The sequence below is a fragment of the Variovorax sp. P5_A3 genome, assembly GCF_056400665.1.
The window spans coordinates 111412-166661 of record NZ_JBFUKW010000008.1; the positions used below are offsets into that span (position 1 = coordinate 111412).

The 55250-nt window shown below is 65.3% G+C and carries 55 protein-coding genes, 1 pseudogene and 1 riboswitch (2 of these 57 only partly in view); of the genes and pseudogenes, 16 read left to right on the forward strand and 40 right to left on the reverse strand.

What is annotated here, in order from left to right:
• The 3 genes from AC1D3B_RS14075 to AC1D3B_RS14085 form a co-directional block, all read left to right on the forward strand.
• Nucleotides 1-223 carry the end of a M20/M25/M40 family metallo-hydrolase gene (locus tag AC1D3B_RS14075; RefSeq protein WP_478191286.1) on the forward strand. The gene continues 1112 nt to the left of window position 1, outside the view, so only the last 223 of its 1335 coding nucleotides appear in the window; its start codon lies beyond the left edge, outside the window; its stop codon occupies nucleotides 221-223.
• A gap of 36 nt (nucleotides 224-259) precedes the next feature.
• Nucleotides 260-727 (forward strand): YidB family protein, encoded by a 468-nt coding sequence (locus tag AC1D3B_RS14080; protein ID WP_478191287.1) that lies wholly within the window; start codon nucleotides 260-262, stop codon nucleotides 725-727.
• A 94-nt stretch (nucleotides 728-821) separates the two neighbouring features.
• Nucleotides 822-1997: an MFS transporter gene (locus AC1D3B_RS14085; protein ID WP_478191288.1), complete on the forward strand. Its 1176-nt coding sequence runs from the start codon at nucleotides 822-824 to the stop codon at nucleotides 1995-1997.
• Here the strand turns inward: AC1D3B_RS14085 and AC1D3B_RS14090 are convergent.
• Both AC1D3B_RS14090 and AC1D3B_RS14095 read right to left on the reverse strand, forming a co-directional pair.
• On the reverse strand, nucleotides 1994-2830 hold the full coding sequence (locus tag AC1D3B_RS14090; protein WP_478191289.1) for a lysophospholipase: 837 nt from the start codon (nucleotides 2828-2830) through the stop codon (nucleotides 1994-1996). The two genes, AC1D3B_RS14085 and AC1D3B_RS14090, sit on opposite strands and share 4 nt — an antisense overlap.
• Entirely contained in the window at nucleotides 2827-4320 is a 1494-nt protein-coding gene (locus AC1D3B_RS14095) for a M20 family metallopeptidase (protein ID WP_478191290.1), read from the reverse strand. The genes AC1D3B_RS14090 and AC1D3B_RS14095 overlap by 4 nt, the downstream gene beginning before the upstream one ends.
• 120 nt (nucleotides 4321-4440) lie before the next feature.
• On the opposite strand from AC1D3B_RS14095, the gene AC1D3B_RS14100 reads away from it, so the two are divergent.
• The gene (locus tag AC1D3B_RS14100; RefSeq protein WP_478191291.1) at nucleotides 4441-5277 is read left to right on the forward strand and encodes a DUF72 domain-containing protein; all 837 of its coding nucleotides are present in this window, start codon (nucleotides 4441-4443) and stop codon (nucleotides 5275-5277) included.
• A gap of 7 nt (nucleotides 5278-5284) precedes the next feature.
• On the opposite strand, the gene AC1D3B_RS14105 is transcribed toward AC1D3B_RS14100, so the two are convergent.
• From AC1D3B_RS14105 to AC1D3B_RS14125, 5 genes are all read right to left on the reverse strand, one after another.
• The gene (locus tag AC1D3B_RS14105; protein ID WP_478191292.1) at nucleotides 5285-5824 is read right to left on the reverse strand and encodes a bactofilin family protein; all 540 of its coding nucleotides are present in this window, start codon (nucleotides 5822-5824) and stop codon (nucleotides 5285-5287) included.
• 152 nt (nucleotides 5825-5976) lie between these two features.
• Nucleotides 5977-6564 carry an IMPACT family protein gene (locus AC1D3B_RS14110; protein WP_478191293.1) on the reverse strand — a complete coding sequence of 196 codons (588 nt, stop codon included), beginning with the start codon at nucleotides 6562-6564 and terminating at the stop codon, nucleotides 5977-5979.
• 27 nt (nucleotides 6565-6591) lie between these two features.
• Complete coding sequence (gene metW / locus AC1D3B_RS14115; protein WP_478191294.1) at nucleotides 6592-7179, reverse strand: methionine biosynthesis protein MetW; 588 nt, start codon at nucleotides 7177-7179, stop codon at nucleotides 6592-6594.
• Nucleotides 7176-8363: a homoserine O-succinyltransferase MetX gene (gene metX, locus AC1D3B_RS14120; protein WP_478191295.1), complete on the reverse strand. Its 1188-nt coding sequence runs from the start codon at nucleotides 8361-8363 to the stop codon at nucleotides 7176-7178. The genes metW and metX overlap by 4 nt, the downstream gene beginning before the upstream one ends.
• A gap of 116 nt (nucleotides 8364-8479) precedes the next feature.
• A complete protein-coding gene (locus AC1D3B_RS14125; protein WP_478191296.1) occupies nucleotides 8480-9046 on the reverse strand; it encodes a TMEM165/GDT1 family protein in 567 nt (188 codons plus the stop codon).
• Nucleotides 9047-9054: 8 nt separating this feature from the next.
• Nucleotides 9055-9237: riboswitch (yybP-ykoY riboswitch) on the reverse strand.
• A gap of 249 nt (nucleotides 9238-9486) precedes the next feature.
• Here AC1D3B_RS14125 and AC1D3B_RS14130 point away from each other — a divergent pair.
• Nucleotides 9487-10005, forward strand: coding sequence for an RNA recognition motif domain-containing protein (locus AC1D3B_RS14130; RefSeq protein WP_478191297.1), 519 nt, complete (start codon nucleotides 9487-9489; stop codon nucleotides 10003-10005).
• A gap of 83 nt (nucleotides 10006-10088) precedes the next feature.
• Here the strand turns inward: AC1D3B_RS14130 and AC1D3B_RS14135 are convergent, their stop codons facing one another.
• From AC1D3B_RS14135 to AC1D3B_RS14150, 4 genes are read right to left on the reverse strand one after another with little or no spacing between them, the layout of a single operon-like run.
• Nucleotides 10089-10883, reverse strand: coding sequence for an SDR family oxidoreductase (locus AC1D3B_RS14135; RefSeq protein WP_478191594.1), 795 nt, complete (start codon nucleotides 10881-10883; stop codon nucleotides 10089-10091).
• Nucleotides 10884-10891: 8 nt separating this feature from the next.
• Nucleotides 10892-11533, reverse strand: a complete 642-nt coding sequence (gene lptC, locus AC1D3B_RS14140; protein WP_478191298.1) for an LPS export ABC transporter periplasmic protein LptC — start codon at nucleotides 11531-11533, stop codon at nucleotides 10892-10894.
• The gene (locus AC1D3B_RS14145) at nucleotides 11530-12078 is read right to left on the reverse strand and encodes a KdsC family phosphatase (RefSeq protein ID WP_478191299.1); all 549 of its coding nucleotides are present in this window, start codon (nucleotides 12076-12078) and stop codon (nucleotides 11530-11532) included. The genes lptC and AC1D3B_RS14145 overlap by 4 nt, the downstream gene beginning before the upstream one ends.
• Nucleotides 12078-13079, reverse strand: coding sequence for a KpsF/GutQ family sugar-phosphate isomerase (locus tag AC1D3B_RS14150; RefSeq protein WP_478191300.1), 1002 nt, complete (start codon nucleotides 13077-13079; stop codon nucleotides 12078-12080). The genes AC1D3B_RS14145 and AC1D3B_RS14150 overlap by 1 nt, the downstream gene beginning before the upstream one ends.
• Nucleotides 13080-13155: 76 nt before the next feature.
• Between AC1D3B_RS14150 and AC1D3B_RS14155 the strand changes: the two genes are divergently transcribed.
• The gene (locus AC1D3B_RS14155) at nucleotides 13156-15141 is read left to right on the forward strand and encodes a monovalent cation:proton antiporter family protein (RefSeq protein ID WP_478191301.1); all 1986 of its coding nucleotides are present in this window, start codon (nucleotides 13156-13158) and stop codon (nucleotides 15139-15141) included.
• 6 nt (nucleotides 15142-15147) lie between these two features.
• Here the strand turns inward: AC1D3B_RS14155 and AC1D3B_RS14160 are convergent, their stop codons facing one another.
• From AC1D3B_RS14160 to rpmH, 7 genes are all read right to left on the reverse strand, one after another.
• On the reverse strand, nucleotides 15148-15699 hold the full coding sequence (locus AC1D3B_RS14160) for a hypothetical protein (RefSeq protein WP_478191302.1): 552 nt from the start codon (nucleotides 15697-15699) through the stop codon (nucleotides 15148-15150).
• 392 nt (nucleotides 15700-16091) lie between these two features.
• Nucleotides 16092-16559, reverse strand: coding sequence for a cyclic nucleotide-binding domain-containing protein (locus AC1D3B_RS14165; RefSeq protein WP_478191303.1), 468 nt, complete (start codon nucleotides 16557-16559; stop codon nucleotides 16092-16094).
• Between the two features lie 84 nt (nucleotides 16560-16643).
• Nucleotides 16644-18056: a tRNA uridine-5-carboxymethylaminomethyl(34) synthesis GTPase MnmE gene (gene mnmE, locus AC1D3B_RS14170; protein WP_478191304.1), complete on the reverse strand. Its 1413-nt coding sequence runs from the start codon at nucleotides 18054-18056 to the stop codon at nucleotides 16644-16646.
• Nucleotides 18057-18122: 66 nt separating this feature from the next.
• Nucleotides 18123-19871: a membrane protein insertase YidC gene (gene yidC, locus AC1D3B_RS14175; RefSeq protein WP_478191305.1), complete on the reverse strand. Its 1749-nt coding sequence runs from the start codon at nucleotides 19869-19871 to the stop codon at nucleotides 18123-18125.
• Nucleotides 19868-20155 carry a membrane protein insertion efficiency factor YidD gene (yidD, locus tag AC1D3B_RS14180; RefSeq protein ID WP_478191595.1) on the reverse strand — a complete coding sequence of 96 codons (288 nt, stop codon included), beginning with the start codon at nucleotides 20153-20155 and terminating at the stop codon, nucleotides 19868-19870. The genes yidC and yidD overlap by 4 nt, the downstream gene beginning before the upstream one ends.
• A complete protein-coding gene (locus tag AC1D3B_RS14185; RefSeq protein ID WP_478191306.1) occupies nucleotides 20155-20544 on the reverse strand; it encodes a ribonuclease P protein component in 390 nt (129 codons plus the stop codon). Before AC1D3B_RS14185 ends, yidD begins: the two co-directional genes overlap by 1 nt.
• Before the next feature lie 74 nt (nucleotides 20545-20618).
• Entirely contained in the window at nucleotides 20619-20753 is a 135-nt protein-coding gene (gene rpmH / locus AC1D3B_RS14190; RefSeq protein WP_007834827.1) for a 50S ribosomal protein L34, read from the reverse strand.
• Nucleotides 20754-21066: 313 nt separating this feature from the next.
• Here rpmH and dnaA point away from each other — a divergent pair, with 313 nt between their 5' ends.
• The 3 genes and pseudogenes from dnaA to gyrB all read left to right on the forward strand — a co-directional run.
• A complete protein-coding gene (gene dnaA, locus AC1D3B_RS14195) occupies nucleotides 21067-22446 on the forward strand; it encodes a chromosomal replication initiator protein DnaA (protein WP_478191307.1) in 1380 nt (459 codons plus the stop codon).
• 269 nt (nucleotides 22447-22715) lie between these two features.
• A complete protein-coding gene (gene dnaN, locus AC1D3B_RS14200; RefSeq protein WP_435517184.1) occupies nucleotides 22716-23822 on the forward strand; it encodes a DNA polymerase III subunit beta in 1107 nt (368 codons plus the stop codon).
• Between the two features lie 237 nt (nucleotides 23823-24059).
• Nucleotides 24060-26576 (forward strand): annotated as a pseudogene (gyrB, locus tag AC1D3B_RS14205) (DNA topoisomerase (ATP-hydrolyzing) subunit B); the annotation flags it as partial.
• Nucleotides 26577-26654: 78 nt separating this feature from the next.
• On the opposite strand, the gene AC1D3B_RS14210 reads toward gyrB, so the two are convergent.
• Complete coding sequence (locus tag AC1D3B_RS14210; protein WP_478191308.1) at nucleotides 26655-27884, reverse strand: MFS transporter; 1230 nt, start codon at nucleotides 27882-27884, stop codon at nucleotides 26655-26657.
• A gap of 281 nt (nucleotides 27885-28165) precedes the next feature.
• Between AC1D3B_RS14210 and AC1D3B_RS14215 the strand changes: the two genes are divergently transcribed.
• The 3 genes from AC1D3B_RS14215 to AC1D3B_RS14225 all read left to right on the forward strand — a co-directional run bounded on the left by AC1D3B_RS14215 (nucleotide 28166) and on the right by AC1D3B_RS14225 (nucleotide 30505).
• Nucleotides 28166-28663: a hypothetical protein gene (locus AC1D3B_RS14215; RefSeq protein ID WP_478191309.1), complete on the forward strand. Its 498-nt coding sequence runs from the start codon at nucleotides 28166-28168 to the stop codon at nucleotides 28661-28663.
• Between the two features lie 98 nt (nucleotides 28664-28761).
• Nucleotides 28762-29223 carry a peptidase associated/transthyretin-like domain-containing protein gene (locus AC1D3B_RS14220; RefSeq protein ID WP_478191310.1) on the forward strand — a complete coding sequence of 154 codons (462 nt, stop codon included), beginning with the start codon at nucleotides 28762-28764 and terminating at the stop codon, nucleotides 29221-29223.
• Nucleotides 29224-29323: 100 nt separating this feature from the next.
• A complete protein-coding gene (locus AC1D3B_RS14225; RefSeq protein WP_478191311.1) occupies nucleotides 29324-30505 on the forward strand; it encodes a metallophosphoesterase in 1182 nt (393 codons plus the stop codon).
• Between the two features lie 3 nt (nucleotides 30506-30508).
• On the opposite strand, the gene AC1D3B_RS14230 is transcribed toward AC1D3B_RS14225, so the two are convergent.
• The 3 genes from AC1D3B_RS14230 to AC1D3B_RS14240 form a co-directional block, all read right to left on the reverse strand.
• Entirely contained in the window at nucleotides 30509-30934 is a 426-nt protein-coding gene (locus AC1D3B_RS14230; RefSeq protein ID WP_478191312.1) for a PaaI family thioesterase, read from the reverse strand.
• Nucleotides 30931-31359, reverse strand: coding sequence for a MerR family DNA-binding transcriptional regulator (locus tag AC1D3B_RS14235; RefSeq protein WP_478191313.1), 429 nt, complete (start codon nucleotides 31357-31359; stop codon nucleotides 30931-30933). The genes AC1D3B_RS14230 and AC1D3B_RS14235 overlap by 4 nt, the downstream gene beginning before the upstream one ends.
• Before the next feature lie 73 nt (nucleotides 31360-31432).
• The gene (locus AC1D3B_RS14240) at nucleotides 31433-31930 is read right to left on the reverse strand and encodes a polyhydroxyalkanoate granule-associated phasin (RefSeq protein ID WP_478191314.1); all 498 of its coding nucleotides are present in this window, start codon (nucleotides 31928-31930) and stop codon (nucleotides 31433-31435) included.
• A 171-nt stretch (nucleotides 31931-32101) separates the two neighbouring features.
• On the opposite strand from AC1D3B_RS14240, the gene AC1D3B_RS14245 reads away from it, so the two are divergent.
• Nucleotides 32102-32671, forward strand: a complete 570-nt coding sequence (locus tag AC1D3B_RS14245; RefSeq protein ID WP_478191315.1) for an acyloxyacyl hydrolase — start codon at nucleotides 32102-32104, stop codon at nucleotides 32669-32671.
• A 3-nt stretch (nucleotides 32672-32674) separates the two neighbouring features.
• Here AC1D3B_RS14245 and AC1D3B_RS14250 read toward each other — a convergent pair whose 3' ends face one another.
• The 15 genes from AC1D3B_RS14250 to AC1D3B_RS14320 form a co-directional block, all read right to left on the reverse strand.
• The gene (locus AC1D3B_RS14250) at nucleotides 32675-33403 is read right to left on the reverse strand and encodes a TIGR03915 family putative DNA repair protein (RefSeq protein WP_478191316.1); all 729 of its coding nucleotides are present in this window, start codon (nucleotides 33401-33403) and stop codon (nucleotides 32675-32677) included.
• A 93-nt stretch (nucleotides 33404-33496) separates the two neighbouring features.
• Nucleotides 33497-34495: a lysylphosphatidylglycerol synthase domain-containing protein gene (locus AC1D3B_RS14255; protein ID WP_478191317.1), complete on the reverse strand. Its 999-nt coding sequence runs from the start codon at nucleotides 34493-34495 to the stop codon at nucleotides 33497-33499.
• Entirely contained in the window at nucleotides 34495-35745 is a 1251-nt protein-coding gene (clsB, locus tag AC1D3B_RS14260) for a cardiolipin synthase ClsB (protein WP_478191318.1), read from the reverse strand. The genes AC1D3B_RS14255 and clsB overlap by 1 nt, the downstream gene beginning before the upstream one ends.
• Entirely contained in the window at nucleotides 35742-36470 is a 729-nt protein-coding gene (locus AC1D3B_RS14265) for an endonuclease/exonuclease/phosphatase family protein (RefSeq protein WP_478191596.1), read from the reverse strand. The genes clsB and AC1D3B_RS14265 overlap by 4 nt, the downstream gene beginning before the upstream one ends.
• 225 nt (nucleotides 36471-36695) lie before the next feature.
• Nucleotides 36696-37313, reverse strand: a complete 618-nt coding sequence (locus AC1D3B_RS14270; RefSeq protein WP_478191319.1) for a Spy/CpxP family protein refolding chaperone — start codon at nucleotides 37311-37313, stop codon at nucleotides 36696-36698.
• Between the two features lie 120 nt (nucleotides 37314-37433).
• Nucleotides 37434-38339 (reverse strand): pirin family protein, encoded by a 906-nt coding sequence (locus AC1D3B_RS14275; RefSeq protein WP_478191320.1) that lies wholly within the window; start codon nucleotides 38337-38339, stop codon nucleotides 37434-37436.
• A gap of 82 nt (nucleotides 38340-38421) precedes the next feature.
• Nucleotides 38422-39153: an aspartate/glutamate racemase family protein gene (locus AC1D3B_RS14280; RefSeq protein WP_478191321.1), complete on the reverse strand. Its 732-nt coding sequence runs from the start codon at nucleotides 39151-39153 to the stop codon at nucleotides 38422-38424.
• Entirely contained in the window at nucleotides 39153-40043 is an 891-nt protein-coding gene (locus tag AC1D3B_RS14285; RefSeq protein WP_478191322.1) for an ABC transporter permease, read from the reverse strand. Before AC1D3B_RS14285 ends, AC1D3B_RS14280 begins: the two co-directional genes overlap by 1 nt.
• A complete protein-coding gene (locus AC1D3B_RS14290; protein WP_478191323.1) occupies nucleotides 40040-40960 on the reverse strand; it encodes an ABC transporter permease in 921 nt (306 codons plus the stop codon). Before AC1D3B_RS14290 ends, AC1D3B_RS14285 begins: the two co-directional genes overlap by 4 nt.
• 108 nt (nucleotides 40961-41068) lie before the next feature.
• The gene (locus AC1D3B_RS14295) at nucleotides 41069-42340 is read right to left on the reverse strand and encodes an ABC transporter substrate-binding protein (RefSeq protein ID WP_478191324.1); all 1272 of its coding nucleotides are present in this window, start codon (nucleotides 42338-42340) and stop codon (nucleotides 41069-41071) included.
• A gap of 77 nt (nucleotides 42341-42417) precedes the next feature.
• Complete coding sequence (locus tag AC1D3B_RS14300; protein ID WP_478191325.1) at nucleotides 42418-43530, reverse strand: ABC transporter ATP-binding protein; 1113 nt, start codon at nucleotides 43528-43530, stop codon at nucleotides 42418-42420.
• A gap of 87 nt (nucleotides 43531-43617) precedes the next feature.
• On the reverse strand, nucleotides 43618-44898 hold the full coding sequence (locus tag AC1D3B_RS14305; protein ID WP_478191326.1) for a biosynthetic peptidoglycan transglycosylase: 1281 nt from the start codon (nucleotides 44896-44898) through the stop codon (nucleotides 43618-43620).
• Between the two features lie 7 nt (nucleotides 44899-44905).
• Entirely contained in the window at nucleotides 44906-45478 is a 573-nt protein-coding gene (locus AC1D3B_RS14310; protein WP_478191327.1) for a hypothetical protein, read from the reverse strand.
• The gene (xrtQ, locus tag AC1D3B_RS14315; RefSeq protein WP_478191328.1) at nucleotides 45459-46391 is read right to left on the reverse strand and encodes an exosortase Q; all 933 of its coding nucleotides are present in this window, start codon (nucleotides 46389-46391) and stop codon (nucleotides 45459-45461) included. The genes AC1D3B_RS14310 and xrtQ overlap by 20 nt, the downstream gene beginning before the upstream one ends.
• Before the next feature lie 12 nt (nucleotides 46392-46403).
• Nucleotides 46404-48470 (reverse strand): VIT and vWA domain-containing protein, encoded by a 2067-nt coding sequence (locus AC1D3B_RS14320; RefSeq protein ID WP_478191329.1) that lies wholly within the window; start codon nucleotides 48468-48470, stop codon nucleotides 46404-46406.
• 328 nt (nucleotides 48471-48798) lie between these two features.
• On the opposite strand from AC1D3B_RS14320, the gene AC1D3B_RS14325 reads away from it, so the two are divergent.
• On the forward strand, nucleotides 48799-51183 hold the full coding sequence (locus AC1D3B_RS14325) for a penicillin-binding protein 1A (protein WP_478191330.1): 2385 nt from the start codon (nucleotides 48799-48801) through the stop codon (nucleotides 51181-51183).
• Between the two features lie 65 nt (nucleotides 51184-51248).
• The gene (locus AC1D3B_RS14330) at nucleotides 51249-51854 is read left to right on the forward strand and encodes a hypothetical protein (protein ID WP_478191331.1); all 606 of its coding nucleotides are present in this window, start codon (nucleotides 51249-51251) and stop codon (nucleotides 51852-51854) included.
• Here AC1D3B_RS14330 and creC read toward each other — a convergent pair.
• Together creC and creB are read right to left on the reverse strand one after the other, a co-directional pair.
• Nucleotides 51848-53287 carry a two-component system sensor histidine kinase CreC gene (gene creC, locus AC1D3B_RS14335; RefSeq protein WP_478191332.1) on the reverse strand — a complete coding sequence of 480 codons (1440 nt, stop codon included), beginning with the start codon at nucleotides 53285-53287 and terminating at the stop codon, nucleotides 51848-51850. The two genes, AC1D3B_RS14330 and creC, sit on opposite strands and share 7 nt — an antisense overlap.
• Nucleotides 53284-54015, reverse strand: coding sequence for a two-component system response regulator CreB (gene creB / locus AC1D3B_RS14340; RefSeq protein WP_478191333.1), 732 nt, complete (start codon nucleotides 54013-54015; stop codon nucleotides 53284-53286). Before creB ends, creC begins: the two co-directional genes overlap by 4 nt.
• Nucleotides 54016-54093: 78 nt before the next feature.
• On the opposite strand from creB, the gene AC1D3B_RS14345 reads away from it, so the two are divergent.
• Nucleotides 54094-55050: a YcjF family protein gene (locus AC1D3B_RS14345; RefSeq protein ID WP_478191334.1), complete on the forward strand. Its 957-nt coding sequence runs from the start codon at nucleotides 54094-54096 to the stop codon at nucleotides 55048-55050.
• A gap of 18 nt (nucleotides 55051-55068) precedes the next feature.
• Here the strand turns inward: AC1D3B_RS14345 and AC1D3B_RS14350 are convergent, their stop codons facing one another.
• A protein-coding gene (locus tag AC1D3B_RS14350; protein ID WP_478191335.1) for a TIGR04325 family methyltransferase crosses the window boundary here: on the reverse strand, nucleotides 55069-55250 show its final stretch. The gene runs 589 nt beyond the window's last position; the window shows 182 of its 771 coding nt (coding positions 590-771); the start codon falls outside the window, past its right edge — the gene reads right to left on this strand; it ends in the stop codon at nucleotides 55069-55071.

Sequence of the window (55250 nt, forward strand, 5' to 3'; positions counted from 1 at the left end):
CGGGGCGAGCACCGATGCGAACGTACCGATGTCGCTGGGCATTCCCGCCATCATCATCGGCGGCGGAGGAAAGACAGGCGGGTTTCACGCACTCTCGGAGTGGATCGACGTGACAGACGGGTGGAAGGGCGCGCAGAATGCCCTCGTGACGGTTCTCGGGCTGGTCGGGGTCCAGGGCGTGAGCGAGCCCCTGTTGGCAAAGCGGCCCCCACGCTCGAAGTAAAGTCTCGCCCCCAATCAAACATTCAGGAGGTTCATCATGGGATTGCTCGATTCAGTTTTAGGACAAGTGCTAGGCGGCGCGCAGGCACAACCACAGGCAGGTGGCGTCGGCAGTCTTGGTGGCCTCGCCGGCATGGGTGACCTCGGCGGATTCGCCGGTGCGCTCGGCGGCTTGCTCGCCAACAACGGCGAGCTCGGTGGCCTCGGCGGTCTGGTCTCCAAGTTCGAGCAGGCCGGCATGGGCGACGTCATCGGGTCCTGGGTGGGCAAGGGCGACAACGCACCGATTTCGGGCGGGCAGTTGCAGCAGGTGCTCGGCAGCGACGCCATCTCGGGGATCGCGCAGAAGCTCGGGATCAACGCCTCGACGCTGCTGCCGTTGCTGGCGACCATGCTGCCCACGCTGATCGATCAGCTGACACCGAAGGGCCAGGTGCCTGCGGAAGGCCTGGGCAATCACGACGACCTGCTGTCGTCGCTCAGCGGGTTGCTGCAGAAGGGTTAGTGCGCACGCCCGTCTGTGCTCGCACGGACCATGGCGCCTCAGGGCGCCATTTTTTTCGCCGTGATAGAACGAGGCCCCACTCCCTCCGCCACGCATGAATCGCAATCTCTGGCTGCTCACCATCTGCCAAGGCCTGTTCCTGACGAACAACGTCACCTTCATGGCGATCAACGGCCTGGTCGGTCTTGCGCTGGCGCCGGGCGGCTGGATGGCGACACTGCCGGTGATGGGCTATGTGGTGGGCGGTGCGCTGGCCACCAGCCTGGTTGCACGCGCGCAGAGGCGCTTCGGTCGTCGGCGCTCGTTCCAGATCGGGATCGCCGTGGCTCTGGGATCGGCGCTGCTGTGCGCACAGGCTGCGATCTGGAAGGACTTCTGGCTGCTTTGCTTCGCGACGGTGGTGGCGGGCTACTACAACGCGAATGCCAGCCTCTATCGCTTTGCCGCGGCCGAACTCGCTGCGCCCGACTGGCGTGAGAAGGCGGTCTCGCTCGTGATGGCCGGCGGTTTGATCGGAGCGGTCGCAGGTCCCAACCTGGCCGCCGTTACGCGCACCTGGTTCGCGGTGCCTTTCGCGGGCGCCTACCTGGCATTGGCGGCGGTCGCGCTGTTGTCGATGGTGATGATGCAGTTCATCGACTTTCCTGCGCCGCCACCCAGGACGTCGGCGACAGGCGGCCGCTCCCTCGGCGAGATCGCGCGCCAGCCGGTATTCATCGTCGCAGCCGTGTCTGGAGCGCTCGGATTCGGCGTGATGAACCTGCTCATGGCAGCGACGCCGATTGCGATGCAGGTCTGCAGCCTGCCTTTCAACGACATCGCATTCGTCCTCGAATGGCATGTCATCGGTATGTTCGCGCCGGGCTTCTTCACCGGGCACCTGATACGTCGCGTGGGCGTGCTGCCGGTGATGGGCGCGGGCCTGGCGCTCAACCTTGGCTGCATTGCCGTGGCACTCTCTGGCGTCGACCTGCATCAGTTCCTGGTCGCGCTGTTCATGCTGGGCGTCGGCTGGAACTTCCTGTTCACGGGCAGCACGACGCTCTCGCTGTCGGCCTACACGGCCGAAGAGAGGGACCGGGCCCAGGGCGCGCTCAACTTCTGCGTTTTCGCGACGCTCGCGGTGAGTTCGTTCGCATCGGGCGTGCTGGTGACGACACAGGGCTGGCGTCTGCTGAACCTGGGCTCGCTGGTGCCGGTGGTGCTGACGGGCATTGCGCTGCTGTGGCTCGCGCGCCGCCAGCGCTCTGCGCCCGCCGCGGCAGCCTAAACCGCAGGAAAGCGCTCGACCATCCAACGCTGGAGCGTGTCGAATACCGAGGTGGGGTCGAGTTCGTTGAAGATCTCGTGATAGTGCGCCGGAAAGCAGGTGGTACTGACGATCGACGCGGGCGCCGCGGCCGCGAAGTCGCGGCTTCCGGCGGGGCTCACCAGGCGATCGTCACCGGCGTAGATCAGCAGCGTGGGCACATGCCAAGTGGAAGCCGCTGACTGGACGACGGCACCTTCGTCAGCGAGAAATCGGGCCAGCCGCGCGCCGATGCGGTCGTGGCACAGCGGATCGCTACGATACGCCGGAGCGACGGCGGGGTCGTGCGAGAGGTATTGGACGTCGAGGCCGTTGCCCACGCGCAAGTCCGGCGCCAGGCGTGAAAGCGTTGCGACGAGAAAGCGCTGGAATGCACTGAGTCCAGCGTCCAGCGCCGGTGACGACAGCACCAATGCATCGACGGGGCGCACATTGCGGGCCACGAAGCTCGCGGCGACGAGGCCGCCGAGGCTGTGTCCGAGCAACACAAGCGGCAAGCCCGGAAGGGCGGCTCGCGTGTCATCGACGACGAGCGCGAGATCGTCGACCAGTCGATTCGAAGTGGGCAGGCCGCCACGTGCACCGCTCGATGCGCCGTGCCCATGATGGTCTGCCGCGCGCGCTGCGAATCCCCAACCATTGAGTCGTTCGGCGACGCGCGCATGACGCCGGGCGTGTTCGCCAAGGCCGTGGACAAGGACCACGGCCGCTCTGGCACGGCCGGATTCCACGGGCCAGTCGTACAGCGCCAGCGTCTCGCCGCCGGGCGCCTGCAGCGTCTTTGGCGTCTTCAAGCCGCGACGGCGCGGGCGACCGGCAGGGCGGCGATGACCTCGGCCACGGCAGCCGTCAGCTTCTTTGCATAGGGCACGTGGAGGAACTCGTTGGGCCCGTGGGCATTGCTCTTCGGCCCCAGTACGCCGCAGACCATCATCTGGGCCTTCGGGAAGCCGACGCTGAGCATGTTCATCAGCGGAATCGTGCCGCCTTGCCCGATGTACCCGCAATCCGCGCCGAAGTGCGCACGCGAAGCGGCATTGAGCGCCGTCTCGAACCATGGCGCGGTGTCGGGCGCATTCCATCCGGTGGCCCCACCGCCGCCTTCGAAGGTGACCTTCGCCTGGTAGGGCGCGTTGTCCTCGAGCAGCGTCTTGAGTTGCTGCACGGCCTGATCGGCGTCGACCAGCGGAGGCAGGCGCAGGGAGAGCTTGAATGCGGTGTAGGGGCGCAGCACATTGCCCGCATCCTTCAGGGCGGGGAATCCCTCGGCTCCGGTGACCGAGAGCGTCGGCTTCCATGTGCGGTTGAGCAGGGCCTCGACGGGATCGGTGGTGGTCGGCAGCGCAAAGGTCGAGGAGCCGCCGCAATCGAAGTGCGCCCACGGAAAGCGCTTGTAGACCTCTTCGCCGAGGATGGCTGCCGTCGCCTTGGCCTGCGCCAGTCTTTCGGCGGGCACGGCGCAATGGAAGCTCTCGGGCAGGAGGCGGCCGGTCTTGCTGTCCTCGAGGCGGTCGAGCACCTGCCGCATGATGCGGAAGCTCGAGGGCACGAGGCCGGAGGCGTCGCCGGAGTGCACGCCCTCGGTGAGGATCTCGACCTTGAGCGTGCCGCTGGCCATGCCGCGCAGGGAGGTGGTGAGCCACAGCTGGTCGTAGTTGCCTGCGCCGGAATCCAGGCAGATGACGAGCGATACATCACCGAGGCGCGGGCGCAATGCGTCGACGTAGGGCAGCAGGTCGTAGGAGCCGGACTCTTCGCAGGTCTCGATCAGCCCGACGATGCGCGGATGCGCTGCGTCCTGTGCCTTGAGCGCTTGCAGTGCGGCGACGCTGGCATAGATGGCGTAGCCGTCGTCGGCGCCGCCGCGTCCATAGAGCAGGCCGTTTTCGTACTTGGGCGTCCAGGGGCCCAGGTCGTTGCGCCAGCCTGTGAACTCAGGCTGCTTGTCGAGGTGGCCGTACATCAGCACGGTTTCCTTCATGTCGGTGCCAGTGGCGGGCACTTCGAAGAAGAGCACGGGCGTGCGGCCTTCGAGCCGCACGATTTCCAGCTTGAGACCTTCGACCTTTTGGGCCTCGACCCAGGTAGCCGCATTGCGCAGCACGGTTTCAAGATAGCCGTGCTGCGCCCATTCCTTGTCGAAGCCGGGCGACTTGGCCGGGATGGCGATGTAGTCGGTGAGTTGCTTGACGATGTCGTTGTCCCACTTGGACGACACGTCGGACAGCGCACGCCCGGCGTCGAGCAGGCGGCCGGGCATTTCGCGGTGGAGGGGGGCGTTCATGAAGTTCTCCGCGGGGTTGGGGGAACGATGTTAGTGCGTATGGCCGGATCGTGCGCGGGGTGGCATGCGACCGGAGGATGCGATAAAAGGCATGCTTCGCCAATGCCGCCGAGGGACGCCATGACTGCGCACACCGAAGTTTCCAGCCCGATCGCGCTCGCGCAAGAAGGCATACGAGTTGGTATTGGCGGATGGACCTACGAGCCGTGGCGCAACAACTTCTTTCCGGCCGGCCTGCCTCATGCGCAGGAGTTGAGCTATGCAAGCCGGCAACTCACCGCCATTGAGGTGAACGGCACCTACTACAGCACTTTCAAGCCGACGACGTTCAAGAAGTGGCATGACGATACGCCCGACGGCTTCATGTTCTCTCTGAAGGCTTCGCGGTTCTCGACCAATCGAAAGCTGCTCGCGACGGCGGGCGATTCGATCAAGCGCTTTGTCGACAGCGGCATCGGGGAGCTCGACACCAAGCTGGGCCCGATCGTCTGGCAGTTCATGCCGACGAAGGTGTTCGATCCCGAGGATCTTGCGGGCTTTCTCGAACTGCTGCCGAGAAAAGAAGGCAGCCGCGCACTGCGGCACGTGCTGGACGTGCGGCATGAGAGTTTCCGTACGGCCGATTACCTGGCGCTTGCCCGCAAGCACGGCGTGGCCACGGTCTTCACTGACTCGGACAAGTTTCCATCGTTCGCGGATCTGACCGGCGACTTTGTCTATGCACGGCTCATGAACAGCGATGCGAAGTTCGAGAACGGCTACGCACCCAAGGCACTCGACGCGTGGGCAGAGGCCGCGAAGACGTGGGCGCGGGGCGGCACGCCCGCGTCACTGCCGCATGTCGAAGACGGCAAGGCGCAATCAACGACGGCGCGCGATGTCTTCATCTACTTCATCAATGGCGCAAAAGAAAAGGCACCGGCGGCTGCCGGTGCCTTGATCAAGAGACTGGGCTGAGCCGGAGTCAGGCTGCTGCTTGCAGGGTCGCTGCGGGCTTGCTGCCGGCAGGGGCCGCGCCGAAGCTGATCTCGCCGGAAAGCTGTCCGCCTTCCTCGACCACGATCTTGCCGTAGCGGATCTTGCCGGTGACCTTGCCGGTGGAATGGATCACGAGCTTTTCGCGCACCGTCAGGTTGCCGTCGAACAGGCCGCGGATTTCAGCGATGTCGATCTCCGCAGATCCCTTGAAGGCGCCTTGTTCGGCGATTTGCATCACGCGCGAATCCATGGTCGCTTCCACCAGGCCTTCGACAACCAGCGTGTCGCAATCCGTGATCTCGACGCCCTTGAGCTTGATGTTCGGGCCGACGGTGAGCTTGCTGCCGCCTTCCTTCGCCACGCTCGGAACGTTCGCCACGGCATTGGCAGCCTGGGTCGTGAGCGTGGAAGGGCTGACCGGCGTGCCGGAAAGATTGGTGCCGGAACCCATCAACGGCGCGGGGCGGGAGGTGAGATTTTCGGCATCGCGATCACGCTTGCCGAAGAAGGGGGACTGTGTGGCCAATGGGTAGCTCCTCGAAATCGCCTATCGTAAGAACGCCTCCACGCACCACGGCACTTCATTGCGAAAGAAGCGTAACTGAATAAATCGCGATTTCCATTTACTGGGAACTTTGGTGTTCTTGTTTCGAGGCATCGGCTTCGGTGTCGAGTCCGTCACTCCCACATCCAGACGGCGCGCCCTTGCGCAGCATCGTCGATCCGTGCAATGAAGCCGGCGGCCGTCGGTTCCGGCAGTGTGAAGGAGAAATGCACGAGACTGTCATGCCGTACCTCGTTGAGGGTGGCACCGACCGCAGTGATCTCGCGGCGGAGTGTTCCTTCGAACGCATACGGCACGGCGCAATGCAGCAAACGCTGCTGCACCAGGGGCTCCAGCGTGGCGCCGGCAAGCGCTTGCGCGATGCTGTCGGTGTACGCGCGAACGAGTCCGCCCGCTCCCAGCTTGGTGCCCCCGAAATAGCGCACGACGGTGGCCAGCACGCTTTCGAGATCGTGATGGCGAAGGACTTCGAGCATGGGACGTCCGGCCGTGCCGCCGGGCTCGCCGTCGTCGTTGGCGGCGGAGTGCCCGCCCGCCATGAGGGCCCAGCAGACGTGCGCAGCGCCAGGATGTTCGCTGCGCAGGGCATCGACCACAGCCTGCGCCGCAGCGCGATCGACCACCGGCTGCACGCACCCGATGAAGCGGCTCTTCTTGACGATCAGCTCGCTGTGAAGCGGCGCGGCGAGAGTGAACGGCATGGTGTGAGGCGCGGCCGCCGCCGATGGCTACCTATCGCGCTCGAACTTGAAGACAGCCGTGCTCGCGCGCGCGTTCGGCAACCAACGCACTTCGCTGCCGTCTTGAAGGCCGAAGGCATCGAGCACGCGAAGGCGATTCTTGCGCGCCAGCACTTCGAAGTCCTTGAAGGTTCCGACGCGGATGTTGGGTGTGTCGTACCACTGGTAGGGCAGGCGTCGCGTCACGGGCATGCGGCCGCGCGCGATGCTGATGCGATTGGGCCAATGCGCGAAGTTGGGGAAGGCGACGATGCCGATGCGCCCGACGCGCGCGGTTTCGCGCAGCATCACCTCGGCATTGCGCAGGTGCTGCAGCGTGTCGATCTGCAGCACGACGTCGAAGGACGCGTCGTCGAACATTGCGAGGCCTTCGTCGAGGTTGAGCTGGATCACGTCGACGCCTCGACGGACGCACTGCAGCACGTTGCCGTCGGCGATCTCGATGCCGTAGCCGGTGCAGCCTCGCTCTCGCTGCAGCAGATCGAGCAGTGCGCCGTCGCCGCAACCGAGGTCGAGCACGCGTGAACCCTCCGGCACGAGCCGCGCAATGAGTTGCTGGGTGTCCTGATCGCTCATGCCAGCGAGACTCCGGCGGAGGGCTTTGACACCGACGCATCCGGTGCTTCGGTGATGCGGTCGAAATAAGAGCGCACCACGCTCATGTAGCGCACGTCGTCGAGCAGGAACGCATCGTGTCCGTGCGGTGCATCGATTTCCGCGTAGCTCACGTTGCGGCTGTTGTCCAGCAGGGCCTTGACGATCTCGCGGCTGCGTGCCGGCGAGAAGCGCCAGTCCGTGGTGAAGCTCACGAGCAGGAACTTGGCCTTCGCGCGTGCCAACGCCGTGCGAAGGTCGCCGCCGTGCTCGCGCGCGGGGTCGAAATAGTCGAGTGCACGTGTGATGAGCAGGTAGGTGTTGGCGTCGAAATACTCGCTGAACTTGTCGCCGTTGTAGCGCAGGTAACTCTCGATCTGGAACTCGACTTCCTGTGTCGAATAGAGGAAGTCCGTGTTGTCCGCCGCGCCCTCGACCGCGGTGCGCAGTGCACGGCCGAACTTCTCGTTCATCAGGTCGTCGCTCTGGTAAGTGATGTGGCCGATCATGCGGGCGATCCGCAGGCCCCGCTTGGGGATCACGCCATGCTCGTAGAAATGGCCTCCGTTGAAGTCGGGGTCCGTCACGATCGCGCGGCGTGCGACTTCATTGAATGCGATGTTCTGGGCCGTGAGGCTGGGCGCGCTGGCGACCACTACGGCGTGCTGCACGCGATCAGGATATTGCAGGGTCCAGGACAGTGCCTGCATGCCGCCGAGGCTGCCGCCCATCACGGCCGCGAGTCTTCGGATGCCGAGGGCGTCGAGCAGGGCAGCTTGCGCATTGACCCAGTCCTCGACTGTCACCACGGGAAAGTCGGCGCCGTACGCACGGCCTGTGGAGGGGTTGATGTGCATCGGGCCCGTCGAGCCGAAACACGAGCCGAGGTTGTTGATGCCGATGACGAAGAACCGATCGGTGTCCACGGGCTTGCCCGGGCCGATCATGTTGTCCCACCAGCCCTCCGATTTCTCCTGCCCCGCGTACACGCCGGCGACGTGGTGCGAGGCATTCAGCGCATGGCAGACCAGCACCGCGTTGCTGCGCTCCTCATTGAGTTCGCCGTAGGTCTCGAACGCGAGCGTGTAGTCGCTGATCGAAGCGCCGCTGGTGAGGGCCAGCGGACCGGCGAAATGCATCGATTGCGGAGTGACGACGAACGACATGAATGAAAAGACCCGGCCTCGCCAAAAACGAGCCGGGTCCGGCATCCGTCTTTAGCTGCATTTGTTAAGCGCCCGCAAGCTGGAGCAAATCGGCGCGTCGGGGAAGTATATGCCGGTCAACCCCAGCCGATCAACGCGACCACGCCGAGGACCATGAAGATCGCGGCGGAGATGCCGTGTACCAACTTGATGGGGACACGCTTCACGATGCGTTCGCCGAGCCATACCACCGGCGCGTTGGCCAGCATCATGCCGAGCGTGGTGCCGAGGACGACCCATGCATAGGCGTCGACGTAGCGGGCGGCGAGCATCACGGTGGCGATCTGTGTCTTGTCGCCCATCTCCGCGAGAAAGAATGCGATGACGGTGGTGCCAAACACGCCGAAGCGCGATGACTTGGGCAACTCATCGTCGTCGAGCTTGTCTGGAATCAGCATCCAGAGCGCCATTGCGATGAATGAGCCCCCAAGGATCCATCGCAGGACGACGGGGCCGAGGAAATGGGTCACCCAGTTGCCGACGGCGCCCGCGAGCGCGTGGTTCAGGACCGTGGCAGCAAAGATGCCCAGGACGATGGGCCAGGGCTTGCGAAATCGCGCCGCGAGCACGAGAGAAAGCAGTTGGGTCTTGTCACCCATTTCGGCGAGCGCGACCACGCCGGTTGCAACGAAAAATGCTTCCATGAAAAAGGGATTTCCTACGGCCGAAGGACGCAATTGACCGCACGACACCTTCGGCCGAATCCCGAAGTCGCGCGGTCAAAGGTCTCGCCAGGCTGGACACTGTCTGCGCCATGTCTTGCACGGGGCAAGACAAGTCTGTTGACGCAAACCCTTCTCACGATGGAAGGCGGCTACTCCCCAATGACTCCCGGATTGTAAGGCGTCGGCGAGCGCGTTTGTAAGCGTGCGCCAACTCCAACAATTTTTCGGGGGCGGCGGGGGAGGGGGCAAATTCCTACTTGCAGTTGACGTATTTCACCCATAATGCACGAGCCTTCCTCCAAATTCTGGAGGTGGGGATTCGGTGATCGGACAGTTTCGCGCAACTCGGCGGATTTTTCCTTTGGGTGGTGCTCTCGGGACTCCATCGCTTTTCTTGATGTGTTTATAGGAGTCCCTTGATGGGCAACAAACTGTACGTCGGTAACCTGCCTTACTCGGTACGTGACGGTGATCTCGAGCAGGCCTTCGGGCAATTCGGTGCCGTGACGAGCGCCAAGGTCATGATGGAGCGCGACACAGGTCGCTCCAAGGGCTTTGGCTTCGTTGAAATGGGTAGCGATGCGGAAGCACAAGCAGCCATCAATGGCATGAACGGCCAGCCCTTGGGCGGCCGCAGCGTGGTCGTGAATGAAGCTCGCCCGATGGAAGCGCGTCCCCCGCGCAGCGGTGGCGGCGGCTACGGCGGCGGCGGTGGATACGGTGGTGGCGGCGGTGGATATGGCGGCGGAGGCGGCGGCTACGGTGGTGGCGGCGGCGGTCGAAGCGGCGGCGGCGGTGGCTACGGTGGTGGTGGTCGCAGCGGCGGCGGCGGTGGCGACGGCGGTTTTCGCAGCCCCTATGGTGCGGGCCCACGTGGCGGCGGCGGCGGTGGTCGCGGCGGCTATGGCGGCGGCAATGGCGGCAACAGCGGCTATTGAACTTTCACGCGAATCAAACGCAAGAGAAGAGGCTCCTTTGGGAGCCTTTTTTCATGGTCCGGCGCAGGCGGTGCCGACTTGAATCACTCTCCGGCCCGCTTCTTTCGCCCTCGGCCTTTGACTGCTCGGTCGAATACGGCGTTGGGGAGCAAGCGCATGATCTTCGCAACGACGCCCATCTGCCAGGGGATCACGCGATAGCTCGTGCCCGCGTCGATGGCTCGAAACGCCTGGGTTGCGAATTCGTCAGGCGTCATCATGAAGGGCATGCTGTAGCGATTGCCTTGAGTCAAGGGTGTGTCGACATAGCCCGGGCTGATCGTCACGACCTGGATGCCGCTCCGGGCCAGCTCGCCCCGCAGGCTCTCGCAGTAGGCGACAACGCCGGCCTTGCTCGCGCAGTACGCCCCATGACCTGGGAGGCCGCGGATCGCCGCAACGCTTCCGATGCCGACGAGCCGGCCACTCCCCCGCGCCTGCATGGCGCCGATGAAAGGGTGGAAGGTGGCCGCGAGTCCGATGTTGTTCGTCGCGAAGGTATGCGCCAGCACGTCGAGGTCCCCGCGTTCGGCGGTGTCCATCCCGACGCTGATACCGGCGTTGGCGATGACCACATCGGGCACACCCTGACTCTCGATACAGCTTGCACCGGCGGCCACGATGCTGTCGATCACGGCGACATCGGCGCCGTAGACCCGGTAGCGTGCGGGATCGAGTTGCCGATTGGCCGCCCACGCCTCGATCTCCGCCGTACGACGCGCAGCAAGCGCGAGCGCGTAGCCTGCAACGTAGAAGCGCATTGCGAGCGCCTGGCCAATGCCACTCGAGGCACCCGTGATGAAAACGAGGGGCCTGGCGGGCGTTCGTTCTTGAAGGATGTCGTTGGTCAGCGCTTTGCTCCCGGCGCGATAGGGCGCGGCATGAGCACGCCATGGACGCGTCCCTTGAGATCGGCGACGCCCGTGATGCTGTCGTAGTCCAGCGAATCGGCGGTGAACTGGTCGGTTCCGCGTATCAGCGTGACTGGCTTGTGGGACTTGACGCGCTCGCTGTCCAGGAATGCATGCAGGAAGTCGCCGCGAAACTCCAATCGCGGTGCCACCTTGCCGTTGGCGGCCGACGCAGCATCACGAATGATCACGGCGTTTCCGAAAAGCTGGATTTCGGTTCCATCGCCGTTGGACAGGCCGCGGTTTGCGGAACCGTGGGTAACAAGGCCTTGGTCGGAAATGGCGCGCCATCGCACATCGTCGACTTCGAGCGTATCGGTATCCGGGTAGTGACGACCTTCCTTGCCGAACATTTCGCTGCGCAACTCGCCATTCGGGAGGAAATTCTTGACCACGAAGCCGCGCATGAAGAAATCGGGTTCGTGCGTCGGTGCTTCCACGGGCGCCGGTGCCGTGAGCTTGGGCGCGCTGCGCACCAGCCAGTAGGTGCCCAGGGCGAGCGCCGCGGTGAGGATGAGTGGAAGGTAGATTGTTGCGCGATCAATACCGATGCGCAGCAGGCGCCAGGCCGACTTCATGCGGGCAGGCCCCGCGCACCGTCCAGCAACCGGCGGTAGTGACCGCCGGCTGTCAGCAACAGGTCGCAGAACTCGCGTGCGGCACCGTCGCCACCCCGAGCAGCCGTCACATGCTGTGCGATGGCACGGACCTCGGTGTGAGCGTTGGCAGGTGCAGCGGCGAAGGCCACGCGCGACAGCACCGGGAGGTCGGGCCAATCGTCTCCGATGGCGGCGGCCTGCGTCCACTTGAGGCCCAGCAGTGCGAGCATGGCCTCGGCCGCCGGCAGCTTGTCCTCGGTGCCGTAGCGCACATGTTCGATCCCGAGCGCCGTGAGCCGTACGCGCAGCGGCTTTGAATCGCGTCCGGTGATGACCGCTGGGGTGATGCCCGCCATGCGAAGCAGCTTGAGTCCGTAGCCGTCCAGGATGCTGAAGCGCTTGAGCGTTTCGCCGTGCTCGCTGAAATAGACACCGCCATCGGTCAACACGCCGTCGACGTCGAAGAACGCGACCCGGACGTCCTGTGCGGCTAGCAAGGTCTCCGCCTTGAATTCGATGGGCATCAAATGACCTTCGCGCGCATCAGGTCGTTGATGGTGAGCGCGCCGATGAGGACACCGGAAGCATCAACCACCAGCACGCTCGTGATGCGGTGCTGCTCCATCAACTCGGCGGCTTCGGCCGCGAGCGCCTCGGCGCGCAATGTGCGCGGACCGACGTGCATCACGTCGCCTGCGGTCAGGGCCCGCAGGTCGGCGCCTGTCTCGACCTGCCGGCGCAGGTCGCCGTCCGTGAAGATGCCGATGGCCCGACCGGCCGGATCGACCACGGCGGTGGCGCCCAATCCTTTTGCGCTCATCTCGCGCATCAGTTCGCTCAGGCTCGCGGCGGGTCCGACGCGCGGCACGGCATCGCCAGAGCGCATGACGTCACCGACGTGCGTCAGGAGCTTGCGTCCCAGCGCGCCGCCGGGGTGCGAACGCGCGAAGTCTTCGGTGCCGAATCCGCGTGCATCGAGCAAGGCGACAGCAAGCGCGTCGCCGAGGGCCATCTGCGCCGTCGTGCTGGCAGTCGGCGCAAGATTGAGAGGACAGGCTTCCTTCTCGACGCCGCTGTCGAGGACGATGTCCGCATGGCGCGCCAGCGTGGAATCGGCGCCGCCGGTCATGGCAATCAGGGGCACGCCCTGGCGCTTGACGACCGGCAGGATGACGGTGAGTTCCTCGACCTCGCCGCTGTTGGAGATCGCAAGCACGAGATCGACCGCCTTGATCATGCCGAGGTCGCCATGGCTGGCTTCGGCCGGATGCACGAACATGGCCGGCGTGCCGGTCGATGCGAGCGTGGCGGCGATCTTGCGGCCTACGTGACCGCTCTTGCCCATGCCCATGACGACGACGCGTCCGCGCACATCGAGGATCTTGCGAACTGCCTCCACGAAGCTCGGCCCGACGCGCTGCTTGAGGCCGAGCACGGCTGCTGCTTCGATATCGAAGGTGATACGCGCCCGCGCGAGCATTGCGGCGGGTTCGGCCGTCGGGGCCTGGTCGGGGCGGGAACTCATCGACGGATTTTATCGGGCAGGGCCGGCCGACACACATGGGGCGGGAGCGACGGGGAACATTCAGTAGCATCGGGCCATGTCGTCACTCGATCTCACGTTGATGTACCTGCTTGCTGCGGTGATCGGCGTGGTGATCTGCCGGTTCTTCAAGTTGCCGCCCATGCTGGGCTATCTGTCGGCCGGCGTGCTGATCGGACCGCACGCGTTTGCGCTGGCCCAGAACTCCGAGGGCATCCAGCATCTGGGCGAATTCGGCGTCGTCTTCCTGATGTTCGTGATCGGCCTGGAGTTCAGCTTGCCCAAGCTGCGCACCATGCGCAAGCACGTGTTCGGGCTGGGGCTCCTGCAGGTAATGCTGACGATCTCGATCGCGACCGGCGGTGCATTGCTGATCTCTTCCTGGCTGCCGGCCGGCTGGCGTTTGGGGTGGCAGACGGCATTCGTGCTGTCCGGCGCGCTCACCATGAGCAGCACCGCGATCGTCGTGAAATTGATGGCCGAGCGCCTGGAACTCGACAGCGAGCACGGCAAGCGCGTGATGGGCGTGCTGCTGTTCCAGGACCTCGCGGTGGTGCCATTGCTGGTGCTGATCCCGGCACTTGGCGCGCCGCCGGAAGCCTTGCTGAAGGCACTGGGTGTCGCGCTTCTGAAGGCCACGTTCCTGATTGCGGTCCTGCTCTATGGCGGACCCCGGGTGATGCGCTGGTGGCTGACGCTGGTCGCGCGCCGCCGCAGCGAGGAGCTCTTCATGCTCAACCTGCTGCTGGTCACGCTCGGCCTGGCGTGGCTGACCGAGCTTGCCGGCCTGAGCCTGGCGCTCGGCGCCTTCGTTGCCGGCATGCTGGTCTCGGAGACCGAGTTCAAGCACCAGGTCGAAACCGACATCCGGCCCTTCCACGACGTCCTGCTCGGGCTCTTCTTCATTACGATCGGTATGTCGCTGGATTGGCACATCGTCTTCGAGCGCTGGGCCCTTGTCGCGGTGCTGCTGCTGTTGCCCCTCGCATTCAAGCTGATGTTGGTGACCGTGCTGGCCCGCCTGCTCGGCGCAACGATGGGCGTCTCGCTGCGCACGGGCCTCTACCTCGCGCAGGCCGGCGAGTTCGGCTTTGTCCTGCTGAACTTGGCCCAGGGGAAGAATCTTCTGCCGCAATGGCTGCTGAATCCGGTGCTGGCCTCGATGGTGCTGTCGATGCTCTCAACGCCTTTCATCATCATGTACAGCAACCGCATCGTGCGAAAGCTGGTGGCAAGCGACTGGCTCCAGCAGTCGCTGCAGATGACGACGATCGCGAGAAAGACGATCAACACCGCGAAGCACGTGATCATCTGCGGCTATGGGCGCTGCGGGCAGAACCTGGCCCGCGTGCTGGAACGCGAAGGCATTCCCTACCTGGCGCTGGACCTGGATCCGGACCGCGTCCGCCAAGCCACGGCGGCCGGCGATTCGGTGGTCTTCGGCGACGCCGCACGTCTGCAGGCGCTGATGGCCTCCGGCCTGGCGCGCGCCAGCGCGGTCGTAGTGACGTACCAGGACGTGCCGGGCGCACTCAAGGTGCTGGCCAACACCCGCGCGCACGCGCCGCAGGTGCCCGTCATCGTGCGCACGCAGGACGATCGCGATCTCGAGAAACTTCAGGCCGCCGGCGCGACGGAAGTGGTGCCTGAGGCGATCGAGGGTTCGCTGATGCTGGCCAGCCACGCCTTGGCGCTTGTCGGCGTGCCGATGCGGCGCGTGATCCGGGTGGTGCAGGACCAGCGGGACGCTCGCTACAACCTGCTGCGCGGCTACTTCCACGGCGCCGACGACGACAACGCTGACGAACTCGACCACGAGCGCCTCAATACATTCACGCTGTCTGGCGGCGCGCGCGCGATCGGTCAGCCGCTGGCCCGGCTGGCGCTCCAGGCCCTGGGTGTGCGCGTCGCAAGCCTGCGTCGGCGCGATGGCAAGGCCGCAGACGCCACCGACGACACGGTGCTAGCGGACGGCGATACGCTGGTGCTGTCCGGCAAGCCCGGCGCGCTGGCCATGGCGATCGACAAGCTTCAGAAGGGCTGAGCGGGATCAGTTGATCAGCGTCGGATTCCGCTTTTCTTCCTCGATCTGCTGTTGGCGTCGAACGGCTTCGCACTGGGCGTGCGATCTGAAATCGGCCTTGGCGCACTGCGCGGCCATGCACTGGGCGCGAGCGATGAAGTTCAGGCCGGCACAAAGCGACTGCGGGCTCGCCAGTGGGACGGGGTCGGGCGGTGGCGGCTGCGCAGGTTCCGACGCCGGTGTCGCAACAGGTTGGGGCGACACCGCCACTGGCGCCGCCGCCTTGCGAGGCTTGGCGGGCGTTGCGGCGGGTTTCACGGGCGCGGGGGGCGACTCTTCCACCGGAGGCGCTTCGGTGACCACGGGTGCGGGCTCGGCCGCTTGCACGATGGGTGGAGGAGGCGCCGCAGGCTCGGCGGGCGCCGGTACCGGCACCGCGACCTCCTTCGCAACGGCAGGCACCGCCGAGTTCCGGGCGTTGTAGACGTAGCCCCAGCCGGCAGCGACGGCGGCGACCACCGCTATCACCAGGCCCCACGTACCGAGTCGACTTGCAAGGGACTGGGGCTTGCCGGCCACGCTTCTCGAACGCGAGGAACGCCTGGACGCAGACCGACGGGCGCTTCGGGCCAGGGACGACGAGGAGGGCGAAGCGGGCAGGGGGGGCGGCAATCCTCTCCGGGCGCGGGAGACCACATCAGCCGCCCCGGCGACCGCCGTTGCGGGGATGGCGCGGTTGAATAGCCCCTCGGGAGCGAGGTCAGGGTGATACGCCATGCGCTGGGTCGCAGGCCACTCTTCCTCAATGCCCGGCAGTGTGTCGGCAGGCTCCGCGACCTCGATGGCGCCAGCGGCCACCGCAGGGGCGACAGCGGCCTTCAGCCGCCGTCCGCACCCCTTGCAGAACTTGCTGTTCTCGTCACGGTTTGCCGTTTGGCATTCAGCGCAGACCACCGCGATGCAACCCGTCGTCAGGTCACCGCGACGCGCTTGGGCTTGTTCACCATGCGCCTGGCGATGACAGCGCCCAATCCCATCGTCAGTTCGAGGGCGAGATTCGGCTGCCGATTCGACATCTCGGCGAACCGGATGGCGGTGAGTCTCCAGACGCGGGCCGAGCCCGTCGCGACGACATTGGCCGAACGCGGCAGCCGGGAGAAGAACGCGCCTTCACCGACCACCGATCCGGGATTGAGGATGGCCAGTTGCATCTGGCCCCTGTCACCGATGAGGTGGACGCTGAGCGCGCCACTTTCGATGAAGAAGAGCGTTCGGTCGTTCGCGCCCTGGTCGATCAAGACCTGGCCCGCCGACAGGTCGAAGGGTTGCAGATAGCTCGCCAGAGTTTCCCATTGCTGGGCGTTGAGCGCTGGCGCAAAGGCGTCATAGCTGGTGTTTTGCGCGATGGCGCGGCAAAGATCCTGAATGCTGGATGACATTGATGTAAGCCCTTGCTGTGGGTCGAGTATCTGCGAAACTGAAAATGAGTGGTGACACATATCACACAAACTCACATTTTCAGCTCATTTGCCGATGCAGAAGCGGGAAAAGATCACGCCCAGCAGGTCGTCGGCGCCGAACTCGCCGGTGATTTCATTGAGCGCGTTCTGAGCAAGGCGCAGTTCTTCGGCCAGCAGATCCAGGGCCTGGGCCTGCGCAGCCAGGTGCTCCGCCGCGATGGCAAGGTGATGACCGACCCGCGACAGCGCCTGGACGTGACGCGCCCTCGCGAGGTAAACGCCTTCGGGCACGGACTGCCAGCCCGCCACTTCGAGCAACCGGCTTCGCAGCGCCTCGATGCCGAAACCGGTCCGGGCGGAAAGACTGATCCCGGCGCTCGGGCTCGGGTTTGCGCCTGGCACCGCATCCAGCTTGCTCCAGATGTCGATCACAGGCACGCTCGGAGGCAGTTTGGTCGTCAGGACGCCCGCGATCTCGTCGTCTGCCTGCACGTACTCCGTCGAGGCAGTCCGCGTCAGATCGTGCAGGAACAACACCGCGTCCGCGCCTTCGATCTGTCCCCAAGCGCGGGCGATTCCGATCTGCTCGACTTCATCGACGCTGTCGCGCAAGCCGGCCGTATCGACCACATGGAGCGGGACGCCGTGGATCTGGATGGTTTGCGACACGACGTCGCGCGTGGTGCCCGCGACAGAACTCACGATGGCCAGTTCCGCACCGGCCAGGGCATTGAGCAGGGAACTCTTGCCTGCGTTAGGTTGCCCAGCGATCACGACTTTGATGCCTTCTCGCAACAAAGCGCCCTGGCGAGCGCGCTGCTGCACCGCGTCAAGTTGCACCTTCAACGCAGCCAGTTGGCCGACGGCGTCGGCCTCCTGGAGGAAATCGATCTCCTCGTCGGGAAAATCGAGTGTTGCTTCGACGAGCATTCGCAAGCGCACCAACGCATCGAGCAACGTATGGATTTCCTGCGAGAACGCTCCGGAGAGCGAGCGCCCGGCACTGCGCGCCGCGGCTTCCGTGCTGGCGTCGATCAGGTCGGCGATCGCCTCGGCCTGGGCCAGATCGATCTTTCCATTGAGGAAGGCACGCTGGCTGAACTCTCCCGGTTCAGCCACGCGCAATCCGGCCAGCCGGCATTGGCCGCTGGCGGGGTCGATTTCTTCGGCCGCCTCGAGGCAGCGTGCGAGCAGCAATTGCAGCACCACCGTACCGCCGTGCGCTTGTAGTTCGAACACGTCCTCCCCAGTGAAGGAATGAGGCGCGGGAAAGTGGATGGCCAATCCGTGGTCGATCGGCACGCCCTCCGCATCGCGAAAGGGAAGGTAGGTGGCCTCGCGCGGCTTCAGCGGGCGCGCGCAGATGGCGTCGATGAGGGGCGCCATCTGCGCACCGGACACCCGCACGATGCCGACGGCCCCCCGGCCGGAAGCCGTGGCGATGGCAACGATCGGATCGGCGGGGCGCGCGAGCATGGCGAGGATTCTTCCAGCAAAAAGGGCCGCTTTCGCGGCCCCTCGTTACGGTGTCGGCGTTGACGCCTACTTCTTGCCAAGCACGCCCAGGCGCTTGTTGATGAACCACTGCTGCGCGATCGACAGCACGTTGTTGGTGATCCAGTACAGCACCAGGCCAGCCGGGAAGAAGATGAACATCACGCTGAACGCGAGCGGCATGATCCACATCAGCTTGGCCTGCATCGGGTCCGGCGGCGTGGGGTTGAGCCAGGTCTGGAACAACGAGGTCGCAGTCATCACCACCGGCAGGATGAACCAGGGGTCGGGTGCCGAAAGGTCCTGGATCCAGAGAATCCACGGTGCATGGCGCATCTCGACGGACGACAGAAGCACCCAGTAGAGCGCGATGAACACAGGGATCTGGATCACGATCGGGAAGCAGCCGCCCATCGGGTTGACCTTTTCCTCGCGATAGATCCGCATCATCTCCTGCTGCATTTCCTGCGGCTTGTCCTTGAGCCGCTCGCGCATTTCCATGATCTTGGGGTTGATGGCCTTCATCTTGGCCATGCTTGCGTAGGCCTTGGCGTTGAGCCAGTAGAAGGCGGCCTTCAGCAGAACCACCAGGGCCACGATCGACCAGCCCCAGTTGCCAAGGATGCCGTGCAGTTGGTTGAGCAGCCAGTACAGCGGCTTGGAGATGATCGCAAAGATGCCGTAGTCCTTGACCAGGTCGAGACCGGGAGCGAGCACCTCCAGCTTCTTCTCTTCCTCGGGACCGGCGAAGAGATTGCTCTCGATGGTCTGCGCCGCGCCGGGCGCCAGCTTTGGCACCTGCAGCACCATGGCCACCGAGAACAGGTTGTTGCCGAGATCCGCCACGCGGAACTCGCGCTTGATGCTCTCGCTGCCCGGCACATTGAGCAGCCAGGCCGACACGAAATAGTGCTGGACCATGGCGACCCAGCCGTCGTTGGCAGGAGCCGGCAACTCGACCTTGCCCTTGGCGATATCGGTGAAGGCGATCTTCTGGAACTTCTTCTGCTCCGTGTAGATGGCCGGACCGGTAAAGGTGTTGGTGCCGAACATCGTGCCCGCAGCGACGGTGCCGTGCCGCACGAACTGCAGATAGAGCTGCGCATCACGCGGCTGGTCGCTGACGTTGACGATCTGGTGCTTGACGTGGATCGAATAGTCGCCGCGCTGGAATACGTAGGTCTTGACGTATTTCATGCCACCCACCGGCTGCGATTCGAAGACGACTTCGAGCGTGTTCTGCCCGTCGGCCAGTTGGCGAGGTCCCGGACGCGCCGTCATCAGGCTCAGGTGATTGGGGAAGCGATCGCCGGTGTCCACGGTGTTCAGCAGGCCCGTCTGGGCGACGTAGCGGGTCGCGGGCGAGCCGTTCTCCATCAGGGTCACAGGCCTGAGTTCGTTCTCCGCGACCGGAAGACCGAAGAGGCGCCGCACCCACTCGACCAGCCCGTGGTTGTTGGTCTGGTCGACGAATTTGAGCAATTGCAGTTCGGAAAGGGTGCCGCCTTCTCCGTCGATCACCGCCTTGAACACGTCGGTGGAGACCGTGATCTTTTCTCCGATCGCCGGAGCAGCGGCTTGTGCGGGCAGCGAGCCACTTGCAGGCACGCCTGCGGCGGCAGGGACGCCGTTGTTGGAGCTTGCGGCCGGTGCGACCGGTGGGTTGGCAGGCGCAGCCGTCTTCGTCGAGGGAAGGAAAGTCGGCTTATGGCCGTTGTAGACCTGCCATTGGTCCCACAGCAGCACCAGCGAGAAGCCAAAAATCACCCACAGGATGGTGCGGCGGATATCGTTCATGAAGAAGACTTCTTGTCGTCGGAAGAGAGAAAGGCAAACAGCGAACCCGATCGCGAGGTCGGGTGTTGTGCCTTGGGAGGAACCGGATCATGCCCGCCTTGGCACCAGGGCTGGCATCGAGCGATCCGGCGCAGCGTGAGATAGCTGCCGGCTGCGGCGCCGTGCTGCTCAAGCGCGGCGATGGCGTAAACGGAACAAGTGGGCTCGAAACGGCAGGACTGGCCAAGCCAGGGGCTCAGCAATAGTCGGTACGCCTTCACGAGGCCAATCAACAGGCGGTTCATCATGCGCGCGCCACGGCGGCCCGCTCAAGCAATTGCTGGAGTTCGGCCCTGACGGCGGCCTTGAGCTTGTCGGACACCGCGCTGACGAACTCCTTGCGATCGAAGCCGGCGCGAAGGCGCACGACATGCGCGGCCTGCGGCAATGAAGCTTCGGACGCGCCTGCGCTCACGGAATAGATCTGGCGTTTGATCGCGTTGCGGGTGACCGCACGGCGGGCCCAGCGTTTGGGAACCATGGCTCCAACCCAAACCTCCTGTTCGTTGAACAGGGGCGCGACGCCGGACGAGACGTCCAGCGCACAGCGATGCAGTGCAAAGTGGGCGGTGCGCGCCACGGTGGCACCTGCGAGTACGGCCTGGAATTGCGCGCGGGTCTTGAGCCGCTGCATGGAAGCCAACCGCAAGGCGCCGTCAGGATGTGATGGCGGCTGCGATTCGACTGGCAACGGTGCTGGCGTGCCGATTAGACGGCGAGACGCTTGCGGCCCTTGGCGCGGCGAGCGTTGATGACGGCGCGGCCGCCACGGGTCTTCATGCGGACCAGAAAGCCGTGGGTACGGGCGCGGCGGACTTTGGATGCTTGGTAAGTGCGTTTCATGATGATTTTCCTGATTCACCGGCTGGCCGGCGTTTGAGCCTCTCGGCCCGGAAGGCCATTGGCGACCTTGGTTTTCCCCGGGAGATCCGAGAGATACCCCGAAACACACAAAGAGGTTTTCAGGGAAACCCGCGATTATCGCAAACATTCTTGCAGGCGACAATCCCGCGAGGATTCCGCACCCATTCGACCCCCGTTGAATTGGGTGTGGATAAGTTTTTGACAAGTTAGAATCTACGGCGCATCGCGGCGCGACTATCCACAACACAAACACGAGAGATGGCTGAGGGACAAACCACTTTTCAGAGCACCCATGGCGGGTGACGGCGTCGGTGACAGCCTTTGGCAAGCCTGCGTCGATCAACTCGCGCAGGAGTTGTCCGAACAGCAGTTCAACACATGGATCAAGCCGCTGACCGCCAAGGTCGCGGACGATCTTTCGCGGGTTACGGTCTTCGTTGCCAACCGCTTCAAGCTGGACTGGATCCGGGCTCAATACGCCGGCAAGATCGCTGCCATGGCCGAAAAGCTATATGGCCAGCCAGTACTCATAGAGTTAGCGCTTGCTCCTCGGGAAATCGTTAGTCGGCCTGTTTCGATGGCCGTCGTTTCCGAGACCGATGTGCCGCGCGAGATGGTCAGTCCGGGCGAGGACATCTCCGCTTCGGCATTCAAGAATCGCCTGAACGCGGGACTCACTTTCGAGACCCTGGTCGAGGGCACTGCCAACCGCATGGCGCGCGCAGCGGCCATGCACGTGGCGGGCATGCCGGGGCATCTCTACAACCCGCTGTTCATCTATGGCGGCGTCGGTCTGGGCAAGACCCACTTGATGCACGCGGTGGGCAACCGGCTGCTGGCGGACCGCCCCGATTCGAAAGTTCTCTACATCCACGCGGAGCAATTTGTATCCGATGTGGTCAAAGCATATCAGCGCAAGACTTTCGACGAGTTCAAGGAGCGCTATCACTCGCTCGATCTGCTGCTGATCGACGATGTGCAGTTCTTCGCCAACAAGGACCGGACGCAGGAAGAATTCTTCAACGCCTTCGAAGCGCTGCTCGCCAAGAAGTCGCACATCGTGATGACGAGCGACACCTATCCGAAGGGTCTGGCTGACATCCACGAGCGTCTGGTGTCGCGCTTCGATTCCGGTCTGACGGTCGCAATCGAGCCGCCCGAGCTCGAAATGCGCGTTGCGATCCTGATCAACAAGGCGCGCGCCGAGAGCGCCGAGATGCCCGAGGAGGTCGCCTTCTTCGTGGCGAAGAACGTCCGATCGAACGTGCGCGAACTCGAAGGCGCACTGCGCAAGATCCTGGCGTATTCGCGCTTCAACCAGAAGGAAATCTCGATCGCCCTCGCACGCGAGGCGCTGCGCGACCTCCTGTCGATCCAGAACCGCCAGATCTCGGTCGAGAACATCCAGAAGACGGTGGCCGACTACTACAAGATCAAGGTCGCCGACATGTACTCCAAGAAGCGCCCGGCATCGATCGCCCGGCCGCGCCAGATCGCCATGTACCTCGCCAAGGAACTGACCCAGAAGAGCCTGCCGGAAATCGGTGAGTTGTTCGGCGGGCGCGATCACACCACCGTCCTGCATGCGGTCCGGAAGATTTCAGGCGAGCGGCAACAGCTCACCGAACTCAACCAACAATTGCACGTCCTGGAGCAAACCCTCAAGGGCTGAAGCATGAAGGCGCTAATCAGGTTCGTCGAAGGCTGTCAAGGGACAACTCTGTGACCAGTTGCTGCACAAGGCAGCGCTTGTCCACAGGCCAGGCGCGCAACCCGAAGTTGTTCGCTCTGTCGCGACACCACCGGAGCGCGGCTACGCACAGCCGGCGGGATACCGCAAACGCTTGTCACGAAAGCGGAAAATCGACCTGTCCACAGGGCAGTGCGTCCCTTATCTACTACTACTAAATTGAATTAGAGAAATAAAGGAAGAGGTAAGACATGATCGTTTTGAAGGCAACACAAGACAAAGTCCTCGCGGCGCTGCAGTCGGTGGCCGGGATCGTGGAACGGCGCCATACGCTGCCGATCCTGGCCAATGTGCTCATTCGCAAGACAGGCGGCCAGTTGCAGCTCACCACCAGCGATCTCGAGATCCAGATTCGTACGCATGCCGAGCTCGGTGGCGACGAGGGCAACTTCACGACGACCATCGGCGCACGCAAGCTGATCGACATCCTGCGCACGATGCCGTCCGACCAGACGGTGAGCCTCGAATCCAGCGCGAGCAAGCTGGTGCTCAAGGGTGGGAAGAGCCGCTTCACCCTGCAGTCGCTCCCGGCCGAGGACTTTCCGCTGGTGCAGGAATCCGCCAACTTCGGCCCTGTCTTCAGCGTGCCGCAGAAGACGCTCAAGGACCTGTTGAGCCAGGTGTCCTTCGCCATGGCGGTGCACGACATCCGCTACTACCTCAACGGGATACTCTTCGTCGCCGAAGGCAAGCAACTCAGCCTGGTGGCGACCGATGGCCATCGGCTGGCCTATGCATCCGCCACGCTCGACGTCGAGGTGCCGCGCCAGGAAGTCATCCTGCCGCGCAAGACCGTGCTCGAAATGCAGCGCCTGCTGTCGGATGCCGAGGGTGCGATCGAAATGCAGTTTGCGAACAACCAGGCCAAGTTCAGCTTCGGCGGCATGGAATTCGTCACCAAGCTGGTCGAAGGCAAGTTCCCGGACTACAACCGCGTGATCCCGAAGAACCACAAGAACACGGTGACGCTGGGTCGCGCGCCGCTTCTGGCCAGCCTGCAGCGCACCGCGATCCTGACCAGCGAGAAGTTCAAGGGCGTGCGGCTCAACATCGAGCCGGGGACCTTGCGCATCGCGTCGAACAACGCCGAGCAGGAAGAAGCGCAGGATGAGCTCGACATCGACTACGGCGGTGATGCCATCGAGATCGGCTTCAACGTGACCTACCTGATCGACGCGCTCGCCAACATGAGCCAGGACATGGTGAAGCTGGACCTGGCCGATTCCAACAGTTCGGTGCTGATGACGATTCCCGAGAACGCGTCGTTCAAGTACGTCGTCATGCCTATGAGGATTTAACCCCCAGGCTTGCCCACTTCGTGTGGCCGCCCACCCCCTTGCAGGGGGCAATACCTGCGGACCGGCGCAGCCGGATCCGCGGTATTTCCCGAAATTGCGGTGACCTCCTGGTCGCCGATGAGAAAGATTCTGATGAGCGAAGACAACAAGCCGGACGTGCCACACACCGAGCCGGTCTACACACCCGAAATCGACAACGCGATTCCGATCGAGGTGACGCCGGCTGACGATACGACCTACGGCGAAGGCTCCATCACGATCCTCGAAGGGCTGGAAGCGGTGCGCAAGCGGCCCGGGATGTACATCGGCGACACCTCCGACGGCACGGGCCTGCACCACCTGGTGTTCGAAGTGGTCGACAACTCGATCGACGAAGCGCTGGCGGGCTATTGCGACGACATCGTCGTGACGATCCATACCGACAACTCGATCTCTGTCACCGACAACGGCCGCGGCATCCCGACCGGCGTCAAGATGGACGACAAGCACGAGCCCAAGCGCTCGGCGGCGGAAATCGCGCTCACCGAACTGCACGCGGGCGGCAAGTTCAACCAGAACAGCTACAAGGTCTCGGGCGGCCTGCACGGCGTGGGCGTGAGCTGCGTGAACGCGCTCAGCAAGATGTTGCGGCTCACGGTTCGCCGCGAAGGCAAGGTGCACACGCTGGAGTTCAGCAAGGGCTTCGTGCAGAACCGCATCGTCGAGGTCGTCAATGGCGTCGAGGTGTCGCCGATGAAGGTGACGGGCGAGACCGAGAAGCGCGGCACCGAGGTGCACTTCCTTCCGGACACGGAAATCTTCAAGGAAAACGCGGACTTCCACTACGAGATCCTGAGCAAGCGCCTGCGCGAACTGAGCTTCCTGAACAACGGGGTTCGCATCCGGCTGCTCGACGAGCGGACCGGAAAGGAGGATGACTTTTCCGGCGCCGGCGGCGTCAAGGGCTTCGTTGAGTTCATCAACAAGGGCAAGACGGTCCTGCATCCGAACGTGTTCTACGCGGCGGGCGAGAAGCCGGCAGATACCTACGGCGGCATTCCCGGCACGCACATCGGTGTCGAAGTCGCGATGCAGTGGAACAGCGGCTACAACGAGCAGGTGCTGTGCTTCACTAACAACATTCCGCAGCGTGACGGCGGCACTCACCTGACGGGCCTGCGCGCCGCGATGACGCGGGTCATCAACAAATACATCGAAGAGAACGAGCTGGCCAAGAAGGCCAAGGTCGAGGTCACCGGCGACGACATGCGCGAAGGCCTGTGCTGCGTGCTGAGCGTGAAAGTGCCCGAGCCCAAGTTCTCGAGCCAGACCAAGGACAAGCTGGTGTCGAGCGAAGTGCGCGCGCCAGTCGAGGACATCGTCGGCCGGTTGCTGTCCGACTACCTGCAGGAACGGCCGAACGACGCCAAGATCATCTGCGGCAAGATCGTCGAGGCGGCGCGCGCGCGCGAGGCCGCGCGCAAGGCGCGCGAGATGACGCGCCGCAAGGGCGTGCTCGACGGCATGGGCCTGCCCGGCAAGCTGGCCGACTGCCAGGAAAAGGACCCGGCGCTGTGCGAGGTCTACCTGGTGGAGGGTGACTCCGCCGGCGGTTCCGCCAAGCAGGGCCGCGACCGGAAGTTCCAGGCCATCCTGCCGCTTCGCGGCAAGATCCTGAACGTCGAGAAAGCGCGCTACGAGAAGCTGCTGACCAGCAACGAAATCCTGACCATGATCACCGCGCTGGGCACCGGCATCGGCCGCGCGGGCGCGACGACCGCGGGCGGTGGCGCCGACGACTTCAACGTCGCGAAGCTGCGCTACCACCGCATCATCATCATGACCGACGCCGACGTGGACGGCGCGCACATCCGCACGCTGTTGCTGACCTTCTTCTACCGGCAGATGCCCGAGTTGGTGGAGCGCGGGCACATCTACATCGCGCAGCCGCCCCTCTACAAGGTCAAGGTCGGCAAGGAAGAGCAGTACCTGAAGGACGGTCCGGCCCTCGACGCGTTCCTGCTGAAGGTCGCCCTGAAGGATGCCAGCGTCACGACCGGCGGCGACAACCCGACCACGCTCAGCGGTGACACGCTGGCCGAACTGGCGCGCAAGCACCAGCTGGCCGAAGCCGTCATTGCGCGCCTCGGGGTATTCCTCGACGCAGCGGCCTTGCGAGCGATCGCCGATGGCGTTTCGCTCGACCTCGACACCACGGCGAGCGCGGAAGCCTCGGCTGTCGCGCTGCAGAACAAGTTGCGCGAACTGAACACCACCGGTGCGCCGGCGGACGTCGCAAGCGAGTTCGATGCTCGCACCGACAAGCCGCTGCTGCGCGTCAGCCGCCGCCATCATGGCAACATCAAGAGCAGCGTGCTCACGCAGGACTTCGTCCACGGCGCCGACTACGCCGCGCTGGCGGAGGCTGCCAAGACCTTCCGTGATTTGCTCGGCGAGGGCGCGGTCGTCAAGCGCGGCGAAGGCGAGAGGGCCAAGGAAGAAAAGGTCAGCGACTTCCGCGAGGCCATGCGCTGGCTCATCGGCCAGGCCGAGAACGCGACCTCACGCCAGCGCTACAAGGGCCTGGGCGAAATGAATCCTGAGCAGTTGTGGGAGACGACGATGGACCCCAACGTGCGGCGTCTGTTGCGCGTGCAGATCGACGATGCGATCGAAGCCGACCGCGTGTTCACGATGCTGATGGGTGACGAGGTCGAACCGCGTCGCGAATTCATCGAGCAGAACGCGTTGCGGGCGGCGAACATCGACGTCTGAGAACCTTCGGTCGGCCCGGGGCCGACCGGGGCCGCGAACGAACGCATCGGTGCTTCTTCGTCGCGGCGATGCTTCCCCTCACTGCCCTGACGCGGCCACCGACACGCCACGAGGTGCGCGACCGAGCGCTCCGACAATGGCTGCGGCGACGAGGACAAGACCGCCGCCGAGCATCATGGTGTTCGAGATCCCATAGGCGTCGACCGTCACGCCGCCGAGCAGCGCGCCCGATGCGATCGCGACCTGGAACCCGCTCACCAGCAGCGCCTGCCCGGCCTCGGGCGCATCGGGCACGGCTTCCAGCATCCACGCGGTGAGCGCAACCGGGATCAGGCCGAAGGCCACGCCCCAGATGACGACGATCGCACCGCCGGCCACCAGGCCCGTCCCGACCAGCGTCGACATCAACAGCGCCGCCGCGAGCAGCACGGCTGCCAGCAGCGTTGCGGCTCGCACGCTGCGCGCGACCAGGCTTCCGCCGATGAAAGTGCCCACGAATCCGGCCGCCCCGTAGGTCAGCAGCAGCGCCGTGACGGCACCCGGGCCGAGGCCGTATACCTGCTGGAGGAGCGGCTTGAGATAGGTGTACGCGCCGAAATGGCCCGCAATGAGGAAGAGCACTGCCAGCAGACCGACCTGCGCCATGCGGCGCGTCAGCGGCGTAAGCAGGTCGCGTGGCTGGATGGCCCGTGTGGGCGGCATCGCCGGCAGTAGCCACATCTGCACCAGCAGCACGCCCGCCGCGAGCAGGCCGGTCATGCCGAAGGCGGCACGCCAGCCGGCGAGGTTGCCCACCAGTGCGCTGGCCGGCACGCCGAACACGGTGGCCACGGAGATGCCCGCAAGCACGAGCGACATGGCCCGGCCCTGCGACACGGCGGGCACCAGTTGCGTGGCCGCGCTCGGTGCAAATGTCCAGAAGCCCCCGACGCACAGGCCAAGGAGAAGGCGGGCGACGAGCATCGCAGTGAAGTTTGGGGCCACTGCCGCAAGCAGGTTCGACGCCACCAGCAATGCAGTGAGTGCGACCATCACGGTGCGTCGGTCGAGGCGGCCGGATGCCACGATCAGCGCCGGCCCCGCGAAAGCGGCGAGCACGCCCGGCATCGTGACCATGAGGCCGGCCGTTCCGTCGGAGACCTGGAGACCGCTGCCGATGTCCGTCAGAAGCCCGATCGGCAGGAATTCCGTCGTGACCATGGCGAAGGTGCCGACGGCGATGGAGCCGACCGCGAGCCAGGCGGATCGCGTGGTTTCGGTGATTTCGGGGGGCAGCGCATCGGCGCAGGTCGTGCAGGGTGCGTTCATCGGAGGTTCCTGGAAGGGCCGCTGGCGGAAGCTTCACCGGCGACTGTTGCGGAGGGACGAAGTTTGGAGGCGCTTCGCCCGCCGTGAAGTGGCCCGCCGGAACATCTCAATTTCCGGAATGCCAACAGTCGGAAAGCGACGTTGTTTATGCGCATTTCGGCACTGCCGGCCAGGGGTGTGGTTCGAAAATTGGCGTAAACGCTATTCCTAGCCCGAGTCTTGCTAAGGAAAATCACCGGTGGTCAGACGCCACTTTTCGAGCAAGCAAGGACAGCACAGCAATGAACCCGATCCGGTTTTGGCGGCCCGCGGCGGCCCTGGCAATCTTCGGCGCACTCCTTCCAACCCACGCGATGACGAATCCGCCGATCCGGATGGCGCAGGGCATCGAATACATGTGCGGCGGAAAGAGCAGCGAAGAGGCTGCCTTCATGCAGACCGTTTCGCCGCGCTGGGCTGCGACGCTGGAATTCGGCATCAGCCGCGCCAAGCCGGGCGTCACCTTTCCGTCCGAGGTGAAGGTCATGGTGCGTGAGCGGTACTCGGGCAGGCCGGTCATGGAAACCTCCACCGGCGCCCCCTTCATGCTCGCCCGGCTCGATCCCGGTGCCTACGAGATCGAGGCCTCGATGGGTGGCGTGACGCTCAGGCAGCCGCTGGTCGTCTTCAACGGCATGGCTTCCAAGGCTGTGTTCATGTGGCCGTCGAACGTCGATTTCGCCTCGGCCATGGACCGTTCGCGCCCGGAGCACCAGGCTTCGGTCAGCACCGGCGACTGAGACGAATACTTCGTCGCGCCAGATCAGGTTCTCCTAAGTCTTGCTGCGGATAGTGGTTGCGTGAAATTATTCACGCCCATGGAGCAAAGGACACAGCGATGAGAACCCAGAGGATCTGGCAGCCCGCGGCTGCCATTGTCATCGGCAGCGCGTCACTTTTCGGTGCATTGGCGGCGCATGCCGTCTACAACCCGCCCATTCACATGTTGAACGGCATCGAATACATGAGCGGCGGTGTGAGCAGCGAGGAAGCGGAGCTGATGGAGAACGTCGCGCCCCGCTGGCCGGCGACCTTCGAGTTCGCGGTCAAGAACGGCAAGCGATCGGAATTCGCCGCCGAAGTCGTGGTGACTGTGCGCAGTTCTTCCGGGCAGGCGGTGCTGAGCCGCGTGGTGGCCGATGGCCCTTTCATGGTGGCCCGGCTCGACCCCGGCCGCTATGAAGTCGAGGCCACCCTCGCCGGCCAGACGCTGAAACAGGAAGTGGAGATTTCCGCAGGCAGCGCCACCCGCACGCTTTTCGTGTGGCCGGCCGGGACGAACATCAGCGCGCATTCCTGAGGGCCGAAAATACCAGCCATCAGGGTGGCATGCACCTTGAATGTCGAGCCTGTCGCTCGCACATGTTGTGTCCGGGCCTGTGCCCGTCTCCAAGGCCCCGATGCCGCTTCGTCCCCTGATTGTCCTGACCACGCTGCTGCACGTCTACATCGGCCTGCGGCTGCTGCCTTCGCTGACTGGCGCCGGAGGCGGCTGGTGGGTGCTGGCTCTCGCGCTGGTGGTATCCGCCGCGACGATGCCGTTGCCGTTCGTCGGCATGCGGTCGGAACGCCGGCAACTCGCCGACGGATGGAAATGGATCGGCCTCCTGAGCATGGGCTGGTTCTCTTCGATGTTCGTCCTGACCCTGGTGCGCGATGCCGGCCTGCTCCTGGCCTGGCTGGCGGCGTTCCTGCTCGGCGCGACACCCGACTGGCCCCGGTGGCAGGTGGTCAGCGCCGCTGCGGTGCCGCTGCTGGCCACCGCGATCTCGCTGGTCGGGTTCCTCAATGCGCGCCGGACGGCCGGCGTGGTCCGGGTCGACGTCCCGATCCGCGACTTGCCGTCGGCGCTGTACGGTTTTACGATCGCGCAACTGAGCGACATCCACGTGGGCCCGACCATCAAGCGCGGCTATATCCAGCGCATCGTCGACGCGGTCAACGGACTGGGTGCCGACATGGTGGCGATCACCGGCGACCTGGTCGATGGCACGGTGCAGGAACTTCGGGAGCACATCGCACCGCTCGAGGGCCTGCGCGCCAAGCACGGCACCTTCGTGGTGACGGGCAACCACGAGTACTACGCCGGTGCGCACGCCTGGATCGACGAATTGCGCCGGCTCGGCCTGCGTGTGCTCCTCAACGAGCATGTGGTGCTCCAGACGCGCAACGTGAAGGGCGCGCAGACGGACGAGGAAATCATGGAAAGCGCCCTCGTGGTCGCCGGCGTGACCGACTACACCGCGGTGCATTTCGATGCGGCGCACGCGAGCGATCCGCACCTCGCAGTGCACGACGCGCCGCCGCTGGTGCACACGCGGGTGTTGCTGGCCCACCAGCCGCGGACCGCATCCGCCGCTGCCGACGCGGGCTTCCACCTTCAGCTCTCTGGCCACACGCACGGCGGCCAGTTCTTCCCGTGGAACCTGTTCGTGCCGCTTCAGCAGCCTTTCACTGCAGGGCTGCACAAGTTGCGCGAAATGTGGGTCTACACGAGCCGGGGCACCGGCTACTGGGGTCCGCCKAMGCGCTKCGGCGCGCCATCGGAAATCACCCTTCTGCGCCTGGTACCGGCGGCCTGACCCTCACGCCGGCCTGATGTTGCGTGCCGTGCCGAGGAGCGTGGCGCACAAGGTCTCGGCGCCTTCGGCATCGACGGCAAAGACGTCGGCGGCGCACACGGTCAACAGCTTGCCCGCGCTCACCACACGCCCGCGCGCCCGGACGACACGGCCCACCGCGGGTGCCACCAGTTTCAGCGAGGTGTCGACCGTCGCATTGCTCCAGCCCTCCGGCAACACGCTGCCGGCAGCGGCAACGGCAGCGAAATCCGCAACCGCAAAGACCGGCGTGGCCTGAAGCTGGCCGGGCCTGAATGTGAAGGCTTCGGCGATCGGCATCTCGACCTCGACCTGGCCCGGCGCCAGTTGCGTGAAGCGAAGCCCGAGCGTGCGGGCCATCGGCATCGCGAGCACAGCATTTTCGACGTGTTGAAGCTGTAGAGTGCTCATCGCTTTTCCTTTCGTGCGGGGGGTCGTGCGAGGGGTGTCGGCCAGGGCTTTGGTGTCTTCGCGCTGGCGCGCTGCTTGCGCTCCTGGGCGCGCAGCCACGACGCGTGATCGAGCACCTGCGCGCGCAAGACCTGGAGTTCGGTGATCTGCCGATCCAGCGCGTCCGCACGTGCCTGCAGGGCATCCGTCATCGTCGCGATGCTGAGCCGGCCGGCGCGGTAGGCCGGCAGCAGTTCACCGATCGCCTGAAGCGAAAAGCCGATGCGGCGCGACATCGCGATGAACACCACTTCGCGCCGCATCGATTCGGGATAGTCGCGATATCCCGATGCCGTGCGCGCAGGCTGCAGCAGGCCGAGCCGTTCGTAGTGGCGCAGCGCGTGCACGGTCACGCCGGCGCGTTGGGCGAGTTCGGAGATCCGCATGCGCCAAGGCTAGCAAGCCTCGCGTTGCGCAAAGCTTGTGCATCGACGACTTTTTTCGATGGGCGCTGTTGTCTCAGGCTTGCGTCAGGGCGAGCCGGCGTGCGTTCGACGTCGCCTTGGCGTGGATCGGCTTGAGCCCTCTCTGCACGATGCGTGCGCTGGCGCTGGTCAACTGGCTCACGGCAGCGGCCGAGCGCGTGGCAGCGGTCCCGACTGCTTCGGCGTAGGTCAGGGCTTGTGCGGGCGTCGTGCTGGTGGCGAAGGAGAAGAGGGCCACGCCGCCGCCCAGCCAGTGCTTCACTGCGCGGTTGATCAGCGCGAACTGCGTGGTGTGTAGCTGATTTGCCATAGCGGCGCCGGCTTCGCTCGCGGCGGCGAGTTTCTCGTGACCCATCAACTGAAATTCGGCAAGATCAGCGTCACTGGGAGAGAGTCCCGCCTTGGCGATGCGCTCGGTACGCATCTGGATGACGGAGCCTGACGACAGGAGCATCTCGTTGGTCTTGACGGCCACGTCGACCCACAACATGAGCGGGTTGAAGAAGCGGGGTGAGGAGAGACTGGGCGTCATGGTCAATTCTGCAGATGGGTTGACGAACTATAGGCCTACGGCGTGCTCTTTGCTGCACTGCAGCATCGTTTAAGGACGCAGTCCTACTTTTCGGCGCGGCAAACAACACTTTGCCCATTTTCGAAGTCTGAGATGCTTGTTACATATAACCATACGAAGTCATCAAGTCGAATGTCCAACTCGGCAATCTTCAAGGCAGCCCTGGGTGCGGGGTTCCTGCTGCTTTCACTCGGCGCCGCCGCGCATCCTCAGGATCAGGCGCCCGGCATCTATCTCCAGGCGGGCCAGGCCCTTCATAGCGAGGGCGACACGAATTCGATCACCGTCGGCTACGTCATGCCGTGGCGATATAGAGAGTCTCCGGCGCTTGGGGGCCCGCTCTCCTTCTATTGGGATTTCTTCGCGAGTGCGTGGCGGGCTCCGCAGACGGGTGGCGACCATCGCAACTATGGGCAGATCGGCGTGATTGCCAATTGGCGGTGGCGCTTCGGCGAGGGGGAGTCGCCCTGGTTCGCCGAAGCGGGGATCGGCGGCACGGTGATGGACAGCCTCTATCGCACCGCCAGCCGCGAGTTCAGCACGACCTTCCAGTTCACGGAACAGATCGGTTTCGGACGCAACTTCGGAGAGCGAGGGGAGCATGAGCTGTCCGTGCGGCTCCAGCACTTCTCGAACGGGGGCATCAAGGAGCCGAATCCAGGCGAGAACTTCTGGCGGGTGCGCTACCTTTATCGCTTCTGAGGATCACACAGTGCGGGCGTCGGAGGCCTGGGCCTCCTGCCTCGGCGCAGACTGGAGGCGGGCAGGGTGGAAGACCTGCCGGTAGCGCGCGAGCCAGGCGTCTGCGCTAGCCTCTTCCGATGGCATCGTTGCGGGGCGCATGCCCAGTCCGAATTCCAGTGCCTCGGCATTTCGGCGAACACTGCATTCCGGTGTCAGGATGGCCCAGCGCGCGTTCGCGAGTCGGCGCGCGAAGAACGGCGCGACCGCTTCGACAATGTGATGGTCGGGCTCGAACCACCCGATGTGCAAGGGCTCGGCGCCGGCTTCCTCGTCGATCACCTTGAAGTGGATCAACGCCTTCATCTTCTGAATGTCGCGCCGCACCGCCTGGGCCATGTGGAGGGCACGCATGCGATCGGCATCGAGCGGCTTGCGGCGCAGGTCCGGCTCATGCACCAAGCGCCACAACAGCCTGTAGAGCAGCACGAAGCGGGATGGATCGTTGTGAAGGATCACCGTCTCGCACAGCGACAGGAAGGAGCGGGGAAGGAAGAGATTCGGCGACGCAGGTGCGGCACGCGCGGCGGACTCAACGCTCCTCCCGCGCTTCGCCAACTCTGCCGCGGTATCGGTTCGTGCGTGCCAGTCCGTATCCTCCGGTGGCACAAGACTCGCCAGCAGCGCCCGCGCTTCGCGGCGAAAGCCTGGTAGATCGATCTCTCCCGCGAGAGTGACGGTGTGCTGCGACATGGGCGCTAACTTAGGCCGCAGCCCTTGTGCAGCCTGTAGGCGTTCACGCGAAAAAGGAGGAGGTCTGCGCTGGCGCAGCACCAACCGGGGGCATCAGGTCTGGGCCGTTGGACGGGCCTCGCGCAGTCGCTTGGCACGCAGTTCGGTCACCACGTAGAAGAGACTCGCAACGATGAGCGGCAGCAGGTAGTAGAGGGCGCGGTACGCCAGCAGTGCCCCCAGTAGCTTCCCCTGGGGCACGACATGCCCGAGCAGCGCGATGAACACGGCCTCGAGCACGCCGAGCCCGCCCGGCACATGGGTGATGACGCCGGCCACGGCCGCGACGAGGAACACCGCGAGTACCGTCGGGTAGGGCACCTGTTGCTGCAACAGGAACCAGATCACCCCGCCCATCAAGGTCCAGTTGCCGCACGACATGGCGAGCTGGAGCAGCGCGATGCGCAGCGGCGGCGTGTCCAGGTCGTGGTCGCGGATGTGCCACGTGTGCTCCCGTGCGATGGCGCACAAGGCAAGGTAGGCGACTCCCACCAGCAGCAGCGCGGCCCCGAGGACGCGCAGGCCCCCGCTGTCGATCTTCCAGTCGGGCGGCAAGGGCATGGGCCAGAAACAGAAGGCTGCGCCCGCGACCACGAAGTAACCGAACCAGTTGGTCAGCATGCTGAACCCGAGCACGCGCGTGATGGTGTTGTTGTCGAGGCCGAGCCGCGAATAGAGGCGGTACCGGAAGGCGACGCCGCCGACCAGCGAGCCGAGGTTGAGGTTGAAGGCGTAGCTGATGAAGGTGACGCCCATCACCGTGCCGGTGCCCAATGCGTGCCCGGTCATGCGCCGGCCGAGCAGGTCATAGGTGCTGTAGAGCGCATGGCTGCAGACCGCAAGGAGGGTGGCCGCCATTAGCATGGGCAAGGGGATCGCCATCACCGAATCGAGCACGTCGCTCCAGTCGATGGTGCGCGCCTGCCGCACGATCAGGAAGACGACGAGCGCGAAGAAGAGCCATGCCGCGATGCGTTTCGCCCAGGGCCACCAGCCGTGTCCCCGAGGTCCTTGCGGCTCGACGGCACGCACGGCGGCGTCGCTGGCGGCCATCAGGCCACGTCCGTCTGCGTCGCCCCGCCGCCGCGCGCTTCGGGCGCTTCCAGCGGCTTCAGGCGCGGCGCGTGGCGCGGCAACCAGCCCGCCCACGACGGGTACCACCGAATCAGGTGGAAGATGAAGAAGCTGCGCACCAGGCGCCAGACGCTCCATTCGGTCAGGTCGGACGCATTCACCTGCTTGCAGTTGTGATGCATCAGGTGCTCGAGCCGTCCCCCCAGCACCTGGTTGAAAGCCCTGTCGCGAACGATCACATTGGCTTCGAGATTCAGTGACAGGCTCAACGGGTCGAGGTTGCTCGATCCGACCGTGCTCCATTGATCGTCCACCAGCGCGACCTTGCCGTGCAGGGGACGTTCGCAGTATTCGTAGATGCGCACGCCGGCATGCAGCAGGTGGTGGTACAGCATGCTGGCCGCCACCTTGACGATCGGCATGTCGGGTTCGCCCTGGAGAATCAGTCGTACATCGACGCCGCGCCGGGCCGCGCGCCGCATCTCCTTGATCAGCCTGTAGCCGGGGAAGAAATAGGCATTGGCAATCACGATGCGCCGCCGCGCGCTGCGGATGGCGGCGCGGTAGTGTCGCTCGATGTCGTTGGTGTGCCGGCGGTTGTCTCGCGTCACGAACTGGGCTTCGGCCTCGCCCGCAGGGGCGTTGTGCTGGTGCGTGGCCTTCAGGCGGCGCCGGAACCACCCCGGACCCTTGCCGCCGACCGCGATTGCGTGAAGGACGAAGCGATGGATTTCCGAAACGATCGGCCCTGACAGCTCCACGGCATAGTCCTGCTTGGCCTTGGGACCGAAGTCCATCAGGTGATCGGCCGAGTAGTTGATGCCGCCCACGAAGGCGACCAAACCGTCGATCACCACGATCTTGCGATGCATGCGGCGAAAGACGTTGACCCTCTGGCCGAAGAGGCGCTTGCCCGGGTCGAAGACGCGCACGTTGACGCCGGCGGAGGTCAGCCCGGCGATGAACTCCGGCGACAGGTCCGGCGAGCCGAAGCCATCGATCATCAGATCGACCTTCACGCCGCGCTGCGCAGCCGCCCGCATGGCGCCGTGCAGCTGGGCGCCGACCTTGTCCTCGAACAGGATGAAGGTCTCGATGACGACTTCGCGCCGCGCCTGACGGATCGCCTCGAACACGCGCGGAAAGAATTCCTCGCCGTTCTCGAGAAGATCGATGCGGTTGCCGCCGATCCAGCGCTGGTTGGTGGCGGTAGGTTCGGAGACGCTCATAGCTCGATCTCCGCCACCAACGGCGCATGGTCCGACAGGTGCGACCAGGGCTTGCGCGGCAGCACGACCGGCGCATGGACGCCCGCGTTGCGCACGTAGATGCGGTCCAGCGGCAGCAAGGGAAAGCGCGCCGGAAAGGTCCTGGCCGCGCTGCCATTGGCATGCACGAAGACCTCCCGCAACGAGGCGCCCTGCTCCAGGATCTCATGCGCGCGGCCACGCCAGTCGTTGAAGTCGCCCGCCACGATCAGCGGCGCATCGGCGGGCACTTCGTCGCGCACGATGTGGCAGAGCAGTTCGAGCTGCTGCAGCCGATGCACTTCGGACAAGCCGAGGTGGGCGCAAATCACATGCACGTCGACCGGCCGCGCGGGCAGGCGCAGGACGCAATGCAGCAGCCCGCGCTTCTCGGGACCCGTGATCGACACATCATGATTCCGGTACTGGACGATCGGGAATTTCGACAGCACGGCGTTGCCGTGGTGTCCCTTTGGGTACACCGCATTGCGGCCATACGCGAACTGCGGCCACATCGTGTCCGCGAGGAACTCGTAGTGCGGTGCCTCTGGCCAGTTGTCTACCCTGCGCGAGTGGCGCGAATGGGTTCCCAGGACTTCCTGCAGGAACACGACGTCCGCACCCACCGTCCGGACCGCTTCCCTCAACTCGGGCAGGATGAACTTGCGGTTCAGCGCAGTGAAGCCTTTGTGGGTGTTCACGGTCATCACCTTGAGGGAGGTCGTCGGGGCCACCACGGCGGCGGAATGGGATGCGGGCTTCACAGGAGTGGTTGTAAGTCGAGGGGTCGGACGGGGGTGTAGGAACGCGCCACCTCCTTGATCGGCCTTCGCGGCCCGGCGGCTGGTTCCTACAGGGATGGCTGCTGCATCCCCACATGGCGCGGCGGAACGCCCTCCTACGGTGCAATCCAGAGCTTGAACGAAAGGCTCTCACTCATTGGAATGAAGCAAGGATATCTCGCAGTGGCGGGGCAGGCGAGCACCAAGACACCCGCGGGCGCTGCGGACCCCACCCAGAAGCCTGGCCGGGGAGAAGGGTGAGCGGCCGGAAGTCCCGACCAACCCGACGGACAAGAAAAGGCCMGCGACGCCTTCACGTCGCGGGCCTTGGTCCGGCGTCAGCGCCGCATAGAAGCTGCGCGTGGCGTCGGCGCGCTTGGCGAACATCGCGCTGCGTTCGGCCTGGAGGGCCTGCATGCGATCCAGGCGCTGCGGCGTGGTCAGCTTGGCGAACTCGGCGCGGTCCGGGCGGGCCTGGCCGGCGGGGCGCGCGGGTGGTTGCTGCGCCGAGGCGAAGCTGTTCCATGCGCCTTCCTGCGCCGGCGTGAGCTTGAGCTTTTCCTTCAGGGCCGAGAGGCGTTCTGCTCGCTGCTTTTGCATGCGCTCGATGCGCTGTGCGCGGTCTTCGCGGTTGTGGCGTTGCTCCGCCTGGGGTTGTGCGCCGGGTTGCTGGACCCCGGGCTGTGCCTGCGCGAACGCGCCGGCCGAGGCGAAGGTGGCTGAGGCCAGGAGACCGGCCCAGAGAAGGCTTTTGCGAGACGAGATCATGAGAGTGCTTCCTTTCGAAGAAGCCCGCCGCCGATGGGCAGCAGGTGAAGGGAAGTTTGGCCGCGCGATGTATCGCAACCGTGAGGCGGGAGTTAGCGCGCGTAAAGAAAAATGTACGGCTCAGGCCAGCTTGCCGTCCTGGAAGTCCTGCACCGCCTGCATCACCTGCTCGCGGGTGTTCATGACGAAGGGGCCGTACTGTGCGATGGGCTCGTGCAGCGGCTTGCCCGCGATCAGCAGCGCCCGTGCGGGGCTGTGATTGGAAGCCGGCGCATGCAGCACGACGCCGTCGCTGCCGGGGTCGTTCGCGAGGATTGCCATGCGCTTGGTGGGGACCTCGCTGCTTCCGATGTAGAGCGATTCGCGGAACACGTAGAGCAACGCGTTGTGCGTGTCGGACAGCGGCTGCGCGAACTCGGCGCCAGGGGGCATCGTGATGTCGAGGTAGAGCGGCTCGGTGTGCTCGCGCTGCACGGCGCCCTGGATACCGTGGCTCTCACCGGCGATCACGCGCACATGCACGCCGGTCAGTGTGGTGAATTCGGGGATCTCCTCGCTCTGGATGTCGCGATACCAGGGATCGCGCATCTTGTCGCTGGCCGGCAGGTTGAGCCAGAGCTGGAAACCTTCCATCAGCCCTTCCTCCTGCTCGGGCAGTTCGCTGTGGACCAGCCCCCGGCCAGCCGTCATCCATTGCACGCCGCCGTTCGACAGCAGCCCTTCGTGGCCCGCGCTGTCCCTGTGTCGCATGCGGCCCGAAATCATGTAGGTGACCGTTTCGAAGCCGCGGTGCGGGTGGCTGGGAAAGCCGCCGATGTAGTCGCCGGGGTTGTCGCTGCCGAAGGCGTCGAGCATGAGGTAGGGGTCGAGCCGTTGCTGCAAGGTCTGGTGCAGCACGCGTGTGAGCTTGACGCCGTCCCCATCGCTGGTGGAGACGCCGGCGACGATCTGGTCGATACCCCGGGGTTGGGCGAGCGCAACCGGCTCGATGCCGTGCGAATTGTGGGCGTGACTGGAGGTGGTCATGCGGTCATGGTGGCACGGTCGCGACGACCGTGTTGTCGGAGGGGGCGCCGGCTTCGTGGCTGGGCCCGCGATCCAGGTGCCGTCAGCCCAGGGCTTCGAGTTCCCACGAGACGTTCTGCCAGGACACGCCGAAGCCCTTGGCGGCAGTCGGTGCCGGAGCGGACCGGATCGCATCCGCGGCCCACTCGGCGCCAGCGCTCACGCTGTCGATGAGCGGCACCGGCACCCGATCGGCGATGTCGGCCGCCATGCCGGCCAGGCCTGCGCCGCCGAGGATCACGGCATCCGCCTCGAAGCGAATCGCCGCCTCGCGGCAGGCTTCGGCCAGCAGCGTGCGGGCGCCTTGCGGATCGGCGGCGAGTTGCGCGCCTGTCGGCGCCACGGTATGAACACCCGCGAGCGAAGACGCCTGCCCGAGCGACCACGCGAGCCGTTCGAGCATCGGTCGCCAGGCCTCGCCGCCCGTCACGATGGCGAAGCGGCCGTGCTTGGCCGCCGACAGGAAGGCCGCCTCCGCCAGGCCACTGACCGGCACGCCTGCGCCCGCGCGCAGCGCAAAAAGACCCGGATCGCCGAAGCAGCCGATCAGCATGGCGTCAGGCCGTTCGCCATGCGCGTGCGCCGCGGCCCAGGCATCCAGCGTGGCGTGCTGCGCCACGGCATAGCTGGCCTCGCAGGCAATGTACGACGCGCCGAATCGCGCGGTGACGGCACGCACTTGCAACGCTTCGCCCGCCTGCGCCTGCAAATGCCGCTGCAACAACTCGCTGACCGAAGCCGAGGTGTTGGGATTGATGACGAGCAGGCAAGCCATCAGCGACGTCGCGTGGACCGCCTGCGCAACAGGGCCGCGGAACCGAGCGCGATGGCCATCACTGCGAAGGACACGACGGTGGTCACCGTGCCGAGCGCGTAGATGGATGGCGTGGTCACGGTCGATGTCAGGCCCTGCAGTTCGAGCGGCAGGGTGTTGACGTCGCCGATGGCTTGCGAGGTGCGTGCGATCTCGTCCCAGCTCAGCGTGAAGCCGAACATGCCGATGCCGACGATGGAAGGGCCGATCAGCGGCAGCACCACGTGGCAGAAGCTTTGCCACGGCGTTGCGCCGAGATCGCGGGCGGCCTCTTCGTAGGCCGGGTTGAAGCGGTTGAACACCGCGAACATGATCAGCAGCCCGAAGGGCAGCGTCCACGTCAGGTGGGCGCCCAGCGCGGAAGTGAGCAGGCCGAGTGCGGTGCCGTAGTTCTCCAGCGTGGTGGTGGCGTCCATGGCGGTGAGCGCACTCTTGATGCCGCCGTCGAGAAGGCGGAACTGCAGGCCGATGCCGAGCGACACGATGATCGACGGCATGATCAGGCTCGCGACCGTGATGAAGAACAGGGCATTGCCGCCCTTGAGCCGCTTGCGGAACGCGAGGCCCGCGAGCACGGAGAGCACGACGGTGAAGAGCATCACCACCGCGCCCAGCATCAGCGAGCGCCTGAAGGCGGCGCCGATGTCGACGGTCCCGAGGCCCTCGGCGAGCTTGTGGAACCAGTGCAACGACACGCCGCGCAACGGAAAGGTGAGGCCGCCTTCCGGACCCTGGAAGCTGAGCACGAAGATCGTGATCATCGGTCCGTAGAGGAACAGCACGAAGAGCGAGAAGACGATGGCCAGCGGCCAGAAGCCCACTGAGCGCCGCTCACCGATCCGGTTGCTCATAGTTCCTTCCGGATGTCGACCAGGCGGGTCAGGCCCCAGATGATCATCAGCACGACAGCCAGCAGGATCATCGCGTTCGCCGCCGCGAGCGGGAACTGCAGGTACGAGGTCTGCACCTGGATGATCTTGCCGATGGAAGCGATCTGCTGGCCGCCCATCACGCCGATGGTGACGAAGTCCCCCATGACGATCGTGATGACGAAGATCGAGCCGATCAGGATGCCGGTGCGCGACAGCGGCACGATCACGTTCCACAGCGTCTGCCAGCCCGATGCGCCGGAGTCGCTTGCGGCTTCGAGCAAAGAGCGGTCGATGCGCATCATCGAGTTGAAGATCGGCACGATCATGAACATCGTGTAGAGATGCACGAAGGCGAGCACCACCGAGAAGTCGGAGAACAGCAGCCACTCGATGGGGGAGTCGATCAGCCCCACGCTCATCAGGCCCTGGTTCACGAGGCCGTTGCGACCGAGCAGCGGCACCCACGAGATCATGCGGATCACGTTCGAGGTCCAGAAGGGGACCGTGCACAGCACGAAGAGCAAGGTCTGGATACCCGGCGAACGCACATGGAAGGCGAGGAAATAGGCCACCGCGAAGCCGATGACGAGTGTGATGGCCCAGACCAGCACGCAGAACTTCAGCGTGCTGATGTAGGTCGAGAGCGTGACGCAGAAGTCGCCGTTGTCGGTGAGGTGCGAGCAGCCTTCGAAGATGCTCAGGTAGTTGCGCGGCGACAGCGCGGGGATGAGCTCGTACTCGTTGAAGTTCCACAGGCTGACCATCGCGATCAGCGCCAGCGGGATCAGGAAGAACAGCAGGAACACCAGCGCGAACGGCGCCGCCTGCCACCACGCGCCGATGGTGCGGGTGGCGGAAGCAGAAGCCTTGGGCGTTGCGACGGTGACGGCGTTCATGTTGAAGTTCTTGTTCCCTCCCCCGGAGGGAGAGGGTCAGGGTGGGGCACGTTGCGGGCGCTGCTTGCCCTCACCCCAGCCCTCTCCCAGGGGGAGAGGGAGCAACCGTCAGGCTGCGACGAATTCGTTCCACTTCCTCACCATGTATTCGTTCTCGTCCATGACTGCGTTCCAGCAGGCGATGCCGCCCATGCGTTCCTCGTAGCTGCCGCCGTCGCGCACCGCGCCGGCCTTGGCGATGACGTCGCCTTGCGGGCTCTTGATGTCCTGCGTCGCGGGCTTGCCTTCCATCCAGTAGGCCCACTCGTAGGGCTCCATCTTCGCCTTGGCGGTCTCCAGCACGGCGCTGTAGTAGCCCTGGCGATTGAGGTAGGCGCCAGCCCAGCCGTCGAGGAACCAGTTGATGAATTCATAGGCGCCGTCCAGCTTCTTTCCCGACAGTGTCGCCGGTAGCCCGAAGCCCGAGGCCCACGCGCGATAGCCTTCCTTCAGTGGCTGGAAGGTGCAGGCGATGCCCTTGCTGCGCACGGCCGTCACGGCGGGCGACCACATCGACTGGATCACCACCTCGCCCGAAGACATCAGGTTGACGGATTCGTTGAAGTCCTTCCACAGCGCGCGGAACTGCCCGGCCTTCTTGGCTTCGATCAGCGTCTTGATCGTGAGGTCGATCTCCGCCTTCGTCATGTTGCCCTTGTCGGCGTATTTGTGGATGCCCTTGGACTCCACCACCATCGCGGCGTCCATGATGCCGATCGACGGAATGTTCAGGATCGCGGCCTTGCCCTTGAACTCCGGGTTCAGCAACTCGGCCCACGAGCCGATGGGCCGTTTGATGAGGTCCGGCCGGATGCCCAGCGTGTCGGCGTTGTAGGTGGTCGGGATCAGCGACATGAACTGCGTCGGCGACTTGGAGAAGGCCTTGCTCTTCTCGCCTTCGAGGAAGATCACCTTGATCGGGGCAGTGCCCTGGTCGCCCACCTTCTTGCCGGCGACCTCGCCCTTGGTGAAGAGGGTGGTGATCTTGTCGGCGTTCTTCACGCGCTTGGTGTCGATGCCCTTGAGGTTGCCCGTGGGCACGATCTTCTTGAGCGAGAAGTACTCGGTGTCGATCAGGTCGAAGCTGTTCGGCGCGGTGACGGCACGCTTGGTGACGTCGTCGGTCGTGACGGCCACGTACTGGATCTCGATGCCGGTGTCGGCCTTGAACTTCTCGGCGATCGCCTTGTCCTGGTTGACCGCGGTGCCGAGGTAGCGCAGCACGATCTTTTCCTGCGCTTGGATCGCTGGGAACACGCCTGTCGCCAGGATGCCCGCGGTGCCCTGCAGCAGCGTGCGGCGCTGCACGCCGGTGGATGACGATTCGGTTTTTTTGGACATGGCAGGTCTCCTGGGAGGCAGTGATGAAGAGAGGGTGGAAAGGGAGAACGAAAGGCGGGGAGGACGCGCGGCCGCGTTCAGGCCGCCATCACCGCCAGCGCGGCCAGCGGTTCGTGGCGCGGGGGCGGCGTGCCGTTCGTCGTGCCGGAGGGTCGCGTGGCGCCCGGTCCGAGCGTGCGTGCATCGGCTTCGGCCCAGGTCAGGCGAACGCTGTCGCCGACTTGGTAGGTGCGCGTGACGAAGGCCTTTTCGGACAGCAGCACCGACACGCTGCTGCGTTCCGGCCTGACGCCGGTGAGGCGCAGGCCGAGCAGCACGTAGGTTCCCTGGTATTCGACGTCGGTCACGTGGGCCGGAACGCCGACTTCCCCGACCGCGCCCGTGGCCGGGACGATCTGCATGTGGTCGTTGCGCACGGCGATCAGTGCGTCGTGGACCGCGAACACGTTATGGCCACCCATGAAGCGCGCGACGAACTCGCTGGAAGGATGGTTGTAGACCTCGTGGGGCGAACCGACCTGCTCGATCAGTCCATGGTTCATCACCACCATGGTGTCGGCCAGCGCCATTGCTTCTTCCTGCGAGTGCGTGACGTGGATGAAGGTGAGACCGAGTTCCTTCTGCCAGCGGCGCAACTCGGCGCGCATCTGGATGCGCAGGAAGGGGTCGAGTGCGGAAAGCGGTTCGTCGAGCAACAGCACGCGCGGCTCGGTGATGAGGGCACGCGCCAGCGCGACACGCTGCTGCTGTCCGCCCGAAAGCTCGCCGGGCTTGCGTTCGGCCAGGTGCCCCATTGCGACGCGCTCGAGCAGGTTCCTGGCGCGCTTGTGGCGTTCGCTCTTCGAGACGCCTTTCATCTTGAGGCTGAAGGCGACGTTGTCGAGCGCCGACAGGTGCGGGAACAGCGCGAAGCTCTGGAACATCATCGCCGTGCCGCGCGCCGCGGCGGGCAGGTTGGTGATGTTGCGGTTGTCCAGCAGGATGTCCCCGCCGGACACCGATTCGTGCCCCGCGACCATGCGCAGCGTCGTGCTCTTGCCGCACCCGGAGGGGCCGAGCAGGCAGCAGTAGCTGCCGCTGGCGATCCGCAGGTCGATCTGGTCGACGGCGGGAGGCGCGCCGGCGGCGTAGCACTTGCTCAGTGCGACGATCTCAACGGCTGCGGGCGGAAGGGCGGTGACAGCATCCATTGATGCTGCTGGTGCAAGACATGTGCCAGCGATCCAGAGGGGTTCAGACCGGTCGATGCGCCGAGTTGGTGCGGCCGGAAGACTGCTTCAGGGTGGTGCGAAGCGCGCGGCGGCGACGTTCCGGAGCAGGGCATCGCGCTGGGGCTTGGTGATGCCGCGGACGCCTTCGGCGATGGTCTTCGCGCGGGCGGCGTCGATGTTGCCGTCGCGCTGCCATTTCTCGACCGTGACCGCCGGGTTGTGCAGCATGGCGGCGAGCCAGACGGCCTGGGCCGGTTCGAGGTTGCGGGCGCTGCGCTTGAAGTAGCGGCGCGCCGCGGATTCGGCGCCGCACAGGTTGGTGCCCCAGGGTGCGTTGTCCAGGTAGAGCTGGAGGATGCGCGCCTTGCCCAGCGTCTCTTCCATCTCGACCGCGTAGAGCAGTTCGCGCAGCTTTCGGTGGGCGCTGCGCTCGTCGCCGGTCACGAGGAGCTTGGCGAGCTGCTGGGTGAGGGTGCTGGCGCCGCGCTCGACCTGCGCCGCCTTCTGGTTGCTTTCGAGCGCGGGCATGAGTTCGGCAAGGTCGTAGCCCGGATGGGTGAAGAAGCGCTGGTCTTCCGCCGCGATGACCGAGCGGGCGAGCCAGCTGTCGTTCGTGAGCCGGCTTGGTGCACCGCAACTGGAGCGTGCATTGGCCATCGCCTCGGTGCCGAGTCCCTCGACGGTGAACTGCGCGATGCGGGGCTGGAGCGAAAAGGTGCCGGCGGGCAGCGCGACCTGCGCGTGCAGCCCGAAGGTGCCGCCGATGCGGGCGCGCTGCAGTTCGGCGAGGTCGGGCGCCAGTACCGCGTACCAGGCGGTGACCGGCGCGTCCGTCACGTTGATGTCGAGCATCAGGGTCTTCTGGGTGAGCCGGCCGTCCCAGCGGGCATGCAGGACGCCATCGTTCGCATAGTTCGCGACTGCGGGTGCCGGGCCCGGTGGCCAGGCGTCCAGGGCGCCGCCCAGCGTGGCGCCGTCGCGGCGCACCGTGGCGCGCAGGCGCTCGAGCCGGATGGGGGCCTCGCCGAGCGCAGGCACCGACGCGCTGCACGGTGCGCATTGCAGTTCCAGCGTTCCCGTGGGTTCGCTCCACCCGAAAAGGACCGTGCCGAAGTCGGTATTGACGGTGCGGCCCGCCAGCCAGGGCGCAAACCACGAAGAGGTGGCCAGCCGGATGGCCGTCGGCACGCCGATGTCGACGGAGACCGGCCCGGCCTTGACGCGCGCGGGCCATTCGTCGTGCCCGGGCGCAAGGGCCAGCTTGACGATCAGGTACGCGGCGACACCCGCCGTCAGCACCAGGGCCAGGGTTGCAAGAAGCAGGTAAAGCAGCGCTTTTTTCAGCAAATCTCTCTCACTCGATCCGTCTCGCCAGGGTCACAGCTTGCCATGGTCCGTTCGACCGACCGCTGGCCGCCGCCCAGTACCAGGCTGAAGTGTCGGTGAAAGCGACTCCCTGGGCATCGACGATCCGCTCGCAGACACGCATTTTCTGCGTGCCGTGGCGTTCGGCGACGAAACAGCGCCACAGTCGGGCATGGACGTCGCGTTCCAGGCGCGCCTGGGCGATGCCGTAGCCGAGTGCGCGGTAGCAATCGGCGGCGGGGTGGAGCATGCGTGTGGGTGCGTGGACCTGGCGCAGCACCATGACCTGCTCACCATCGGTCATGCGGGCGATCGCGCCGGGAAACTGCTGCGCGAAGCGCTGCTCGACTTCGCTGAGGGCCAAGGGGCGAAGCGGCACGCCGTCCCACTCGCTCGGCCATTCCTCGAAGACTGCTGTGGCAGCAGGTGCCACTGGCCGGTGGAAGGCGGAAGCGGCAGACCAGATCACGCAGAGCAGCATGACGATCCCGAAGACCGCCTTGTGGGCGATGCGATTGACGAAGCGGTTGGCGAGCCACCGTTCAACGAGCGGTATCGACATGGCGGCCTCCCGTGGAAGTGATCAAGCCGGGAATGGAGTCGCTGCCTGCGCCTTGCCGAGTGGTCTTGTCGAGTGTCATGACGCGAGCGATGCCGCCGCAGACCAATGCAAGCAGCACGAGACCGAACGCATCGTGCTGCCAGGGTGGCGGGGCGTGCCCTGCGGCTTCGAGTGCGACCAGGACGCTGTTGCGCGCGATGTTGCCGGCCAGCACCAGCAGGCCGACGACTGGCAGCCGCGCGAGAAAGGCGCGGTCGTCGCGTCCCGCCCACAGCGCCAAGACGCAGGCCGTGAAGTAGCCGAGCCAGGCCATCTGCACGCCGGAGCAGGGCGCATCGACGATCACCAGCTGCCCGTCGACCAGCAGGCTGCTGCCTTCGCGCGCGACGCTGAAGCCAGGTGCGAGCAGCCATCGGCTGGCTTCGGCCGTGATCACGCGCAGCGGATAGCCTGCATAGAACTGCAGCGAGGACAGCAGCGGCAGCGCCAGCACGGCGAGGCCGGCGACGGGGAGCGCTGCAACGCGCCGGGGAAGGAAGGCGAGCAGGCCGAAGGCGAAGGCCAGCACCGCCAGCAGGCTGGCCGCCAACGGCGGCAGCGCAGGCAGCGGACCGATGCCCGCGCGCAGCATCGTCGCCGCGAGCGTGCCGAAGGTGGCCAACGCCAGCCAGCCCAGACGCGGCGCGGGGCGCAGTTCGCGTCGCAAGGTCCACGTCAGCACCGCCAGGGCGGCGACCGCGAGCAGGCCGAGAGGATCGTCGGACCCGTCACGCATGCGCTGGGCCATCCAGGTCCAGACAGGGGTCAACGCTGCGGCCTGCAGGGCGAGCCATCCGGCGGCCGGCGCGCGGTCGAGATGAATGCCCCAGTCGATGATCCGGGGGTGCGTGCGTGCAAGCAGTGCGAGCGTCATGGCAATACCTCCTCAGGATGTGAAGCGTCGCGCATCGGTGCGACGCACGCGACGGCGCAGCATCGCCAGCATGGACAACACGACCGCGATCGCGCCCAGCATCTCGGGCTCCGGCGTGCTCGGTACTTCGGCGCCGAAGCTCTGGCCCACGGCCAACTCGCTCACACCCTTGGGCAGCGGCACCGGCTGGTCGACGCCGACGCTGTTCTGCGGCGCAGCATTGCGAACCACCTGGTCCACGGCAATGAAGCTCGTGTATTGCGTGAGCAGGCTGTAGCGAAGGCCGAGATCGGTGATGCGCTGCCTGAATGTGTCGCCGCCTTCCAGCGTCTCCTGGTCGCTCAGGCTCGCGATGCGATGGCGCGCCCACAGGCTGCGCAGTGCAGACGCGTCCTGGCGTGTGTGCGCGTCGACCTTGAGTTCCTGCCTGTAGGGGCCTTCGGCACCGCGACCTTCGATCACGACGCGGCCCCTGGCTTCGCCGCGCCACTTGCCGAACACGATCACCGGCCGCTCGCCGAGCACGTCGGGGAGTTCGGAGGGTTCCACGTCGTAGACGTCGAGTCCTTCGAAGCGGGCCCTCACGCTGGTGAGCACCGGCGACTCGATCATCCGGCGGAAGCGCGCCGCCTGTTCGGGCGCCTGCACTGGGTCGGTGATGATGAAGGGCTCGCCCATGCCGGCGCGGGCGATGCCTTCCATCAGGTGCCGGTTGACCGACGAGCCGATGCCGAAAGCGAAGACGTTGGCCTTGGAAAGATTCTTGCGGACCAATTCGAAGGCCTCGCTCTCGACCGTGACGTAGCCGTCGGTCACCACAACGATCGTGCGCGAGACCTCATCGGACTTGGGCTCGGCGTACGCGCGCTTCAGGGCCGGTATCAGCTCCGTGCTGCCGCCGCCGTTGTAGTTGCGCAGGGTGGCGAGTGCCTGCTCGATGTTCGCGCGCGTCGCCGGTACGGAGTGCGGCGACAGCATCCGGTTGCTGCCCGAGAACAGCAGCACGTTGAAGGTGTCGTTGGGACGCAATCCGCCGATCAGCCGCTCCAGCACGACCTTCGCGGTGTCGAGCGGAAAGCCGTGCATCGAGCCCGAGATGTCGACCACGAAGATGTAGTCGCGCGGCGAGATGGCGCTGGCGGCCACCGACCGGGGTGGTTCGACCATCGCGAGGAAGAAGTTCTCGGCCTTGTCCCCTTGGCCCTTGTAGAGCATCAGCCCCGACTCGATGCGTTCGCCCGCGAGCCGGTAGTCGAGCACGAAGTCGCGGTTGTCCGCGGGCTCGCTGCTGCGGGCCAGCGCGATGTCGGCATGCTCGTTGCCATCGCGTTGGCGAACGTCGATGGCATGCGTGAGGGATCGAACTTCCTTGATGCCCAACGGCGTGTCGAGTGCGACCTTGAGATTGAAGCTCGTGTTCGGTGCGACGTCTGCGCGAAGCACCGGCTGCGCCACCCACGGGGCCTGCGCATTCTGTGACTGCGGACTGTTGTAGCGTGGCCCCACCACCGTCGGAAAGACGAACTGGTAGTTGCCGCCCTGGGGAACCAGCAGTTCGGTATAGCGCAGCTCCACCTTGACGACGTCACCCGGCAGGATGTTCGCGACGTTCATCTGGAACACGTTGGGCAGGTGCTGTTCGAGCAGCGCGGCCGTCTTGCCTTCCTTCTTCGCCGTGTCGTACTCGATGCGAGCCTGCTCCTTCTCGCGGATCTGCGCAGTGATGAGCCGGTCGCCCAGCCGCACGTTGAGGCCGCCGACCGTCGCCTTGGTGGAGCCCGGGAACACATACCGCGCCTCGATCGCGCGGCGCCCTTCGTTGCGATAGGTCTGCGTGACGGTGACATCCGCGATCACGCCCGAGATCTTCACGTCGACTTCCGTACCCTTGAGCGGAAGACGATCGGTATCGGGATCTTCGCTCTTCACGAAGAAGTACGGGCTTTCGGTCTTCAGTCGCGGGCCCGGCGCTTCCTGTGCGTGCACGGGCCGCGCGACCAGCATGACGAAGCAGGTGGTTGCGATGCCCAGCGTGCTGAGCCAGAGCCAGCGGCCGGGGCGGGGTATGGAGCTTTCCATGACTTGGGTCCTTGTCCCTCGAGGGGTGTCGTGCAACGGTGCACGGGAGCCAATGTCGCGGTCCGCCGAGAAGGCAGTTGGAAGCCTGTTCGAAGCTTTCGGCGTTGTGTGAAGTCTGTGTGAAGTGATGTCCAGGGAGGACTTCACACGCCCTTCGGCTCCGTCCGGGAGGATTAGGGCTTCATCCCTTATGCCGATGAGCGTGGGAACTCGAGAAGCCGGCGCGGCTCCTACCGCGGTCGACGGCGCTATCCAATCGATAGCAACTCATGCCCATCTGCCGTGAGGATTCTCTCAATTTCTACCGCGTCGACCCTTCACTTCTGCCATGTCCAAAACATCACCTTCCAGCGGGCCGGCGCGCACGGTCCGGTCGATCCGTCTTCGACGCATTGCCCTGTGGGGCGGCGGCGTCGCCGCCGCGGGCGCACTCGTTCTGCTAATTGCTGCAGGCATCGCCGCGGTCACGATCTATCCGAAGCTGCCGAACATTTCCGATCTCGCCGACTATCGGCCCAAGCTGCCGTTGCGGGTCTATTCGGCCGAGGGCAGCCTTCTTGGCGAATTCGGCGAAGAGCGCCGCAATCTCACGCCCTTCGCGGCCATTCCGAAGGTGATGAAGGACGCCGTGCTCGCCGTCGAGGATGCGCGCTTCTATGACCATGGCGGGGTCGACTACAAGGGCTTCATGCGCGCGGCCGTGGCGAGCCTGAAAGGCGGAAGAAAGCAGGGCGCTTCCACGATCACGATGCAGGTGGCGCGCAACGTCTACCTGAGCTCGGAGCGGACGCTCAGCCGCAAGACCTACGAGATCCTGCTGGCCCTGCGGCTCGAGCAGGAACTCACCAAGGACCAGATCCTCGAGATCTACCTGAACCAGATCTACCTGGGCAATCGCGCCTACGGTTTCGCGGCAGCGTCGGAAGCCTACTTCGGCAAGCCATTGCAGAACATCACGATTGCCGAGGCCGCCATGCTGGCGGGTCTGCCCAAGGCACCGGGCACCAACAATCCGGTGAGCAATCCGCGCCGGGCGCGTGCACGCCAGCTCTACGTGATCGACCGCATGCAAGAGACCGGCTTCATCACCTCCGAGCAGGCTGCCGAGGCGAAGCAGGAAGAGCTTCACCTGCGCGACGCGGCCGACCCGGATCGCCTGCATGCGGAGTACGTGGCCGAGACCGTTCGACAGATGATGCACGCGCAGTACGGCGACAGCATCTACACGAGCGGCCTCAAGGTCTACACGACGCTGGTCGCGGCCGATCAGTCGGCAGCCTACAAGTCGCTGCGCAAGGGCATCATGGATTACGAGCGCCGGCAGGCCTATCGCGGTCCCGAGCAGTTCGTGGACCTGCCCACCGACTCGAAGGAGCTCGATGATGCGGTGGACGATGCCCTGTCCAGTCACCCTGACAACGGGGACGTGATCTCGGCCGTGGTACTGCAGGCGAGCAACAAGGGGGTGGTCGCGGTTCGTGCCAACGGGGAGACGCTTCAGATCAACGGCGATGGCTTGAAGCCCGCGCAGTGGGGTTTGTCCGAGAAGGCGGCGCCTGCCATCAGGATCCGCCGCGGCGCGGTGATCCGCGTTGCGAAGACGCCGAAGAACACCTGGGAGATCACCCAACTGCCGGAAGTGGAAGCGGCCTTCGTCGGCCTCGATCCACGGACGGGGGCCATCAAGGCGCTGGTGGGTGGTTTCGACTACGGCAAGAACAAGTTCAACCACGTGACGCAGGCATGGCGGCAGCCGGGTTCGAGCTTCAAGCCCTTCATCTATTCGGCGGCGCTGGAGAAAGGCTTCACGCCGAGCACGGTCGTCAACGATGCGCCTCTGTACTTCGAAGCCGGCGCCGGCGGCCAGGCTTGGGAGCCGAAGAACTACGACGGCACCTATGAAGGCCCGATGTCGCTGCGTCGCGCGCTGCAGCAGTCGAAGAACCTGGTCACCATCCGCGTCCTGCAGTCCATTGGTGCGCCCTATGCACAGGACTGGATCACCCGATTCGGCTTCGACCGCGACAAGCATCCGGCGAACCTGCCGATGGCGCTTGGCGCCGGCTCGGTCACGCCGATGCAGATGGCCGCAGCGTACTCGGTGTTCGCCAACGGCGGCTTTCGCGTCACGCCCTATCTCGTCACGCGCGTCACGGACATGAAGGACAAGGTCCTGCTCGAAACCGAGCCGCCGGTGCTCGACGAGGAGCGGCGCGCCATTCCGGAGCGCAATGCCTTTGTCATGAGTTCGATGCTGCAGAGTGTGGTCAATGGCGGCACCGCGATCAAGGCGCGCCAGGCGCTCAAGCGCGACGACCTCTACGGCAAGACCGGGACGACCAACGATTCCTTCGACACCTGGTTCGCGGGTTTCCAGCCGACGATGGTCGGCGTCGCCTGGGTGGGCTACGACACGCCGCGCCAACTCGGCGTTCGTGGCGAAACGGGCGGCAGCCTGAGCCTGCCGATCTGGACGGGCTACATGCAGACTGCCCTCAAGGGCGTGCCCGTCAGCGAACCGTCGGTACCGGGTGGCGTGCTTCGCGTCGATGGTGACTGGTACTTCGACGACTATGCGCCTGGTCGCAGCGTGGCCAGCCTGGGCATGGACACCAGCGCGCCGCTGCCACCGGTCGAGGACCTGGCGGGCGTGCCCGTGAGTCCGCCGGCCGCGCCCGAGGAGCGCAGCCGCATCCTCGACTTCTTCAGGTAGAGGTCATCGCGGACGAAGAGGGGCGGGGGTATCTACACTCCACATCCCCTTCCTCGTACGCTGTCATGGAATCTCTCACCCTGGTAGCGCTGATCCTCATCGGCGCCTACCTCCTCAAGTCCCGCGACCAGAAGCAGCGCATCGCGCTCCTGGCGAGCCACCTGGGCAACTACCAGATCGAGAAGCTCATGGAGAACCTCACCGAGGGCTACCTGCGCTGCCTCGGCGAAGACGATCCCGCGCGTCGCGAGCAGATCTGGGCCCTGCTGGACACCACCGAGGAAAAGCTGTCGGCGCAGTTCGACGCCTTCGCCGTCGAGTTCTCACGGGTCGGCGAATCGGAGGCGCGTGTGAGCAAGTTTCCGGTGGCGATCCCCTATGTGGATCGGCTGCTTCCGGGCGCTTCCTTCGACTTGCGCAAGGCCTTTGCCATTCATGCGCGCGGCATCTCCGAAGTCATGAAGAACGGCGCCGGCCGCAGCGCCAAGGCCAAGGCTTTCACCATGTCGGCCGAACTCTTCCTGATGCAACACACCTGCCACTGGTTCTGCAAGTCGAAGACGGTTGCCTCGGCGCGGATGCTTGCGCGGCACAAGACGTCCTACCAGCAGGTGGTCGAAGCGGTGAGTCCCGAAACGCGCAATGCGTACCGCGCCCTGATCGGTCAGTGATTCGACAGCAGCGGCAGCGTGAGGGTCGCGAGGGCGCCGCCGCGCGGTGCGTTCGCCAGATCAACGCGGCCGCGATGCAGCGTCGCGATTTCTTTCACGAAGGCGAGGCCGAGGCCGGTGCTCTTCTTCTGGTTGTGCGGTCGGGCGAGGGAGTAGAACTTCTCGAACACCTTGTCCTTCGCGTAGTCCGGAATGCCCTTGCCGCGATCGCGCACGCTGATCCTGGCCTGGCGCGAACTGGTTTCGAGCGCGAGCAGCACCTCGGCGCCGGAAGGCGAGAAGTCGATGGCGTTGTCGAGCAGATTGCTGACCGCGCGGCGCAGCAGGAAGGGATCGCCCTCGACGCGCGCTTCGGCGTGGATCGCCACGTTGACGCGAATGTCCCGCGCCGCCGCTGCGGCCTGCGCGCCGGCAGCGACGTCCTGAAGCAGCGGCGCCAATGCGACCACTTCGCTGCGCTCCAGCGCACGCCGCGCCTCGAGCGCGGTGAGTTCCATCATGCGATCGACGATCTCCTGGATGCGCTGCGTCTCGTGCGCGATGTTGGCGAGGAAGCGCTCGCGCTCCGCCTGCGGCATCGAGGGTTCCTGGATCAGCTCGACCGCTCCACGGATCGCCGACAGCGGGCTCTTGATCTCGTGGGTGAAGGTCTGCACGTAGTCGGCAACGTAGTTGCGACCGGTGAGCGCGTCGCGCATCTCGTGGACGCCGCTGCGCAGTGTGTCGAAGGCCCGGCGCACCATGCGCGACAGGCTCGGGTCGCGCTGACTGCGCAGCCAGCCGAGGTAATCGGAAATCAGGCCGAAGGGCCGCACCAGCCAGATGGACACGATGATCGCCAGCACCAGCAGCGCGAAGGCGGAGCCGACGCCAACCCAGAGCGTGCGTGCGCGCGCATCCTGCACGAACTGGCCGAAGCTCTGCACCGGCTTGCCGACGCTGACCATGCCGACGATCTCGTTGTCCCAGCGCACCGGCGCGCCGACGTACATCACGGAAGTCATCGGGTCGCCCGCGATGTCACGCGAGGTGCGCGCGCCATAGACGCCAGCCAGCGAGCGGCTGACGTCGCTGCGCTGCGAGTAGTCGGCGCCGGTGCTGCGGCCCACCGAGTCGAAGAGCACGCGGCCATTGCGGTCCGTGACGTACACGCGCAATTCGACGTGGCTCTTGTGCAGGTTGTAGATCTGCGCGGAGAACTGACGTGCGTAGACGGACCGGAACAGCGGCTCCAGCCGCGCGGTGTTGATGGCACCGGCGATCACGTCCTGCTCGATGAGGCTGGCGAGCAGCTGCGAGGTCTCCACCAGCGACTCTTCGGCCGATTCACGGTAGCGCGGGTCGATGTCCGCGACGACGCGATAAAGCAGGAAGGCGATGCCTGCCGTGTAGATCAGCAGGATGCCGATGAAGATGCGCGTTCTGCGGGTCACACGCTCGGCGGCAGCTCTTCGTTGAGTGCGTAGCCCGTGCCGCGCAGCGTGCGGATCGGCTCGACGTCGGGCGCGACTGCCTTGAGCTTGGCGCGCAGCGTCTTGATGTGGGCGTCCACCGTGCGGTCGAAACTGTCGCTCGCCTCGTCCCACACCTGACTCAGCAGTTCGTCGCGCGTGAACACCCGGCCGGGACGCTGGACCATGAGGCGCAGCAGCCCGTATTCGTAGCGCGAGAGATCGAGCAGGCGGCCGTAATAGCGGATCTGCATGCGATCGACGTCGAGGGCGAAGGGCGCGGGCGCTGGTGTGCTGGCGGGGCTGATTGTCGGTGGGCCCTGCTGCGTGCGGCCGCTGCGCCGCAGGATCGTTCGAACGCGGGCCACGAGTTCGCGGGGCGAGAAAGGTTTGGCGATGTAGTCGTCCGCGCCGAGTTCAAGGCCGACGACGCGATCGATCTCGTCGCTGCGCGCGGTGAGGAACAGCATCGGCACTTCGGCGCCGGCGGGCAATTTCTGGAGACGCTTGAAGAGCTCGAAACCGTTCATGTCGGGCAGCCCCACGTCGAGAATCGCGAGCGCTGGCGGCTCGGCGGCGAACTGTGCGATCGCCTCTTCGGCGGTCGGGCACCACACCGGGACGAAGCCGTCGGTCCGAAGCACGTATTGCAGGGTGTCGGCGATGCCGGATTCGTCTTCGGCGATGAGGATCCGCGGGTGAGCAGGCATGGCCCGGATGGTAGCGGGCCGGAACCTTTGCGACGTGGAAGAAACGAACGGAGCCGAACATTCCTGAGGACCGACTTCATGACCCCATCCGAAACCAAGGCCATCGTCACGCTGAGCTTGCTGGCCGCCTTCGTCGACGGCGAGAAGCACGAGCGGGAGCGCGCAGAGATCAAGCGCATCGCCGAGGGCCTCTCGCAAGCGGACGGCGTGCACCTTCCGACGCTCTACCAGGACGTCCTGATGAAACGCGTAGACCTGGCCGGCGTGACGGCGCAACTGCAGAGCGACGATGCCGGGCAACTGGCCTACGAGATGGCGGTGTGTGTCTGCGATGCCGACGGATCGCAGTCCGAAGCCGAGCGCAAGTTCCTGGCGCAGGTCCGCACCGCGCTCCGGCTCGACACGCCGGCCGCGCAGCAGTTCGATCAGGACGCCGAAGCGATCGCGGCCGTGCCGCTGACGTCCGCTGCCGTCCCGGCGCCCGCTCCCGCTGGCGGTCCGAGGCCCGCTTCGACAGTGCCCGATGCGGAACTCGACCAGGCGATCCTCAACGCGGCGATCCTGAACGGCGCGCTCGAACTGTTGCCCGAGACGCTTTCGACGATGGCGATCATTCCCCTGCAGATGAAGCTGGTCTACCGCATCGGGCAGGCCTATGGCTATCAGCTCGACAGCGGCCACGTGAAGGACTTCCTGGCCACTGTCGGTGTGGGCCTCACATCGCAGTATCTCGAGCAGGCCGGTCGCAAGCTGCTGGGTGGATTGCTCGGGAAAGTCGGTGGCGGTTTGCTGCGCGGCGTGGGCAAGCAGGCCGTGAGTTCGGGCATGAGCTTCGCCACCACCTATGCGCTGGGCCATGTGGCGAAGCGCTACTACGCGGGCGGCCGCACGCTGTCGACGCAGATGCTGAAAGACGCCTACGCGAACGTGACGCAGGAGGCACAGGGCCTCCAGTCGCGCTACCTGCCGGCCATGCAGGAAAAGGCCCAAACGCTCGACGCGGGAAAGATCCTGTCGATGGTGCGCGGCGCGTAGGGTGCGTGACGCCGTTGCTCAGTGCAGGTCGAAGCAGCAGCCCGCATAGAAGGCCTTGTCGCCGCCTTCCACGAAAGGCACTTCGATCGGCTTGCCCTCGTTGCGCCACGCATCGCGTCGCTTGTAGCCGGACGCGGCCAGGTCCGCCAGGAGTTCGTCGTGATGCTGGATCCGGTAGGGACACACGGCGAATCCGATGC

Coding starts and splice junctions, on each gene's coding strand:
- AC1D3B_RS14080 (WP_478191287.1), top strand. CDS start 260: ATGGGATTGCTCGATTCAGTTTTAGGACAAGTGCTAGGCGGCGCGCAG.
- AC1D3B_RS14085 (WP_478191288.1), top strand. CDS start 822: ATGAATCGCAATCTCTGGCTGCTCACCATCTGCCAAGGCCTGTTCCTG.
- AC1D3B_RS14095 (WP_478191290.1), bottom strand. CDS start 4,320: ATGAACGCCCCCCTCCACCGCGAAATGCCCGGCCGCCTGCTCGACGCC.
- AC1D3B_RS14100 (WP_478191291.1), top strand. CDS start 4,441: ATGACTGCGCACACCGAAGTTTCCAGCCCGATCGCGCTCGCGCAAGAA.
- AC1D3B_RS14110 (WP_478191293.1), bottom strand. CDS start 6,564: ATGCCGTTCACTCTCGCCGCGCCGCTTCACAGCGAGCTGATCGTCAAG.
- metW (WP_478191294.1), bottom strand. CDS start 7,179: ATGAGCGATCAGGACACCCAGCAACTCATTGCGCGGCTCGTGCCGGAG.
- metX (WP_478191295.1), bottom strand. CDS start 8,363: ATGTCGTTCGTCGTCACTCCGCAATCGATGCATTTCGCCGGTCCGCTG.
- AC1D3B_RS14125 (WP_478191296.1), bottom strand. CDS start 9,046: ATGGAAGCATTTTTCGTTGCAACCGGCGTGGTCGCGCTCGCCGAAATG.
- AC1D3B_RS14130 (WP_478191297.1), top strand. CDS start 9,487: ATGGGCAACAAACTGTACGTCGGTAACCTGCCTTACTCGGTACGTGAC.
- lptC (WP_478191298.1), bottom strand. CDS start 11,533: ATGAAGTCGGCCTGGCGCCTGCTGCGCATCGGTATTGATCGCGCAACA.
- AC1D3B_RS14145 (WP_478191299.1), bottom strand. CDS start 12,078: ATGCCCATCGAATTCAAGGCGGAGACCTTGCTAGCCGCACAGGACGTC.
- AC1D3B_RS14150 (WP_478191300.1), bottom strand. CDS start 13,079: ATGAGTTCCCGCCCCGACCAGGCCCCGACGGCCGAACCCGCCGCAATG.
- AC1D3B_RS14155 (WP_478191301.1), top strand. CDS start 13,156: ATGTCGTCACTCGATCTCACGTTGATGTACCTGCTTGCTGCGGTGATC.
- AC1D3B_RS14165 (WP_478191303.1), bottom strand. CDS start 16,559: ATGTCATCCAGCATTCAGGATCTTTGCCGCGCCATCGCGCAAAACACC.
- mnmE (WP_478191304.1), bottom strand. CDS start 18,056: ATGCTCGCGCGCCCCGCCGATCCGATCGTTGCCATCGCCACGGCTTCC.
- yidC (WP_478191305.1), bottom strand. CDS start 19,871: ATGAACGATATCCGCCGCACCATCCTGTGGGTGATTTTTGGCTTCTCG.
- yidD (WP_478191595.1), bottom strand. CDS start 20,155: ATGAACCGCCTGTTGATTGGCCTCGTGAAGGCGTACCGACTATTGCTG.
- AC1D3B_RS14185 (WP_478191306.1), bottom strand. CDS start 20,544: ATGCAGCGGCTCAAGACCCGCGCGCAATTCCAGGCCGTACTCGCAGGT.
- rpmH (WP_007834827.1), bottom strand. CDS start 20,753: ATGAAACGCACTTACCAAGCATCCAAAGTCCGCCGCGCCCGTACCCAC.
- dnaA (WP_478191307.1), top strand. CDS start 21,067: ATGGCGGGTGACGGCGTCGGTGACAGCCTTTGGCAAGCCTGCGTCGAT.
- dnaN (WP_435517184.1), top strand. CDS start 22,716: ATGATCGTTTTGAAGGCAACACAAGACAAAGTCCTCGCGGCGCTGCAG.
- AC1D3B_RS14210 (WP_478191308.1), bottom strand. CDS start 27,884: ATGAACGCACCCTGCACGACCTGCGCCGATGCGCTGCCCCCCGAAATC.
- AC1D3B_RS14215 (WP_478191309.1), top strand. CDS start 28,166: ATGAACCCGATCCGGTTTTGGCGGCCCGCGGCGGCCCTGGCAATCTTC.
- AC1D3B_RS14220 (WP_478191310.1), top strand. CDS start 28,762: ATGAGAACCCAGAGGATCTGGCAGCCCGCGGCTGCCATTGTCATCGGC.
- AC1D3B_RS14230 (WP_478191312.1), bottom strand. CDS start 30,934: ATGAGCACTCTACAGCTTCAACACGTCGAAAATGCTGTGCTCGCGATG.
- AC1D3B_RS14235 (WP_478191313.1), bottom strand. CDS start 31,359: ATGCGGATCTCCGAACTCGCCCAACGCGCCGGCGTGACCGTGCACGCG.
- AC1D3B_RS14240 (WP_478191314.1), bottom strand. CDS start 31,930: ATGACGCCCAGTCTCTCCTCACCCCGCTTCTTCAACCCGCTCATGTTG.
- AC1D3B_RS14245 (WP_478191315.1), top strand. CDS start 32,102: ATGTCCAACTCGGCAATCTTCAAGGCAGCCCTGGGTGCGGGGTTCCTG.
- AC1D3B_RS14250 (WP_478191316.1), bottom strand. CDS start 33,403: ATGTCGCAGCACACCGTCACTCTCGCGGGAGAGATCGATCTACCAGGC.
- AC1D3B_RS14255 (WP_478191317.1), bottom strand. CDS start 34,495: ATGGCCGCCAGCGACGCCGCCGTGCGTGCCGTCGAGCCGCAAGGACCT.
- clsB (WP_478191318.1), bottom strand. CDS start 35,745: ATGAGCGTCTCCGAACCTACCGCCACCAACCAGCGCTGGATCGGCGGC.
- AC1D3B_RS14265 (WP_478191596.1), bottom strand. CDS start 36,470: ATGACCGTGAACACCCACAAAGGCTTCACTGCGCTGAACCGCAAGTTC.
- AC1D3B_RS14275 (WP_478191320.1), bottom strand. CDS start 38,339: ATGACCACCTCCAGTCACGCCCACAATTCGCACGGCATCGAGCCGGTT.
- AC1D3B_RS14280 (WP_478191321.1), bottom strand. CDS start 39,153: ATGGCTTGCCTGCTCGTCATCAATCCCAACACCTCGGCTTCGGTCAGC.
- AC1D3B_RS14285 (WP_478191322.1), bottom strand. CDS start 40,043: ATGAGCAACCGGATCGGTGAGCGGCGCTCAGTGGGCTTCTGGCCGCTG.
- AC1D3B_RS14290 (WP_478191323.1), bottom strand. CDS start 40,960: ATGAACGCCGTCACCGTCGCAACGCCCAAGGCTTCTGCTTCCGCCACC.
- AC1D3B_RS14295 (WP_478191324.1), bottom strand. CDS start 42,340: ATGTCCAAAAAAACCGAATCGTCATCCACCGGCGTGCAGCGCCGCACG.
- AC1D3B_RS14300 (WP_478191325.1), bottom strand. CDS start 43,530: ATGGATGCTGTCACCGCCCTTCCGCCCGCAGCCGTTGAGATCGTCGCA.
- AC1D3B_RS14310 (WP_478191327.1), bottom strand. CDS start 45,478: ATGTCGATACCGCTCGTTGAACGGTGGCTCGCCAACCGCTTCGTCAAT.
- xrtQ (WP_478191328.1), bottom strand. CDS start 46,391: ATGACGCTCGCACTGCTTGCACGCACGCACCCCCGGATCATCGACTGG.
- AC1D3B_RS14320 (WP_478191329.1), bottom strand. CDS start 48,470: ATGGAAAGCTCCATACCCCGCCCCGGCCGCTGGCTCTGGCTCAGCACG.
- AC1D3B_RS14325 (WP_478191330.1), top strand. CDS start 48,799: ATGTCCAAAACATCACCTTCCAGCGGGCCGGCGCGCACGGTCCGGTCG.
- AC1D3B_RS14330 (WP_478191331.1), top strand. CDS start 51,249: ATGGAATCTCTCACCCTGGTAGCGCTGATCCTCATCGGCGCCTACCTC.
- creB (WP_478191333.1), bottom strand. CDS start 54,015: ATGCCTGCTCACCCGCGGATCCTCATCGCCGAAGACGAATCCGGCATC.
- AC1D3B_RS14345 (WP_478191334.1), top strand. CDS start 54,094: ATGACCCCATCCGAAACCAAGGCCATCGTCACGCTGAGCTTGCTGGCC.